Origin of the sequence: Loktanella sp. DJP18, from assembly GCF_049310965.1 — a bacterium.
Classification (GTDB): domain Bacteria; phylum Pseudomonadota; class Alphaproteobacteria; order Rhodobacterales; family Rhodobacteraceae; genus Loktanella.
Genome location: NZ_JBMERN010000006.1, coordinates 1 through 55,738 on the forward strand (window position 1 = coordinate 1; position 55,738 = coordinate 55,738).

The window sequence follows — 55,738 nt, forward strand, 5'->3', positions numbered from 1 at the left end:
TGATATTGCCGTGCTTTTGGCGGTCGACGCAACACCGGCAAGGCTGATGACACAGAGGCATTGGCCCCGGTCGAAATGCTGTTATATGCCCCCGCACAACAACTGGGGGCTTTTATGGCGCATTATGAATACAAGGTGGTTCCGGCCCCCCGGCGCGGTGAAAAACTGCGCGGCGTGCGGGCGAGCGAGGATCGCTTCGCCATCGCCCTCGCCTCTGTCATGAACGCGCAAGCCGCCGACGGCTGGGAATATCAGCGGACCGAAACCCTGCCCTCGGAAAAGCGGGAAGGCCTGATGGGCAAGGCGACCGTGTTCCAGAACATGATGGTCTTTCGCCGGATGAAGACCGCCCCCTCGCCCACCGTCGCACCCGTCCCGATGATCGAGGACAAGCGCGACGATACGCCCCCACAGGATGCAGTCGCATCGACAGAACCGACCGCCGGGAGTCAAGTGCCGCCTCTGACGGCCGCCGCTGCACCCGCGTCACCGGATGCAGAGCCGGTCCCGAAACCCTGATCCGGGCGTAGGCCTTAGCGGAACGTGATCGCCAGGGCGTGCAGGCGATCGATGATCCCCTGCCCCAGCGCGTCGTGCACGGCCCGATGCTTGGCCAACCGCGACTGGCCATCCAGTGCCGTCGCCGCGATCACGACGCGCCAGTGGCTTTCACCGGACCCGTCGTCGCCGGAATGTCCAGCGTGCATGTGGCTTTCGTTGATCACCTTCAGGTGTTCGGGCGACAATCCGCGCGTCAGCGCATCCCGAATGTCCGCGTCAAGTGCCATTATTTTCGTCCTGCCTCTTCTATCTGCCACCCACAGGTTTAGAGTGCATGCTCCGAGTCGGAAAGGGACGATGCCCATGAATAAGAAAGACCCCTTCGGTTTCGACATGTCGGTGTCGGGGGCCAAGAAGAAGAACCCGCGTGGGCGCAGGGGCATGTCGGGCGCGTCCGAGACGTCAACCCGCATCTGCGATCACGAAGGATGCGAAGAGGCCGGACAGTATCGCGCGCCGAAAAGCCCGGATTCGATCGACGACTACTGGTGGTTCTGCAAGGACCATGTGCGCGAATACAATCTGAAGTGGAACTTCTTCGACGGCACGTCAGAGGCCGAGCTTATGGCGCAGATGGAAAAGGACCGCGCCACCTGGGAGCGCCCGACGAAGCCGATCAAGCGGTCGGTCGAGGAGCGCGCCTGGGCGCGGCTTGGCGTCAGCGACCCGCACGAGGTATTGGGCGAAAACGCGACCCGCAACCCCGGCAAGATGGGTGGCGGCACACGCAAGCTGCCTCCGACCGAACGGCGCGCGGTCGAGATCCTGGATGCCCGCGACAACATGTCGAAGGTGGAAATCCGCAAGTGCTACAAGGCATTGATCAAGGTGCTGCACCCGGACATGAATGGCGGTGACCGCAGCCAGGAAGAGCAGTTGGCCGAGGTCGTCTGGGCTTGGGACCAGCTCAAGGCCAGCCGCAACTTTCGCGAAAAGGACTAGGCGTTAGGTCTTCTGAACCCACCGCAGGGGTGATGCACGACCCCGCGGTTCTGCCTGCGCGGCCAGCGGTGCGAAAAGGCTCTTTTTTTCGCGCCGCCACGTCCGGAAAAGAAGGTGGGAACCGGTCATCACCGTCAGCCACAGAAGGGCAAGGGCGGGGTTGCCCGCCAGCGTCAGGCCCAGCATCAAGGGTCCGAACATCGTGCCATAAAGTGGCAGCGCCAGCGACCCGGCGATCAGGGCCCCGGCAAAGCTGACGACCAGCATGCCCGCGACGGCCTTGACGGCACCGGCTGGTCCGCCGTGGCCCAGCCAGTTCCGCCCCATATAAAGCCCGCCGATCCCGCCCAACATGCCCGCCGTCACGAACCAGAGGTCGGCGTCGGTCATGCTGCGCAGCATGGTCTTGTTCTGCCCCATCTGCGTCACGATGACGAAGGACATCAGGCCGCCGCAGACGGCCACGCCAAGTCCGGCGGCCAGAAGCCGTCGCTCGCCCGGTGTCGGGCGCAATGGGTGAACGAAGCGGTCGCGCATGAAAGATCCAGCCGGGGCGTCGTCCGAGAGTTCTACGCCATAACAAGGATTTCGTTAAGCAAAGCCTGCCCAACACTCCGTTTCCAAACGTGCCACTCAGGCGGCGCGGAACACCAGGCTGACCCCGTTCAGACAATGGCGCTGGCCGGTCGGGGCCGGCCCGTCCGAAAAGATGTGACCGAGATGGCTGCCGCACCGGCGGCAATGGACTTCGGTCCGGGTCTGAAAAAGCGACTTGTCGACCGCCGTTCCGACGGCGTCCGGCAGTGCCGCGTAAAAGCTCGGCCAGCCGGTGCCGCTGTCATACTTCGTGGAGGAGGGATAAAGCGCCAGATCGCAGCCACGGCAATGATAGGTGCCCTCGGCATAGACCTTGTCCAGCGGACTCGATCCGGCGCGTTCAGTGCCTTGATCGCGCATGACGTTGAATTCCGCAGGTGTCAGCATGGCGCGCCATTCGGCCTCGGACCGGCTGACCTCGTAGGATTGAGCGCGCAGCGCCATCGGTGCGACACTTGCGGCAAGGCTGGCGAACAGGAAATTGCGACGGTGCATGGGGTATCCTTTCGAATTGCGTTGGCCCGTCTTACCACAGCCTTGGATGCGGATGGTGTCGTACGACATAACCGCACAGGGATGTGAGGCATTGTGACAGGGCATCGGGGTCATCGTCCGGCAGGACGGCAACCCCAGGCTGCAATGGGCGCGATCAGGCGTCGATCACCTGACCGACGGCAAGCACGTCGCCCGTCGGTGCGCCCGTCGTCGACCCGCCCGGCGGTTCGTCCGAGATCGCGAGCGTGCCACCGGCCAGCGACTGGGCCAGATCGGGGCTGACGGCCACGGCGCCGGTCCGGTCCTGTGGCAGCAGGCCAAGCGAGACAGGCGGGTTGTCACCGACGATCAGCCACAGTTCCAGCGCCCGACCCGGCCGGGCCTCGCCCACGGCACGATCGACGACAAGGTTTCCGGCGGCGGCGTCGTAACTGGCCTGCACGACAAGGCTTTCGTCGGCCGCGGCGATTTGCGCCACGTAGGTTGGTCCCGGCCCCGGGTCACCCGAGGGCGGGATCACGGTCGTCACGACCCACAACACGGCAAGTGCCGCCACCAGACCGCCCGCCATCGCGGGCAGCAGCCCCAGCCGTTGCAGCCACGACCTGCCCCGTGATGACGTCCCAGCCGTCCCGGCCTCGTGAAAGATTATCGCCCTGATCCGCGACAGCACTTGGGCCGGCGGCGTGACGGGCGCGATGTCGTCGGTCAGCGCGACCATCCGGTCCGCCTGAAAGGCATATTCCGCCCGCAGGTCCGGGTCCACGCCCAGTACGTCCTCATAGGCCACCACCTCGTCCGGTGAAAGCAGGCCAAGGACGTATTCCGCCGTCAGAGCGACCTCGTCTTCTCGTTCGATCTCATCCGTCATGGGACAGACACTCTCTCAACTTCAGCAGGCTGCGGCGCAGCCAGGTGCGAACGGTGTTGAGCGGCACATCGTAATGTTCCGCCAACTCCTGATATGTATCCCCCTCCAGATAGGCGCGGCGCACGGCGCCGGCCTTGTCGGGGTCGAGCTGGCCCATGCAATCCACGATCCGCGTGCGGTCCGAGGAGGCCATTGCCAGCGCTTCCGGTCCGGGCCGGACGTCGGCCATGTCGGCGGCCTCTTCCAATCCGGCATTCATCTTCGAACGGCGCGCGCGGACACGATCGACGGAATGGTTTCGCGTGACCGTGATCAGCCAGGTCATGGGGCTCAAGCCGTTGACCCGGTAACGATCGGCGTTTCGCCATATCTTGACGAAGGCTTCCTGCAAGGCGTCTTCGGCTTCTGCCCGATTACCCAACACACGCAGGCAAACCCCGAAGAGTTTCGCAGAGGTCGCTGCGTAAAGCCCCTCAAAGGCGGCGCGGTCGCCGATCGCCATACGCGCGATCATGTTTTCGATGTCGGAGGTCGTCGTCATCTCTCACCCGGTCTCCTGCAAGGTTGCCTCTAGTGTGGCGCATCTGACGAGAAAGGCAACTTTACCGGGGCACCGGACAGCGCCCCTTCCCCTTGGCATTCGCCACGATATGTTGCATCCCGCAGGGAACGACGATTTCCACGCGACCCGCGACAGCAAAGGCAGCACCCCATGGCCGACGGCATGACCGACATCAACGCAACGCCGACCGAAGACATCTCTGTCCGTGACATCTTCGGCATCGACAGCGACATGAAGATCAAGGGGTTCTCGGACCGCACCGACCGCGTGCCGGAAATCGACAGCACCTACAAGTTCGACCCCGACACCACCCTCGCGATTCTGGCGGGCTTTGGTTACAATCGGCGCGTCATGATCCAGGGCTATCACGGCACCGGCAAGTCCACGCATATCGAACAGGTCGCGGCCCGCCTGAACTGGCCCGCGGTGCGCGTGAACCTCGACAGCCACATCAGCCGGATCGACCTGATCGGCAAGGACGCGATCAAGCTGCGCGACGGCGTGCAGGTCACGGAGTTCCACGAGGGCATTCTGCCTTGGGCGCTGCGCAACCCCGTCGCCATCGTGTTCGACGAATATGACGCAGGGCGCGCTGACGTGATGTTCGTGATCCAGCGCGTGCTGGAAACCGACGGCAAGCTGACACTGATGGACCAGAACGTCATCCTGACGCCGCACAAGTATTTCCGCCTGTTCGCGACCGCCAACACGGTCGGTCTTGGCGACACCACGGGGCTGTACCACGGCACGCAACAAATCAACCAGGCGCAGATGGACCGCTGGTCGCTTGTCGCCACGCTGAACTACCTGTCCCACGACGCCGAAGCCGCGATCGTCCTGTCGAAGTCGCCGCACTACAACAACGAAAAAGGCCGTCGGATCGTCAGCCAGATGGTGACGGTCGCGGACCTGACGCGCACCGCCTTCATGAACGGCGATCTGTCCACGGTCATGTCGCCGCGCACCGTGCTGGCCTGGGCCGAGAATGCGCGCATCTTCAAGGATGTGGGTTATGCCTTCCGGCTGTCGTTCCTGAACAAGTGCGACGAGCTGGAGCGCCAGACCGTTGCGGAATTCTATCAGCGCTGCTTTGACGAGGAACTGCCCGAAAGCGCCGCAAGCATGAGCCTCGCGTAAGGCCGCGGCGTATTGACCAGACTTTGCTGAATCTCAAGCGGCACTGATGCAAAGGGCGGCTCCCGTCACCGGGAGCCGCCCATTGTGTCGTCACAGCCGCATGGCAGATCAGCCCTTGGCGGTCATCGTCGCCTTGGCCCACCAGACGATATCGTCCAGCAGATCGGTCGCACCCGGCTTCAGATGATCCTCGATCTCTTCGATGGCACCGTCCTTGCCCATCGGATGGACGGCCATGAAGTCGCCGCCGCCGATATGAACGGCCCCGTGGACCGGCACCATGCAGAGTTCCACCGCGATGTTGCGCAGATGCTCCAGCGCGCGGGCACCGCCGACGCCGCCGTAGGCAATGGCACCCATCGGCTTGCGGTTCCATTCGGTATAGGCCTGATCCAGCGCGTTCTTCAGCGCGCCGGTGACCGAGTGGTTGTACTCGGCCACCACGAAGATGTAGCCGTCATACTCCGCAATCTTCTTCTGCCACGCGACGGCCTTGGGGTCGCTGGACGGCATCCACTTGTTCGAGGCCATCTCGTCGAACAGGGGCAGGTCGAAGTCGCGCAGGTCGACCAGTTCGACGGTCATGTCGTCGCGGGCCTGTGCCTGCGTCAGCATCCACTGTGCGGGTTTGTCGGCAAAGCGGGTCTTGCGGGTCGATCCGATGATGATGGCGATCTTGGGCAGGGTGGCCATGGGATACTCCTTGTTGCGGGTTGTTGCGGTTGCCCTGCAGATGCGGGTTACCTTGGGGTCATGCAATCGCCACCACAGCACAGTCACTGTGCGCCAAAGCCACGCCGCGCTGGACAGGACGCGCATGCGCGCCACCTTGCCCCCATGCCCACAGAATGATTTACCGATACCATGAGCAAACCATCCGACAACCCCGCCGATCCGTTCAAGAAGGCGCTGGCCGAGGCAACGAAGGTCATGGCCGACGATCCCGATCTGACGGTCAGCTATTCCGTCGATCCGGCGGGGCAGACCGGCGACACGATCCGCCTGCCGCAGGTCAGCCGCCGCATGACCAAGCAAGAGGTCCTGCTGGCCCGCGGCACGGCCGATGCCTTTGCGCTGCGACACAAGTTTCACGACGCGGCGACCGCCGCCCGTTACGCTCCGCCGGGGCAGATGGCGCGCGACATCTACGACGCGATGGAAACCGCCCGGATCGAGGCGGTGGGCGCGCAATACATGCCCGGCACCGCAGGCAACATCGACGCCAAGATCGGCAACGAGGCGCAGCGCAAGGGCTACGAACAGATCACGTCATCCTCTGACGCGCCGCTGGCCGTCGCCGCAGGGTATCTGATCCGGCATCTGGCGACGGGCCGCGATCTGCCCGCCGGGGCCGACAACGTGATGAACCTGTGGCGCGGCTTTATCGAGGAACAGGCCGGCGGCACGCTGGAAAGCCTCAAGAGCACGCTGTCCGACCAGAAGTCATTCGCGCGCTTTGCCCGCCAGATCATCAAGGACCTCGGCTATGGCGATCAGCTGGGCGACGACCCCGACGCGCCCGACGAGGATCAGGACGACGAGGCGGAAAGCGGCGACGATCAGGAAGAGCAGCCCGACAGCACCGGCGACGACAGCGAGGGCGAGGAGGCAGAGGCCAGTCCCGAGCAGTCGCAGGAAAACCAGCAGGATGCGTCGCAGGCGCAGGTCAGCATGGACGATTCCGCCGATGCCGAGATGGGCGAAGAGACCGAGATGCCCGAAGGCGAGGCCCCGATGGACCCGCCCCAGCCCGCACCGGCCTCTGACGCCGACCCCGATTACCGGGTGTTCAGCACGGCCTTCGACGAAGAGATCAGCGCCGCCGATCTGGCGGAACCGGCCGAGCTGGTACGCCTGCGCGCCTACCTCGACCAGCAGCTCGAACCCCTGAAGGGCGCGGTGAGCCGACTGGCCAACAAGTTGCAGCGCCGCCTGCAAGCCAAGCAGAACCGCAGCTGGGAGTTCGACCGCGAGGAAGGCATCCTTGATGCCGGGCGTCTGGCGCGGGTGGTGGCAAGCCCAACGACGCCCCTGTCGTTCAAGGTCGAAAAGGACACCGAGTTCCGCGACACGGTCGTGACGCTGCTGCTCGACAACTCCGGCTCCATGCGCGGTCGCCCGATTTCCATCGCCGCGATCTGCGCGGACGTCATGGCCCGCACGCTGGAACGCTGCGACGTGAAGGTCGAGATCCTCGGCTTTACCACGAAAGCATGGAAGGGCGGTCAGTCGCGCGAGGCGTGGTTGAAGGAAGGCCGCGCGCCCACGCCGGGCCGGCTGAACGACCTGCGCCACATCATCTACAAATCCGCGGATGCGCCCTGGCGGCGGACGCGGCCCAACCTCGGGCTGATGATGAAGGAAGGATTGTTGAAGGAAAACATCGACGGCGAGGCGCTGGAATGGGCCTACCGCCGCATGGTGAACCGCCCCGAACAGCGCAAGGTCCTGATGGTGATCTCTGATGGTGCACCGGTGGATGACAGCACGCTGTCGGTGAACCCGGCCAACTATCTGGAAAAGCATCTGCGCGACGTCATCGCGATGATCGAAAAGCGGCGCGGGGTAGAGCTTGCCGCCATCGGCATCGGCCACGACGTGACCCGCTATTACGCACGCGCCGTGACGATCACGGATGTAGAGCAGTTGGCGGGTGCCATGACCGAGCAACTGGCCAGCCTGTTCGACAGCGATCCGCGCAAGCGCGCACGGGTCCTGGGGATGCGTCGGGTGATGTGATTTCAGGTTTTCGCGAAATGCGAAAACCGTGAAGCCGCTGGCAGGAGTTTATCTGGCCAGATGAATGAAGGATGTCGCGATATGTTCCAGAGCTTTGATGCGACAAGCAATCCGGCGCAGGGGCCGCACCGCCTCGCGGGGTTGCGCGATGTCATGCAGGGTGAAGGCGTGAACGGCTTTCTTGTGCCGCGCGCTGACCGTCATCAGGGTGAATATGTCGCCCCCTGCGACGAGCGGCTGGCCTGGCTGACAGGCTTCACCGGATCGGCCGGTTTTGCCGCCGTGCTGGCGGACAAGGCGGCAGTATTCATCGACGGGCGCTACCGGGTGCAGGTGCGGGTGCAGATGGCGGATGTGTTCACGCCCGTGCATTGGCCCGAAACCGGGCTGGCGGACTGGTTGACAGACGCGCTGCCGCAGGGTGGTGTGATCGGCTACGACCCCTGGCTTCATACGGTCGAGGAGATTGCAGGCCTGACCAAGCCGCTTACGGCTGCCGGGATCAGCCTGCGTGCGACCGACAACCTCGTGGACCGGATCTGGACCGACCGCCCTGACCGGCCGACCGCGCCGTTCTTTGCGCATCCGATGGAACTGACCGGCGAAGCGCACGGTGCCAAGCGGTCGCGGCTGACGGCCGGGGCGGACAAGGGGGCATGGGTCATCACCCTGCCCGACAGCATCGCCTGGCTGTTGAACATCCGTGGTGCCGACATTGCCCGCAACCCGGTGCCGCAGGCCTTTGCAATCCTGCATCACGATGGCACGGTCGATCTTTTCGCGCCTGTCGCCAAGGTCGCTGACCTGCGGGATCACCTTCGACCGGAGGTGACCGTCCGCGATGATTTCGACGCGGCGCTGGCCGCACTGCCCGGCCCCGTGCGTCTTGATCCGAAGTCCTGCCCGCAGGCGGTGCGCGATCTGGTCAAGGTCGAGGTGATCGAAACGCAGGACCCCTGCATCCTTCCGAAGGCGCGCAAGACCGAGGTCGAGATCGCGGGCGCGCGCGCCGCCCAGTTGCGCGATGGGGCGGCAATGGTGCGCTTTCTGGCCTGGCTGGACGCCGAGGCCCCAACAGGCCAGTTGACCGAGATCGCCGTCGTCGAAGCGCTGGAAGGGTTCCGCCGCGCGACCAATGCCCTGCGCGACATCAGCTTCGAGACGATCTGCGGGGCCGGGGCGCACGGTGCCATCGTCCACTACCGTGTCACCCGCGACACCGATGCGCCGGTCAGGCCGGGCGAACTGCTGCTGGTCGACAGTGGCGGGCAATATGTCGACGGCACGACCGACATCACCCGCACGGTCATCGTGGGCGACCCCCTGGCCGAACACTGCGATCGCTATACCCGCGTGATGCAAGGCATGATCGCCGTCAGTCGCGCGCAATTCCCGCGCGGCGTCGCGGGCCAGCACCTCGATGCGCTGGCGCGGTTTCCGCTGTGGGTGGCGGGGCTGGACTACGACCACGGCACCGGGCACGGCGTCGGCAGTTACCTGTCGGTTCATGAAGGCCCCGCCGGCCTGTCGCGCCGGTCCACCACGCCGCTGGAGCCGGGGATGATCCTGTCGAACGAACCCGGCTATTACCGCGAAGGGGCCTATGGCATCCGGATCGAGAACCTGATGGTCGTCACCCCCGCCCCCGCAGGCCCCGATGCGCGCGACATGCTCGCGTTCGAGACTTTGACCCACGTCCCCCTTGACCGCCGGTTGATCGACGCAGGGCTTCTGTCGCGGGCGGAAAGGGACTGGATCGACCGCTACCATGCGGATACACTCCACCGGATCGCGCCGCTGGTGGAGGGGGCCGCGCGGGACTGGCTGCTTGCGGCCTGTGCGCCGCTATAAGCGCGCGACCCTTCCCCGAAACAAGCAAAGGACATGCAGCCTATGGCTCTTATCACCATCCGCCCTGCGACCGGCACATGGGTCATCCGCGCCGGCGGTGCCGTGCTGGGTGAAAGCAACCGCGCTCTGGAACTGATCGAGGGCGACTACGAACCCGTCATCTATTTTCCGCGCGCCGATGTCGCGACGACGTTCCTGGACCCCAGCACACGCACGTCGACCTGCCCGCACAAGGGGGTGGCGAGCTATTATTCCATCGTGACCAAGAACGGCACCATCGCCGACGCCGCCTGGTCCTACGAGGACCCGAAGAACGACGTGGCGCAGATTGGCGGCTTCCTCGCGTTCTACCCCGACAAGGTCGCGGTCGAGCAGGTCTGACGCCTCAGGAATGTTCCTCTGCCGCGCGCGCCGACAGCGCGCGGTTCAGGGCGCGCAGGGCATCGACCTGAAACAATGCGCCTTCCAGCGTCGGTGCCATGCCCTTTTCGTTCATGCTGACGACCGGGATGAAGAGGTGGCCGCCCTTCTCGAAGACCGGCATCGCCTGTTCCAGCGTGGCGTTCGCGTCGATCCAGGTGCCGCCCTCGATCATCTCCCAGCACACCTTCTCGGCTGCAGCGCGCGGATCGGTCGTCGCGCGCATGATGGTGCCGACCCGGAACGTCCCGAGCAGATAGGCCTGCGGCCCCGCCGCCAGATGGACCCCACGCCTTTCCAGTTGCGTGAGAAAGAACGACCGGTCCACCAGCCGTGACGCCAGCGCCGTGGACATCGACACGGCGACCATGACCGCCAGGCCGGTCTGCCAGTCGCCCGTCAATTCGAACACGATCAGCGTGGTCGAGATCGGCGCGCCCAGCACGGCCGCCGCAACGGCCCCCATGCCGGCCAGCGCGTAAAGGGTGCCGGTGCCGGACACGCTGGGAAAGACGCTTGTGGCGATCAGGCCAAAGGCCAGTCCCGTCAGCGCACCCACCATCAGCGAGGGCGAGAATACGCCGCCACCCATGCGGCCGCCCATCGTGATCGCAACGGCGGCCACCTTGACCGCGACAAAGATCACCACCTGCGACAGCACAAGCTGACCGGTCAGCGCGGCACTCGTCGTCTCGTAGCCGACGCCTATGATGTGGGGAAACTGGATCGCGATCAGGCCCAGCAGCAGGCCCGCACCGGCGGGACGCAGGCTCGCCGGAATCCGCAGTCCGAACTGGATGCGGCTGCCCATGCTGTCGGCCCAGAAGATCGACTTCATCAGCACGACGGCGACCAGCCCGCAGACAAGGCCAAGGATCAGAAACGCAGGAAGCTCCACATAGAAGCCCAGGACGGTATCGCGCGGCAGGATGAACTCCGTCACGTCACCGAACCACAGCCGGTTGACGACGGTGCCGGCGACGCTGGCGATGACGATGGGGGCAAAGGCGTGGACGGCGAAGTGTCGCAGCACGACTTCCAGCGCGAACAACGCCCCCGCAATGGGGGCGTTGAAGCTGGCGGATACGGCGGCGGCCACGGCACAGCCCAGCAGGTCGCGTCCGGTGATGCCGTCCGCGCGGATCAGCCGGCAGATCGCGGTCGAGATCACGGCGGCGATGTGGACGACCGGCCCTTCCCGCCCGCTCGACCCGCCGGTGGACAGCGTCACCAGGCTTGCGAAGGCCGAGGCAATGCCCTTGCGCAACTCGACGCGGCCTTCATGAAGTGCTGCCCCCTCGATCACCTCCGCGACCGATCGCACGCGGCCGTCGCCCGTTACGCGGTTCAGGATCAGGCCGACGATCAGCCCGCCGATGATCGGGATGACAAGGATCTGGGTCCAGTGCAGGCCAGCCACGAAGCTGTGCAGATAGGTGGGATCGTCGCTGCCGTAGACCCCGCTCTGAATCGCATCGATGCCCAGCCGGAACGCGACGGCAGCAACGCCCGAAGCGATGCCGAGGGCCAGCGCGATGAACCAGAACTGCACCTGACTGGGGCCACGCAGTTTCAGCACGAGCCAGGCGCGGCGCAGATCGTCCCGACCGCGACGGACCAAGGCCGCGATCCACCCTGCCTGCAAGCTGCTCATGGCACACCCTCTCTGGTTCGCCCTGCCGCGACCCGCTAGGCTGGGGTGGACACGCCAGGGGGGCACAGGCCATGACGATCCAGACCGCCATCGACGCACTTGCGACACTTCTAGGCGATGGGCTGACGCGGTCCAAGTCCGATCTAGACCTGCATGGCCGGTCGGAAAGCCACTTTCTCGATTGCCCGCCGGATGCCGTCGCCTATCCGGTCGACACGGCGCAGGTCGCGGCCATCGTGCAGAACTGCGCGGATCACGCCTGTCCTTTGATCGCCTGGGGAACGGGCACATCGTTGGAAGGGCACAGCCTGGCCGTGAACGGCGGCGTCGTGGTGGACCTGTCCCGCATGAACCGCCTGCTGGCCGTGAACGCCGCCGACATGGACTGCGTTGTAGAGCCCGGATTGACCCGCGTGGCGCTGAACACCGCATTGCGCCATACGGGGCTGTTCTTTCCCGTCGATCCCGGTGCCGACGCGAGCCTTGGCGGCATGGCCTCGACCCGCGCCTCCGGTACCACGGCGGTGCGGTATGGCACGATGCGCGACAATGTCATGGCGCTGGAGGTCGTGCTGGCGGATGGCCGCATCATCCGCACCGGCAGCCGCGCGCGCAAGTCGAGCGCGGGCTACGACCTGACCGGGCTCTTCGTCGGCGCGGAAGGCACACTCGGCATCATCACCGAATTGACGTTGCGCCTGCGCGGCCAGCCGATGGCCGTGGCGGCGGCGATCTGCGCCTTTCCCGACGTGGAAAGCGCTGTCGCTGCCGTGACCGCGACCATCCAGATGGGCGTGGCCGTGGCGCGGATCGAATTGCTCGACACCGCCTCTGTCGCCGCCGTGAACGCCCATTCCGGCATGAGCTTTGCCGTGCAACCGCATCTGTTGCTTGAATTTCACGGCTCCGATGCGGGCGTGGAGGAAGACGCCGCGACCTTCGGCGAGATTGCGGCTGACCACGGCGGCACGGGCTTTGCGCGCGCCACCCAGACCGAGGACCGCAACCGCCTGTGGAAGATGCGCCACGATGCCTATTACGCCATTCTGGCCAGCAAACCCGGCCACCGCGCCATCGTGACGGACGTCTGCGTCCCCGTATCGCGCCTGGCCGAGGCGGTCGCGGAGACGCAGGACGACATCGCCGCCAGCAGCATCACCGGCCCGATCCTGGGACATGTCGGCGACGGTAATTTTCATGCGATCCTGCTGATCGACCCTGCGTCGGCGGCAGACCGGACAGCGGCAGAGGGCCTGTCCCACCGTATGGCCTTGCGCGCCCTGCGGTTGGGCGGCACCTGCACCGGCGAACATGGCGTCGGCATGGGCAAGCTGGGGTACATGGCGCAGGAACATGGGACGGCGTGGGACGTGATGGGATCGCTGAAGGCGGCGCTCGATCCGGCGGGGATCATGAACCCCGGCAAGGTGGTGCGAGGCTGAACGGCAGGCCGATGTGAGAGGCCGTGTGCCGCCGCCTGCGGCGCCGGCGCCTCTGGCAGGAGTTTAACCGGCCAGATGAACGGCGGATGCCGCGCGCCATGGCGGCGACGGCGCGTCGGTCAACCGGTGGCGGGCATCAGCGCACGGGCGGCGGCGCGGGCGGCGTCGGTGATCTGGTCGCCGGACAGCATCCGGGCGATCTCGTCCACGCGCGCCTCGGCGTCGAGGGGGATGACGGTCGAGGTCGTCGCGTCCGCGGTCTGCAGCTTTTCCACCCGCCAGTGATGTGCACCAAGGGCCGCGACCTGCGGCGAGTGGGTGACGACCAGCACCTGCCCCCCGGCGGCCAGTGCAGCCAGACGGCGGCCCACCGCATCGGCGGTGGCTCCGCCGACGCCGCGGTCGATCTCGTCGAAGATCATCGTCACACCGCCCTGCCCGGCCTGTGACAGGCAGACCTTCAGCGCCAGCAGGAACCGCGAGAGTTCGCCGCCCGACGCGATCTTGTTCAGCGGGCCCGGCGATGCGCCGGGGTTCGTTGCAACGGTGAACGACACCTCGTCGCGGCCATCGGGTCCGGCGGTGCCGGGTGTGACGACTGTCGCGAAGACCGCGCGTTCCATCTTGAGCGGGGCCAGTTCCGCAGCCATCGCAGCGTCGAGCGCTGTGGCAGCGGCCGTGCGCGCCGCAGTCAGCGCGTCTGCTGCAGCATGATAGGCCGCAAGAGCAGCCTGTTCGGCGGTCTGCAAATCGGCCAATCCGCGTTCGGAATTGTCCAGCAGGGCCAGACGGTCCCGCAGGTCGTCGGCGAAGGGGCCAAGGTCGTCGGCCAGCACGTTGTGTTTACGCGCCAGACCCCGGATCGCGAACAGGCGTTCTTCGGCCTGCTCCAGCGCAAAAGGGTCGAAGGTCAGCGCGTCCAGCGCATCCTCGACTCCGCGCTGGGCGGCGTCGAGTTCCAGCATCGCGCGCTCGATGGCAACCAGTGGTGCGTCTAGACGGCCTTCGGCACGCTCGGCCACGCCGCCCAGCCAGCGCACGGCGTCCGACATCTGACCTTCGGCGCCCTGCATCCCCAACGCCTCGCCCGCGCGGGCGATGTCGGTCTTGATCTTCTCGGCGGCCTGCATCGTGCGGCGGGCGGCGTCGAGCGACGCCTCCTCGCCCGCCTCGGGCATGATCGCGTCGAGTTCCGCGACCGCGTGGCGCAGATAGTCTTCTTCTTGCCGGACCTCGGCCACACGCGCCTCTGCGGCGTAAAGCGCCTTGCGGGCACGGCCCAGATCGGACCACGACGCGCGCGCCCGCGTGATCTGCGGCGCGAGGCCGGCGTAGGTGTCCAGCATGTCGCGGTGGCCGCGCGGGTTCAGCAGGCCCCGGTCGTCGTGCTGGCCGTGCAGTTCGACCAGCGTGTCGGACAGTGCGCGCAGGACTTCGCCGGACACCCGGCGGTCGTTGACCCAGGCGGTCTTGCGCCCGTCGCGGCCGTTCACGCGGCGCAGGATCAGCGTATCGTCGACTGGCAGGCCAGCATCCTGCAGCACGGCGCGGGCGGCGTGACCTTCGGGCAGGTCGAATTCCGCCATGACCTCGCCTTGATCGGCCCCCTGCCGCACCAGTTCAGCGCGGCCGCGCCAGCCCAGCACGAACCCGAGGGAGTCGAGCAGGATCGACTTGCCCGCACCGGTTTCACCCGTCAGCACGTTCAGCCCCGGCTGAAAGCCGAGGGCCAGCCGGTCGATGATCAGCATGTCGTGAATCTCGAGCGCGCGCAGCATCAGTGCATCCGTTGAGAGGGGGTGCCGCCCGTGTCTACAGCCATTCGCCGCGCACGACCTGCCGGTAGATCGACGCAAGCCAGTTGTCGCCTTGTGCCTGCATCTGCAAGCCACGGCCCGTCAGCAGGGCATAGCTGTCCTGATACCACTCCGTCGCCGGATAATTGACGCCGAGGATCGCGCCGGCGGTCTGCGCCTCGTCCGTCAGACCAAGCGACAGATAGCTTTCGACCAGCCGGTGCAGCGCCTCCGGCGTCTGCTTGGTTGTCTGGAACTGTTCGACTACGACGCGGAACCGGTTCACGGCGGCGGCATAATTCTTGCGCTTGAGGTAGTAGCGACCGACCTCCATCTCTTTCGCGGCAAGGTGGTCGAAGGCGAGGTCGAACTTCAGCACCGAGGCACCGGCATAGGGGCTTTCGGGATATTGCTCGATCACGGTGCGCAGGGACTGCAGGGCCTGAAAGGTCAGGCCCTGATCGCGGCCCACGTCATCGATCTGGTCATAGTAGGACAGCGCCAGCAGATACTGGGCGTAGGCCGTATCGTCCGTGTCTGGGTAGAAATCGATATAGCGCTGCGCCGCGGCCCGGCTGTTCGGATAGTCGCGGTCCTTGTGATAGGCGTAGGCCTGCATGATGAGCGCGCGCTGGCCCCATTCGGAATAGGGATACAGACGCTCTATCTCTCCGAACAGGAAGGCGGCATCGCCCGGATCGCCGGTCTCGACCTCAGCTTCGCCACGGGCGTAGATCTCGGCGGCGGTGAAATCGTCCATTGCGGCGGGAACGCGCGATGCACCGCTGCACCCGGCCAGCAACGCGATCGCCAAGGCCAGCCCCAAGCGTGCCCGCGCACCCGTGCCGATCAAGCTGCCTGACATGCTTCGTCCCCGCAAATTCTGCCCGATGGGGACGTATCGCCCCCGGTTGTCGGCTGGTCTAGCAGAAAACAAACGAGGGCAAAATGCCTTTTGACCGTCCGTGCCGAGATGTGAGCCAATCGGAGCGTCCGCGCCTCAGGCGACGGCGTGCAGGTCGGCCGTGGAAACCCCAACACCGGGCAGACGCGCGGCGATCTGAGCGTCACAGGTGACCAGACGCCAGCGATCGGGCTGATCGAACAGCGCGTGCAGCAAGGCATTCGTCAGGTTGTGACCCGCCTTGTGGCCGGTATAGCGGCCAAGGATCGGACGCCCAGCCGTATAAAGGTCGCCGAGCGCGTCCAGCATCTTGTGGCGCACGGCCTCGTCGGCGTGGCGCAGGCCGCCGGGCGTCAGGACGTCAGCCCCGTCCACCACCACGGCATTGTCAAGCGACCCGCCAAGCGCCAGGCCATGTGCCCGCATCGCCGCGACGTCCGCGTTGCGGCAGAAGGTCCGGCTGTCGCACAACTCGCGCACGAAGCTGCCATTGGCCATGTTCAACATCTTGCGCTGGTGCCCGATCGCGGCGTCGGGAAAGTCGATCTCGAAGTCGATCTGAAGGCTCGTGGCCGGGCGCAGCGAGGCCCAGGCATCACCTTGGCTAACGCGCACCTCGTCCAGAATCTCAATGGCTGTCAGGGGTGCGGGCATCCGCGTCAGGCCGGTCGCCACGATCCCCCGCACGAAGGCGGCGGCGCTGCCATCCATGATCGGAACCTCGGGGCCGTCGATGTCGACGAACGCGTTGTGAACACCGCAGCCCGACAGCGCCGCCATCAGGTGTTCGATGGTCGAGACGCTGACATCACCCTGCGTCAGTCGGGTGTTGAGCGGCGAGACTTCGACATTGTGCCAAAGCGCCGGCAGATGCACGCCTCGCCCGGCCGCATCGGTCCGCCGAAAGACCACGCCGGTCCCAGCGGGGGCCGGACGCAACGTCAGCCGAGCGGGCCTGCCGGAATGCAGACCACGGCCGTCGAAGGTCAGAGCGGATCGCAGCGTGGTTTGCATGGCGTGGCAATACCTTGGAGTAAAACTGGTTTCGGTCTCGCATGGTTAACCCTCCAGATAGGAGAGCCGGCCGTAAGCTGCAATTCACACATTGCAACACACTGAAACATCCGTTTGCAGGCGCAGCAAGTCCTTGTCATGAAACGCAAAAGGCCACCCCTTTCGGGGCGGCCTCTGGTTGTCGTGTCGTGTGGTTCAGTTCGCCTGACGGCGCAGGAAGGCGGGAATCTCGATCCGCTCCTGATCCGGGTCGACGTCATGATCGGCACGTGGCTGGTCGCGCAGGGCGCTGACCTGGGGTTGCTGGCGCGGGGCCTGCGATGGTGAAGCCTGCGCCTCGCCTTGTCCCGTCATGCGGTTGATCAGGGAGTTGATGCCAAAACGCGGCTTGTCGGCCTCGGCCTGACGCGGGTCGGCACCACGGGTCGCGGCCGGGGCGGCAGACGATTTGGGCTGGCGGTTCACCGCCGCCTGAAGACGGGCCATCGCCTCTGGGGTGGGCTGACCGGGCTGCGATGCACGCGGAGCCACAAAGGACTCTGCGGCCTCGATCTCTGGCTCGGGCCGCGGACGATAGGCCGGTGGCGGCAGTGCATCGTCGGATGCAGCGTCATGGCTGTCGGCGTAATCGTCCTGCATGGGCTGACGGTCGTCCATGCTTTCGAATAGCGACCGCTCCTCGGCGCGGGGGGCCGGGGCGGCCTGACGGGCCGCAGTGGGCGCGCGCTCCTCGTAACGCGGGGCGGGCGCACGCTCTTCACGGGCAGCAGGCGCATAGTCGTCGCGGGCGGCGGGCTGTTCGCGCACCTCGCGCTGGGGCGCGCGGGCAGGCTCGACGGCACGCGGCGCAGGCTCCGGGTTGCGGATCGGCTGGGACATGGACATCGACCGACGCGGGATCGGCATGTCATCGGAGCGGGCGCGGGCATCGATGCCGGTGGCGACGACGCTGACGCGCATCTTGCCTTCCATGCTGGTGTCCAGGGTGGAACCGACGATGATGTTCGCCTCGGGGTCCACCTTTTCGCGGATCTCGTTCGCGGCCTCGTCCAGCTCGAACAGGGTCAGGTCGTAGCCGCCGGTGATGTTGATCAGCACGCCGCGCGCGCCGTTCAGGCTGATTTCGTCCAGCAGCGGGTTCGCGATGGCCTTTTGCGCGGCTTCCTTGGCGCGGTTCTCGCCCTCGGCTTCGCCGGTGCCCATCATGGCCTTGCCCATCTCGTCCATCACGGCGCGCACGTCCGCAAAGTCGAGGTTGATGAGGCCCGGACGCACCATCAGGTCGGTCACGCCCTTGACGCCCTGATACAGCACATCGTCGGCCAGCGCGAAGGCTTCGGTGAAGGTGGTGTTCTCGGTCGCCAGACGGAAAAGGTTCTGGTTGGGAATGATGATCAGCGTATCGACGACCTTCTGCAGGGCCTCGACGCCCTCTTCGGCCTGCTTCATCCGCTTGTTGCCTTCGAACTGGAAGGGCTTGGTCACGACGCCGACGGTCAGCACGCCCAATTCACGCGCGGCCTGCGCGATGATCGGTGCGGCCCCGGTGCCGGTGCCGCCGCCCATACCGGCGGTGATGAAACACATGTGCGCGCCCGCAAGCTGGTCGACGATCTGCTCGATGCTTTCCTCGGCGGCGGCGGCACCCACGGTTGCGCGGGCACCAGCCCCCAGACCTTCGGTGACCTTCACGCCCATCTGGATCTTTGAGGAGGACTTGGATTGCTGCAACGCCTGCGCGTCCGTGTTCGCCACGACGAATTCAACCCCGTCCAGCTCCTTCTCGATCATGTTGTTGACCGCATTGCCGCCAGCACCACCGACGCCGAAGACGGTAATGCGAGGCTTGAGGTCGTCGTGACCCGGAAGGGAGAGGTTCAATGTCATACTCAGTCCGCCTGTCTGTGTGAGGGGCCCGTCCCACCGGGCAATATACGCGTATTTGGGCTGATATTAACGTCTGCTTCCGGTTTCGTCACCCGGAAATCACGCCGTGTCCACAAAATATGGTAGCGATGACGCGTTTCTCGGTGGTATTTCGCCTAAGTCACTACATTTGGTGGTCCTGCGGGCGCACAAGGCAGTCATGCCGGTCGAAGCGAAAAGGCCCCAACGGCGCAGCAACGCTCGGATTCAATCTCTACGTGTCTGGGGTGCCTGCCCGGCCTCCCGCCATGATGGTCGTCCGGCCTCTCACGGGCCTTCAGACAACCATAGCAGGTCCGATTCGCGGCGTCATGCGGAAATTTGCGGTCCCGGACCTGCAAAATGGGGGCCAATCAGGGCCCTATTCGTCGTGTCGACAGAGATCTACCAGTTGTCCTTGAACCACTTCACAGCGCGTTTCAGGGACCGGGCCGGATAGGTCTCGGCGGGAATGTCGAAGTCCCACCATTCGTCCTGCGGATGCGCCGCGAACAGCGCGCAGCCCACGGCCCCCGAAAAGGCCGGGCCTGTCGCCGCCTGCGGCAGACCCTGCACGCGCAGGGGCCGTCCCAGTCGGACCTGTTGGCCCAGGATCTTGGCCGCAAGCCCGTCAAGGCCGGGGATCTGGCTGCCGCCCCCTGTCAGCACGATCTGCTGGCTGGGCAGGTATTCGAACCCGGCGGCGTCCAGACGGGCGCGCACTTCCTCGAGGATCTCCTCGATCCGGGGGCGCATGATCCCGATCAGTTCGGCGCGGCTGACCGTGCGACGGTCGCGCTCCCAATCCCCCGTATCGCCGCCGATCTCGATCATCTCGCGGTCGTCCATGCCGGTGGCGACGACGCCGCCGTAAAAGGTCTTGATCCGCTCGGCCACCTGCATCGGTACCTGAAGGCCCATGCTGATGTCGCCGGTCACGTGATCGCCGCCCATCCGCACCGCGTCAGAATAGATCATGTGCTTCTTCATGAAGACAGAGATGCCCGTCGTGCCGCCGCCCAGATCGACGCAGGCGGCACCCAGTTCCTGCTCGTCCTCCACCAGGCTCGACACGCCGGCGACATAGGCGGACGACGCCAGCCCCGCCAGTTCCAGATCGCAGCGCTTGATGCAGAAGAACACGTTGCGGATTGCGGTCGCATCCACTGTCAACAGGTGCAGGTCGGTCGCAAGCCGACTGCCGGCCTGCCCGCGCGGGTCGGCCATGCCGCTGCGGCGGTCCAGCGCGAAATTCACCGGATGCGCGTGCAGCACGTCGCGGTCGTGACCGAAATCAGGCACTTCGCAGGATGCCAGAACACGGCCGATGTCGCCTTCGGTCACGATGCCCGTCTCGATGTCCACTGCGCCATCAAGGCCGTAGGACCGGGGCCGCGCGCCGCTGAAGCAGACGATGACGTGGTCCACGCGGACCTCTGCCATCTTCTGCGCGGCCTGCACGGCGGTGCGGATCGCACGTTCGGTTTCCTGCATCGCGTCGATCTCGCCAAAGCGGACGCCGCGGGACCGGGTGGTCGCGGCACCGATCACGCGGAACTGCGACTGCCCCGCCAGCGCGCCGATACCGTCGACCTGCGCCAGACGGCCGGGGCCGTCAAAGCGCAGCACGAGGCAAGCGATCTTCGACGTGCCGATGTCCAGGATGGCGATCACGCCGCGCTGCATCGCCGCACGGCGCACGTTGCGCATGGCCCGCTGGGTTTCGTAAAGGTCACGCATCAGTTGTTCGCCCCTGTCGATACGGCGTTGCGTGTCGCCGCAACTGCCTCTTTCTGTAACCTGACCGTCGGTCGGCCCGGATTGCGCATGTCCACCAGCAGCACGTCCCGCGCCAGCAGGTCCTTCGTTTCCTGCAGCTGGATCACGCGCTCCAGCGCCGCCACCGGATCGGCCGTCGGTAGCTGGATGCGCTGTCCGCGATCCAGCACCATGTCCCAGCGCCGCTCTCCGATCCGCACCAGCCCGCGCACACGCGGTGCCACCGGGGCGGCGGTGCGGAACAGGGCCAACGCCTCTGTCAGATTGTCCTTGGCACCCTCGCCCGCGATCAACGGCAGGTCGCGCCGCTCTGCCCGCAGCGCGACGTTGCCGGATGTGACGCCGTTCTCGTCGATCATCTGCAGCCCCTCGGCCGTGCGCCAGACGGCGACCGGCTGGCGCGGCGTGATCCCGATTTCCAGGGCACCCGCGTCGCCGACCCGGACATAGACGTCACTGACCGCATCGAGTGCGGCCACCTTGGCGCGCATGCCCTCCAGATCGAGGTCGAAGGAGGAGACCGGAAATGTCACCGACACAAGCTCTGCCACGACGTCGGCCAGTTCCTCTTCCGCGCCGGTGATGGCGAGTTCGGTGACCATGAATTCCGGCCGGTTCTGGATCGCGGCCTTGATTTGATCGTACCGGCCGACGATCAAGGCGCGGTTGGCGTCGTTCGCAGACCAGGCGGTCCCGATCAATCCGACGATCAGCGCCGGCACGCCAAGGCGCAGGCCCGTTCGCACGCCCGGCGTCAGCATCCAGCGTTGCCAGCGATAGCCCCATTTGCTGGGGGCAGGATCGCGCACCGGGCGCAGGCGGGCGGCGTTGCGGGGGCCGTTCCGGGGCGCGGTCATCGTCCGCATGATGCGTCCTCCACCAGCCAGCGGCACAGCTTGCCAAAGGGGATGCCGACCGTCTCGGCCTGTTCCGGCGACAGCGATGTCGGCGTCATGCCGGGCTGCGTGTTGGTTTCCAGCAGGATCAGTCCGGCCAGGCCGCGCGTCTCGTCCCAGCGGAAATCCGTACGGCTGATGCCCCGGCATCCCAGAGCGTCGTGTGCGCGCCGGGCGTAGTCCATGCAGGCCTCGAAGATGTCGGCGGGAATGTCGGCCGGCACCACGTGCCGCGATCCGCCGGGCTTGTATTTCGCATCATAGTCATACCAGCCGTCGGTCAGGATATCCGTCACCGTCAACGCCCGGTCGCCCATGACGGTGACCGTCATCTCTCGCCCGGCGGCATACGCCTCGACCATCACCTGATCGGGCATGTCGTCGGAGAGTTGCGGCGGGCCGTTGGCGTTGTCGTGGACAAGGTAGATGCCGACGCTCGATCCTTCGTTGTTCGGCTTCACGACGTAGGGCGGCTGCATCACATGCCGGCTGCGCACGTCGGCGGCGGCGGCGATCACGCTGCCCACGACCGGCAGACCCGCAGCGACATAGGCCGCCTTGGTGCGCTGCTTGTCCAACGCCAGCGCCGAGGCGAGGACGCCCGAATGGGTGTAGGGGATGCGCAGCCATTCCAGCAGGCCCTGCACGCAGCCATCCTCGCCCCAGCGGCCATGCAGTGCGTTGAAGACGACATCGGGTGCGATCTCGGCCAGGCGTGCGGGCAGGTCCGCGCCTGCGTCCACCTCGACCACCGCGTATCCTTCGCTCACCAGGGCTTTTGCACATTCGCGACCCGTCGAGAGTGAGACTTCACGCTCTGCGGACGGTCCGCCCATCAATACAACAACCTTGGGATGTGTCCCGCTCGACATGCCCAACCGCCTCAACCGCGAACCTTTGTGGCCCGTCTGTCATTATGCGCCACCTGTCCGTGGCACCCCCTTTCGGGGATCATTCGTGGTCATTGCGGGGCGCGCGTTCGCCTACCCGCATGATTTCCCACTCTAGCGTTATGTTTGACTTATCGTAAACCGCTTTCCGCACAATTTCGCCCAAATCTTCCAGATCGGCCGCGGTGGCACTGCCGGCGTTGGTCAGGAAGTTGGCGTGCATCGGGTTCATGACGGCACCACCCAAAGTGGCACCCCGCATCCCCGCATCCTCGATCACCTTCCAGGCCTTCAAGTCGTGGGTGTCATCGGCCAGCCCGGTGCTGGAATGTCCCACCGGATTGCGAAAGGTGCTGCCTGCCGTGCGATCCTTTGTCGGTTGTGTCTGGTCGCGTTTCGCCAGTTGGTCGGCCATGCGCTGCGCCAGTGCTTCGGGATCACCCGCCTGCCCTTGCAGCACGGCCTCGACCAGAACCGCGCCCTCGGGCAAGGTGCTGGACCGATAGGCAAAGGCCAGATCGTCGGCGGTGAGCGTCACGAGAGAACCATCGCGCAGCACCGCCTGCGCCGACTGGAACACGTCCGCGGCGTAGGCACCGTAACACCCCGCGTTCATCCGCACCGCCCCGCCGATGCTGCCGGGGATGGTGCGCAGAAAGGTCAGGTCCACCCCCGCCTCGGCACTGCGGCGGGCGACATGGGCATCCAGCGCCGCCGCCCCTGCCGTGACGGTCAGCCCATCGACGGCGATTCTGTTGAACCCCCGCCCAAGGCGGATCACGACCCCGCGCACCCCGCCGTCGCGCACGATCAGGTTGCTGCCGACACCCATCGGGAACACCGGAACGGTCGGATCGAGAGCCTTGAGGAATTCCCGCAGATCGTCCACGTCCGCCGGCTGGAACAGCACGTCCGCAGGTCCACCCACCCGCAGCCACGTCAGGTCGGCAAGGGGGCGGTTTTCCGTCAGAGTCCCGCGTACGTCCGGCAGGATCATTCGGCCGGCTCCTGCCGGTTCGTCCCCCGCAGCCAGCGCATCAGATAGATCAACGGCCAGCGCAGCACCGATGCCCCGGCGGCCAGAAACAGCAGGCCGACGACCGGCCCCTGGTTCCACGTCAGCCAGCCCAGCAAGGGGATGCCCAGCGCGATCATGAGATAGGCAAAGCGCCAGTGATGGTCGCGGCTGGGGAACATGGCCTTGAGGTTGGCCACGATCAGCCACAGCAGCGCCAGCAGGACCGGCGCGTTCACTCCAGCAACTCCGGCGGCAGGGCCGGGTTCTGCCCCCGCGCCCGCGCGATCAGGTGTATCAGTGGATTGCGGAACATCGACGCAAAGGCCGCGACCGCCAGTGCCGCCACCAACCAGCCGAAATCATGGCCCAGCCAGAAGATCAGGATCGGGGCCGCCACCAGCAGCGCAATGCCCGGCAGCATCTGGCGCTTCATCGGCAGAAAGGCCGTCACCGTCGCGGCCAGTACCCAGAATGCGGCCAGAAGACCGGACCAGATCATGCGCCCAGCCTGTCGCGCAGCCCGTAGGCCCAGGCCGAAATCGTCCCGGCCCCCAGACAGACGACCATGTCGCCGGGACGGGTCTGTTCCCGCACGAGCCGTTCCAGATCGTCCTCGGAGGCCACAGCGCGCGCGTGCCGGTGACCGTGCCGGATCAGGCCCGCAACCAGCGCGTCGCGATCGGCACCGGGAATGGGCTGTTCGCCCGGGCCGTAGACCTCGGCGATGCCCGCGACATCGGCGTCGTTGAAGCAGGTGCAGAAATCCTCGAAATGGTGGTGCAGACGACTGTAGCGGTGCGGCTGATGCACGGCGATCACCCGGCCCTCGGTTGCCTGGCGGGCGGCCTTCAGCACGGCGGCAATCTCCGTCGGGTGGTGGCCGTAGTCGTCGATGATCGTGACGCCATTCACTTCGCCCACGCGGGTAAAGCGGCGATTGACCCCGCCGAACGCCTTCAGCGCGGCCCTGATCTCGGTCTTCTTCATGCCCAGATGCCGCGCCACGGCGACGGCAGACAGCGCGTTGGAGACGTTGTGATCCCCCGGCATCGGCAGCACGCAGCCTTCGATCACGTCACCCTCGCCTTGAAGCGCCACGTCGAAATGCGCGACACCCTTGACGTACTTCAGATTCACCGCCCGCACGTCCGCCTGCGCGTTGAAGCCGTATGTCACGACACGGCGGTCGGTCACGCGCCCGACCAGCGCCTGCACTTCGGCATTGTCGGTGCAGCAGACGGCCAGTCCGTAGAACGGAATGTTGGACACGAAATCAAGGAAGCCCTGCCGCAGGTTCTCGATCGTGCCCCAATGGTCCATGTGTTCGGGGTCGATGTTGGTCACGACGGCAATCGTTGCGGGCAGCCGGTTGAAGGTGCCGTCGCTCTCGTCGGCTTCCACAACCATCCACTCACCCTGCCCCATCCGTGCGTTCGACCCGTAGGCATGGATGATCCCGCCGTTGATGACCGTCGGATCAAGGCCGCCTTCGTCCAGCAGCGCCGCGACCATCGTGGTCGTCGTCGTCTTGCCGTGGGTGCCGGCGATGGCCACGTTGGATTTCAGGCGCATCAGTTCGGCCAGCATCTCGGCCCGCCGCACGACCGGCAGTCCCTGCGCCCGGGCCGCATCCAGTTCCGGGTTGCCGGTCTTGATCGCGGACGAGATCACGATGACCTGCGCACCTTCCAAATTCTCGGCCTTCTGGCCCACGAAGACCTTTGCGCCCAGACTTTCCAACCGCTCGGTGATCGCGGACGCCTTCAGATCGGACCCCTGCACGGTATATCCGTGATTGATCAGCACCTCGGCGATCCCCGACATGCCGATGCCGCCGATCCCCACGAAATGGATCGCGCCCACGTCCAGCGGCAGTTTCGTCGGTGCCATCATCTTGAAATCCCCGTCCATCAGTCTGCCCCTCTTGCCAGTTGTTCCACCAAGGCGGCCAGCTGCGTCGTAGCGTCCGGTGTCCCGCAGGACAAGGCGGCCCGCGCCATCTGTGCCGCGCCCGTCGGATGCGACAGCACCGTTTCCATCTGTTCCGCCAGGCTTTGCGCGTTGAATTTGCTCTCCGGCATAAGCACGGCGGCCCCCGCATCGACCATCTGCCGCGCATTCGCGGTCTGGTGATCTGCGGCCGCGGCGGCAAAGGGCACCAGGATTGCAGGCCTGCCGATGACGGTCAGGTCCGCGATGGTGCTGGCGCCGGACCGCGCGATGACAAGCTGGGCCTCGGCCAGCAGGGCCGGCATGTCGTCAAAGAAGGTGCGGATATCGGCACTGATGCCCCGCGCGGCATAGTGGGCATTGACCCGGTCAACGTCCTCGGCCCGCGCCTGTTGCAGGACCCGGATGTTGCGGCGCAGATGATCCGGCAGTGCCGCAATCGCCGCCGGCACCACGTCCGACAGGATGCGCGCGCCCTGGCTCCCCCCCACGACCAGCACCGACATCGGGTAATCGCCCGGCGGGATGTAGGGGGCACCGGCCCGGTCCAGGATCGCCTGACGCACCGGATTGCCTACATGCTCGCCCACCACACCATCCGGCAGGGTCGCAGGCCATGTGCCACAGGCGATCAGGTCGACGCGCTTGGCAAAGACGCGGTTGACCCGCCCCAGCACGCCGTTCTGTTCGTGGATCATGCGCGGAATGCGCAACAGCGTCGCCGCCGTCATCGCTGGGACGGCCGGATATCCGCCAAAGCCCACGACGACATCCGGCCTGTCGCGCCGCATCGCCATGACGGCCCGCAAGGCCCCGCCCGCAATCCGCCCCGGCACCGCCAGCCTGGCCAGCGCGCCGCCACGGGCAAAGGTGCCGCTGTCGACCTCGACGATCTCGACCGCATCCGGGAAACCGCCCACATAGCGCGCGCCGCGCGGATCGGTACTCAGCTTCACCCGCCAGCCCCGGCCCAGCATCGCCTCGGCCAGCGCCTGTGCGGGAAACATGTGCCCGCCGGTCCCGCCGGCCGCCATGATCAGCAAGGGCATGACATCCCCCGTTCATCTGGCCGGATAAACTCCGGGGGGAGGCCATGGGCCGGGGGGCTGGCCCCCCTCCGCGCTCTCCCGACTCTCCGGGCCATCGTCACCGACCGACCCGCCGCATCAGGATATCCCCGATCTCGCCCTGCGGGCGGCTACGCGTCATGGCCAGCAACATGCCCACCGCGATGCCGCCGGCGATCAGGCTGGACCCGCCGTAGCTCACGAAAGGCAGCGTCATGCCCTTGGCCGGCAGCAGCCGCACCGCCACACCCATGTTGATCATCGCCTGCACGCCAAAGGCGCAGGCCAATCCCGTGCCCGCGATGCGAATGAAGGGGTCGCGCTCCTTCATCAGGCGCATCAGCGACCGCACGACGATCACGCCGTACAGGGCGATGATCGCCATGACGCAGATCAGGCCGTATTCCTCGGCCGCCACGGCGATGATGAAGTCCGTGTGCGCGTCCGGCAGCGACCACTTCACCTGCCCCTCGCCCACGCCCACGCCAAAGAACCCGCCTTCGCGGATCGCATTGGTCGCGTAGCCCAGCTGCGTGCGCGGATCGACGTCGGGACTCAGGAAGCCATCGATGCGACGGGCGAAGTGTTCGGACATGTTGTAGGAAAACGCGCCGATTGCCCCTACTATACCGGCCAGCCCGACCATCAGGATCATCGGCGCACCGGCCACGAAATACATGACACCCCAGGCGAACAGCACCAGACAGGCCTGCCCGAAATCCGGCTGCAATGCGAGGAACGCGACGATCACGAGCGTCAGGATGAAGGAATACATCCGCCCCGGCGGGCCGCCCACGCTCAATCCGGCTGCCATCAGCCACGCGGCGACAACGACAAAACCGGGTTTCAGGAACTCCGACGGCTGCACCGAGGCGAAGCCGAAGGAATACCAGCGCACCGCACCCTTGCCGAAATCGGTGCCGAAGACCGGCAGCAGCATCAAGGCGATGAAGGCGATGGCAAAGCCGATGACCGATAGGCGGCGCACCATGACAGGGGTCATCATCGACACACCGAACATCGCCAGCATCGCCATGGCACCGAAAAAGCCCTGCCGCGTGACATAGTAGAACGGATTGAGTCCGTTCTTGGCGGCAAGCGGCGGCGACGACGCCAGTCCCAGCAGCAGGCCGATGCCGAAAAGCGCCAGGATGCAGCACATGCTCCACTTGTCGATCGTCCGCCACCAGCGCGGCAGTACGGGATCGCCTGTCACGACGCGCGGCGCGCCATACACCATTTCGGTCATTGATAGTCCGCCTTGACTGCCTCACCGTCCGTGTTTGCCACGGATCTATCTCATCAGCTTACGCGAGCCGGCGTGTCATTTCCACTTCAAATCGCGGCAGGCCACGATTTTCGCGATCGCCTCTTGCGTCACCCACCGATCCGCGCCACCTGCACCCGATGCACGTCAAGACCCTGATCCTTGGTGCCGGTGCGGCCGGCATGATGGCCGCCGCCCACGCCGGCCCCGCCACGCTCGTCGTCGATCATGCGAAGGCACCCGGCGAGAAGATCCGCATTTCCGGCGGCGGACGCTGCAACTTCACGAACCTGCACACCGCACCCGACCGCTTCATCAGCCGCAACCCGCATTTCGCCAAGTCCGCCTTGTCGCGCTACACCCCGTGGGACTTCACCGCACTGGTGGATGCTCATGGCATCGCACACCACGAAAAGACGCTGGGACAACTGTTTTGCGACGGCTCGGCAAAGCAGATCGTCCAGATGCTGCGGGACGAGATGGCGCGCGCCGGCGCGCAGCTCTGGCTGGACACCACGGTGGGCGGCGTGATCCATGACGGCACCTTTAGCGTCACCCTGACCCACGCGGGCCGCGAGACGGTGGTGACCGCCGACAACCTGATCCTCGCCGCCGGGGGCAAGTCGATCCCCAAGATGGGCGCGACCGACCTCGCCTACCGCATCGCCACCCAGTTCGCCTTGCCCGTCGTGACACCGCGTCCGGGACTGGTCCCCTTCACCTTCACCGACGACCGATTCACACCGCTGGCGGGCACCGCCCTGCCGACCCGCGTGACCGCCGATGGCCCCGCCTTCGACGAGGCGACGCTGTTCACACATCGCGGCCTGTCCGGCCCCGCGATCCTGCAAGCCTCGTCCTACTGGAGCGAAGGGCAGGAGATCGCTCTCGACCTGTCACCCGCCACATCCCTCGGCGATGCGCTGATCGCCGCCAAGCAAAGCGAGGGGCGCAAGAGTCTGACCACGATCCTGTCGCGCCACCTGCCCGCGCGGCTGGTGCAATACCTGTCACCGGACTGGCCCACGGTGACACTCGCCGGGTTGTCCGACGCTGCCCTTCGCGATCTTGCTGACAGGCTGCACCATTGGCGGCTGACGCCCTCCGGTACCGAAGGCTACCGCACGGCCGAGGTCACGCTGGGCGGCATCGACACCGCCGCGCTGAATTCCCGCACGATGGAGGCAAAAGCCGTCCCCGGTCTTTATGCCATCGGTGAGGCCGTCGACGTCACGGGCTGGCTGGGCGGCTACAATTTCCAGTGGGCCTGGTCGTCGGGCTGGGCGGCGGGAACGGCCATCGCGGCGGAGAACTGATCCCCCATTCATCTGGCCAGCCAAACTCCCGCCGGAGGCTGCCCTGCCTTGGCAGGGCATTACAGATCAGACCCCGGCCAGGACCAGTGCCGTGAAATCGTCGCCCCGCGCGGCAAAGCTGTCGTATTGATCGAAGGATGCGCAGGCCGGGGCCAGCAGCACGACCTCGCCCGGCTGCGCATCCGCGCGGGCACGGCCAACGGCCACGTCCATCGTGCCGCAGACCTCGGCCGTGATGCCGGTCAACTGCCGCGCGAACCCCTCCGCCTCGCGCCCGATGACATAGGCCTGCTTCACGGTGCTCAGATGCGGCAGCAGGCCGTCAAGTCCGCCTTCCTTCTGCAGCCCGCCACAGATCCAGCGGATCGCCGGGAACGCCTGCAACGCCTTCGCCGCCGCATCGACGTTCGTGGCCTTGCTGTCGTTCACGAATTGCACGCCGTCGGCCTCGGCGATCAACTGGCTGCGATGCGGCAGACCCGGATAGCTGTGCAGCGCCGTCTCGATGCCCTTCGGTCCGATGCCAAGGGTGCGGACGGCGGCATAGGCGGCGCAGGCGTTCTGGTGGTTGTGCGCGCCCGGCAGCCCCTTGACCGCGCGCAGATCGATGGACGCGACCTGCTTGCCGCGCCGATATTCGCTGAGGAACCCCTTGCGGGCAAAGACGCACCAGCCATCGGTCAGCTTGTGCTCCACACTGATGCGGATCAGCCGGTCGTCGCTCCGGTCCTCGACCAGCTGGTTCGCCAGATAGCGGCCTTCGTTCTCGTCCACGCCGATCACCGCGCGGTCCGGGCCACCTTCGGCAAAAAGCCGCCGTTTCGCCGCGAAATACCCACCCGGTCCCGCGTGCCGGTCCAGATGGTCGGGGCTGATGTTCGTCAGCACCGCCACGTCCGGCGTCAGGTGCCGCGCAAGGTCGGTCTGATAGCTGGACAGTTCCAGCACCACGACCTCTGCGTCATGGGCGGGGTCGATATCCAGCACGCCACGCCCGATGTTGCCGGCAAGCTGCGCCGGTCGCCCATTTTCGATCAAGATGTGATGAATCAAGGCCGCCGTGGTGGATTTTCCGTTCGATCCCGTCACCGCGATCACCCGCGGGGTGGTGTCGAAACCGTCCCATTCATCCGTCGCCCAGGACCGGAAGAACAGTCCGATGTCATTGTCCACCGGCACACCGGCGTCCCAGGCGGCGGCGATCACCGGGTTGGGGCTGGGATACAGATGCGGGATGCCGGGACTGACGATCAGTGCCGCGATCCCGTCAAAGGCACCCGCTTTCGTCAGATCCCGCACGGACCAGCCTTCGGCCGCCGCCGCGTCGCGACCGCGCGGGCTGTCGTCCCAGACCACCGGTTCCGCACCGCCCGCAGCCAGTGCCCGCGCAGCCGCAAGGCCGGATCGCCCCAACCCCAGCACGGCAACCTGCCGCCCGTCATAGCCTTGCACCGGGATCATGGGGAACGCTCCAACTTCGGGGGGGGGTGAGTATCGTGGGACCGGGTCGATCAGCGGACCTTCAGCGTCGCCAGACCGATCATCGCGAGGATCAGCGAAATGATCCAGAAGCGAATGACGATCTGCGGCTCGGCCCAGCCCTTCTTTTCGTAGTGGTGGTGGATCGGGGCCATCAGGAAGACCCGTTTTCCAGTCCTCTTGAAGTAGAGGACCTGGACGATGACCGACAACGCCTCGACCACGAAGAGGCCACCGACGATGGCCAGCACGATCTCGTGCTTCGTCGCCACGGCGATTGCCCCAAGAGCGCCACCCAGCGCCAGCGACCCGGTATCGCCCATGAAGACGGCGGCGGGCGGCGCGTTATACCACAAGAACCCCAGCCCGCCGCCGATCAGTCCGGCGCAGAACACCAGGATCTCGCCCGAATCCGGCACGTAATGCAGCCCAAGGCTTTCGGAAAAGTCCACGCGGCCCACGAAATAGGCGATGATGCCGAAGGTGCCGGCGGCGATCATCACCGGCATGATCGCCAGCCCGTCAAGGCCGTCGGTCAGGTTCACCGCATTGGCCGCCCCCACGATCACGAGGATCGAGAACGGCACGAACAGCAGGCCCAGGTTGATGAGCACGTCCTTGAACACCGGCACGGCTAGCTGGTTGGTCAGCCCTACCGGGTGATACTGCGCAGCCCAGAACCCCGCGATGGCGGCAATCAGCAGCCCCAGCAGGATGCGCACCCGGCCCGAGACGCCGTTCGTGGTCTGCTTGCTGACCTTCGCGTAGTCGTCGGCAAAGCCGATCGCGGCAAAGGCGAGCGTCACGAACAGCACCATCCAGACATATGGGTTATCGAGCCGCGCCCACAGCAGGGTCGAGGTCGTCAGCGCCCCAACGATCAGCAGCCCGCCCATCGTCGGCGTGCCGGCCTTGATGAAATGCCCTTCTGGCCCGTCGGTGCGGATGGGCTGGCCCTTGCCTTGCGTCCGGCGCAGGACATTGATCAGGGGCAACCCGAAGATGAAGCCGAAGGTCAGCGCCGTCAGGAACGCGCCGCCGGCGCGGAAGGTGATATAGCGGAACAGGTTGAAGAAATCGCCGCCATCCGACAGCTCTGTCAGCCAATACAACATAGTGGTGAAGTCCTCGTTCTGCCCGTCAAGAGCGATGCCCCAGTTTGCGGATCGCGTCAACAACGCGGGCCACCTTGCTGCCCTTGGACCCCTTCACCAGCACGACATCGCCGGCATCGACCAGCCTCGCGGCCTGCGCCGCCAGATCGTCGGCCTCTGGTGCCCATTGGCCACGCATATCGACCGGCAACGCATCGAACAGGGCGCGCATCCGCGGCCCGGCACAATGGACCACATGCGCCTTGGCCAGATATGGGTCGTCGGCAAGGGCAGCGTGCATCGCCATCTCGTCCGCACCCAGTTCCAGCATGTCGCCCAGAATGGCGACGCGGCGTCCCTTGACGACTCGCCCCACCCCGTCGCGCGGCGTGCTCGCCGCCAGCACCTCCAGCGCCGCAGTCATCGAGGTCGGGTTCGCATTAAAGGCGTCGTCGATCAGGTCGAGCGTCTCCTCGGCGATGCCGTGGTCCAGCACGACGACCTCACGCGTGCCGCGGCCTTGGGGCGGCTGCCATTGGCCGATGTCCTGCGCGGCCTGCACCGGATCGGCCCCCAGCGCATCGCAGGCAGCCAGCACGGCAACGGCGTTCATTGCAAAGTGACGCCCCGGCACGGCCAGCTTGAACAAGAGGTCGATGTCGTCGTGCCGGGCGTGGATCACCGTCGCGCTGTCGGTGATGCGCACGTCGCCCAATGCCCAATCGGCACCTTTGCCGAAGGTCGCGATGCGCTGGTGGCCTGCCGTCGCGTGATCGTGCAGCACCGCAAAGGTCGGCAGATCGGCGTTCAGGATGGCGATGCCGCCCGGTTCCAGCCCGTCCATGATCGTGGCCTTTTCCGCCGCGATCCCGTCCAGACTGTCGAACGCCTCCAGATGCGCGGCGGCCACGGTCGTCACCAGTGCCACATGCGGACGGGCAAGGCGAGCCAGCGGAGCGATCTCTCCGGGGTGGCTCATCCCGATCTCGATCACCGCGAACTGCGTGTCAGCAGGCATCCGCGCCAGCGTCAACGGCACGCCCCAGTGGTTGTTGTAGGAGGCCTCGGCCGCGTGGGTGCGGCCCTGCGGCGACAGGGCGGCGCGCAGCATTTCCTTGGTCGAGGTCTTGCCGACCGAACCGGTCACGGCAACGACCCGCGCCTGCGTCCGTGCGCGTGCGGCGATCCCCAGCGCCTCCAGCGCCTGCAAGACGTCGGGCACGATCAGCAGGGGTGCATCGTCGGACACGCCTACCGGCCTGTGATCGACCAGCGCCGCCGCAGCGCCCTTGGTCAGGGCTTGCGCCACGAATTCATGACCGTCGCGCGCCGCGGCCAGCGCCACGAACAGATCGCCCGGTCGCAGGGTGCGCGTGTCGATGGACACGCCGGTCGCCTGCCAGACACCGACGACCTCTCCACCCGTCGCGCGTGCCGCATCGGCCGCGGTCCAAAGCGGAATCATATCCGACCCTCCAGCGCCGCGACCGCGACGCTGGCCTGTTCGGCGTCATCGAAAGGCAGAACGGTGTCGCCCACGGTCTGGCCGGTCTCATGCCCCTTGCCCGCGATCAGCAGCGCGTCGCCCGGCCCCAGCGCGTCGATGCCGCGCAGGATCGCCTCGGCGCGGTCGCCGACCTCGATCACCTCGGCCCGGCCCTTTGCCCCGGCCAGCACGGCGGCGCGGATGTCCTCTGGCCGCTCGCTCCGCGGGTTGTCGTCGGTCACGATCACGAGGTCGGCGTTGTCTGCCGCGGCCTTTCCCATCAGGGGGCGCTTGCTGGCGTCGCGGTCGCCGCCCGCGCCCACGATCAAGACGACCCGACCCATCACATGCGGCTGGAGCGCGCGCAGAGCGGTCCGCACGGCGTCGGGCGTGTGGGCGTAATCGACAAAGACCGTGGCCCCGTTGTCGCGCCGCGCGACAAGCTGCATCCGGCCCCGCACGGTCGTCAGCTGGTCCATCACATCGAAGACGTCACCCGGAATGGCGCCAGCCGCGATGGCAAGGCCGCAGGCCAGAACCACATTATCCGCCTGAAAGCCGCCGATCAGGTTCAGCCGCGCGGTGTGGGGCCGGTCCTGCCAGGAAAACCGCAGGTCCTGCCCGGTGTCGTCGAACCGCTGGCTCAGGATACGCAACCGTGCATCGGCGTGGCGGCCGACGCCGATGACCTCGATCCCGCGCGTGGTGCACAGGCTCGCGACCTCCTCGCCACGCGGATCGTCAAGGTTCACGACCGCGACGCCGTCCTCGCTCAGCACCCGCGTGAACAGACCCATCTTGGCGTCGAAATACGCCTCGAACGTGTGGTGATAGTCCAGATGATCCTGCGTGAAGTTCGTGAACCCTGCGGCGTGCAGGACCACGCCGTCCAGCCTGCGCTGATCGAGGCCGTGGCTTGACGCCTCCATCGCCGCATGGGTCACGCCCGCTGCCTCGGCCTGCGCCAGCACGCGGTGCAGGGTCACGGGATCGGGTGTGGTGTGGTGCAGGGGCGCGGACCACGCACCCTCGACCCCCGTGGTGCCAAGGTTGATGCCGGCATAGCCCAGCGATTCCCAGATCTGGCGGGTAAAGGTGGACACGGATGTCTTGCCGTTGGTGCCGGTGACGGCGACCATCACCTCTGGATGCGGGCCGAACCACAGCGACGCGGTCTGCGCCAGCGCCGCGCGCGGGTCTTCGGCGATCACCAAAGCAGCATCCGACCCGGCCAAAGCATCGGCTGCCAAGGCCGCACCTTCCGCATCGGTCAGGATCGCGACGGCACCTTTTTCCAGCGCCATCGGCACGAAGGCCGCGCCATGCACCTTGGCCCCCGGCATCGCCCCGAACAATTGACCCGGCCGCACCGCGCGGCTGTCGGTCGTCATGCCGGAAATCGCCGTGCGCTTGCCGCCCTGCGCCGTCAGCCCCAGTTCCGCCAGCGTCTTGGTCTGTGCCATGTCGGCCCCCGCAACCTAGTTCGAGGTGAGTGTTACACTGGCAAGGTCGGAGACTTCAATCTGTGGCCGCATACCCAGCAGCGGGGCGACGCGACGGATCATTTCCGCCGCCACCGGCACCGCCGTCCATCCCGCCGTGCGGCGTGGCTCGTCGCCGGAATTCTCGCTGGGTTCATCCAGCGTGACGATCAGCACGTATTTCGGGTCTTCCGCCGGAAAGATCGCCGCGAAGGTCGCGATCACCTTGTCGTCGTAATAGCCGCCGCCGTTCTCGCGTGGCTTGTCCGCCGTGCCGGTCTTGCCGCCGACGTTGTAGCCCGGCACCTCGCCCATCGACGCGGTGCCCCGCACCACGACCTGCCGCAGCATGGACCGGGCGCGCGCGCTGACCTCTGGCTGCACGATGCGTTCTCCCTGCTGGACGACGTCGGTTTTCAGCAGCGTCGGCAGGACGCGCGTGCCGCCATTCAACAAGGACGCATAGGCCGCCGCCAGATGCAGCGGAGAATCGGAGATGCCATGGCCGAAGCTGATCGTCATGGTGCTGATCTCGGACCAGTTCTTGGGCAGCAGCGGCGCGCCGGAGGGTGCTTCTGACAGTTCCACCGGCGTCGCCTCGGCCAGTCCAAGCTGGCGGAGGAAGGATTCCTGACGTTCTGCCCCGATCTGCATGGCGATACGGCCAGTACCGACGTTCGACGATTTCACGATGACATCGGTGGCCGACATCGTGGTGGGCATTGAATGGCTGTCGCGGATGCGAAACCGGCCCCAGGTCAGCGGCCCCTTGGTGTCGATCATCGTGTCGGGGTTGATCAGCCCCAGTTCCATCGCCTGCGCAATGGCGAAAATCTTGAAGGTCGAGCCCAGTTCGTAGACCCCCTGCACCGCGCGGTTGAACAGCGGGCTGTCGGACTGGTCGCCCTTCAGCAACACCGGCGGGCGGTTGTTGGGGTCGAAGTCCGGCAAGGAGGCCATCGCGATGATCTCGCCGGTGTGCATGTCCATCAGGACGGCAGCGGCACCCTTGGCGTTCATCAGCTTCATGCCGCCGTCCAGCACCTCTTCGGTCGCGGCCTGCACCGACAGATCGAGAGACAGTTCCAGCGGCTGGCCTTCGTTCGCGGGGTCGCGCAGCAGGCTGTCGAGCTTGCGTTCCACCCCGGCGACGCCGATGACCTCGGCACTGGCCACGTCCTCTCTTCCATAGCTGGCACCGCCCAGGACATGCGCCGCGATGGGACCGTTGGGATACAGCCGCATCTCGCGTGGGCCGAACAGCAGGCCGGGCGACCCGATGTCGTGGACCTGTTGCATCTGTTCGGGGCTCAGTTGCCGCCTGATCCAGACGAACTTGCGTTTGCCGGTGAAATCCTTGACCAGCCGATCCTCGTCCAGCTCTGGAAAGATCACCTTCAGCTCGGACGCGGCATGAAGCGGGTCGATCATGTGTTGCGGCTGGGCATAGAGCGAGTGCGTTTCGAGGTTGGTCGCAAGGATGCGCCCGTTGCGGTCCACGATGTCGGCACGCTGGCCGATGATCGGGTTGCCCGTCGCTGCCGTGCGCGGCTCTTCCGGGATCGACGCGGCAATCGCCCCCATCCGCACGCCAATGGTGCAAAAGGCCACGGCAAAGAAGGCCCCCAGCATCAACAGGCGCCCTTCGGCGCGGGCGCGGGACTTGTCGGCGATGGCCTCGTGGCGCAGGCGCAGATTCTCGGCGGCGATGGCGTTCGGGTCCTCGCCCTTTTCGCGCGCTTTCAGGATGCGGGCCAGCGGGCGCAGGGGTGTGCGGATCATAGGGGGTCCTCCTCGCCCGACGGCGGGATCGAGTTGATGTCGACAGTGCCACCGACGGTCAGCACGTCCGGCAGTGGATAGACGATGGCCTCGATCTCGCCGAAGGCTTCGGGCGACAGCGGCAGCAGGCCCAGCCGGTCGAAGTTGATTTCGGCCAGGTCGATCAGCCGGTCGGGCCGGTTCAGATAGGCCCATTCCGCCCGCAGCATCCCCAGCCGCTCGTGTGCGTCGCCGATCTGCGCGTGCAGGCTGCGGACCCGGCTGATCGACTGCTGCGCCGCGTAATTTTCCTGATAGGCCCAGAACGCCAGCCCCATGACGGCCAGCGCCGCCATCACATACATCACCGCCCGCATCATGCGCCGTCGTCCCTCATCATCGGCATCCCCATGTCACGGCGATCCATCGGTGCGGCCGGCGCATCCGTGCGGATCGCCACGCGCAATTTCGCGGATCTGGACCTGGGGTTGACTGCTACTTCTTCTTTTGTCGCGACAATCGCCTTGCGGGTCTTCTGTGTAAAGGCCGGCGTGATGCTGTCCAGCACCGGCGCATAGCGGTTCGCGTTGGGCGTCGTCGCGCTCCGGGTCTGGATAAAGCGTTTGGCCATCCGGTCCTCGACCGAATGGAACGTCACGATGGCCAGTTGCCCGCCGGGCTTCAACGCGCGCTCTGCCGCCTCCATGCCGGTCGCAAGCTCTCCGTATTCGTCGTTCACCGCGATGCGCAGCGCCTGAAAGGTGCGGGTCGCCGGATGGCTCTGGTTCGGTTTGGCGCGCGGTAGGCAGGATTCGACGATCCGCGCCAACTGCCCGGTCGTCGTCACGGGGCGCGCCATGACGATGGCCTTGGCGATTCTGCGGGACGCCCGCTCCTCACCGTAAAGGTAAATGATATCAGCTAGTTCCGCCTCGTCCTTCGTGTTGACAAGATCGGCGGCGGACACACCGCTTTGCGACATCCGCATGTCCAGCGGCCCGTCGCGCATGAAGGAGAAACCCCGTTCGGCCAGATCAAGCTGCATGGAGCTGACGCCCAAGTCCAGCACCACGCCGTCCAGATCGCTGCCGTAATCATCGAGCTTCGAGAATTCGCCCGCCACCGGCACGATCCGGTCGCCATAGTCGCCGATCCAACCTGCCGCCATCTCGAAGGCCAGCGGGTCGCGGTCCAGGGCGATCACCTTCTCCGCCCCGGCCTCGAGCAGCCGCCTAGTATAGCCGCCGGCGCCAAATGTGCCGTCCAGCCAAACCCCCTGAATCGGGGCGCAAGCGTCGAGGATCGCTTCGATCAGGACGGGAATGTGGGGCGCATCTGACATGGGCCGTCAGGGCACAAGGCTCATGGGGTCGAAATCGGCACCCATGTCGTCAAGCCAGGCGTCCAGCGGCGCATCGACCTCGGCCTCGAAGCTCTCGACCTTCCAGATCTGGAAATATTCGCCAAGGCCCATGAAGGACAACTCGCCCTCGACCAGTCCCAGCTTTTCGCGCAGGCGCAGGGCAAGGACGACGCGGCCGTCCTTGTCGATGGTCAGGTCTTCGGAAAAACCCATGAACAGCTTGCGCAGCCGGTTCTTGTTGGGATCGGCATCGGGCATCGCCATGATGCGGGCGATCTTGGCGTCGAAGGCCTCCATCGTCAGCACCTGCAGGCTTTCGCCCAGATGCTTGCCGTAAAGGATCTTGGCCGTCATCGGCTGGTCGGGGGCCCATGCGGGATCACCGGCCTCGATCACGCGGCGAAACTTGGCCGGGATCGACATGCGACCCTTGGCGTCAACTTTCGACTGATACGTGCTCGTGAACGAAAGGTTCAACCTGCGGCCCCGACTGCCTGTCCCCCGAAAAATGTGTTCTGGATGTGAAAACGGCGGATTGAGTTAGCTGCCACTACTCAACCCGCCGCCTCGCGCCCTTGGGAGGGCTGGACCGACTGCGCGCGCCACCTGGGGGGATGTCTGCTCGCTCGCGCGCCGGATCGCCAGTTCTGGTAAAAACGAGGCCTGTATGAAACCTGACATTTTGCCGGTGGGGTTCTTTGAGGTGCCCCTTGTTTGTCTGCCCGTCGTTACCGTGAGACTGTTTTGGCAGACCGATCACGGTCGGGCAACGACTATTTTGGGATTTCTGTGAACTTCACGGAATCGACTCGGTTGTCACGGGTCCGTGATTCGCAAGTTATCCACAAGACCTCGCCGTGATCTTGTGGGCCTGTGGATAGAATTTCCCACATCTTGTATCAAATTGAAACGAAACGTGAGGTTCACGACGATCCCAAAAAAGATTGGATTGGCTATGAACCGCCTCTGACAGAGTGGCGCGCCAGCCGCAGTCAATCCCCTACGTGACCCAATTGCGCGGAAATTTCTGGCATCAAAATGAAGAATCGGACCGCCTTGAGGGCCATCCGATTCTTGTTCACAGCGATTCAAGGCTGTCCAAGACCAGTGCGTTTCCGAAGATCAGGCCATGCCGCCGTCGATGAACCGCTGTGCCAGGACCGCGTAGGCCTCTGCAACCGGTCCCGTGCCCAAGGCCACGGGCGTTCCGGCGTCGCCGGACAGGCGCGTGTCGAGGTCGATGGGCAAAGCCCCCAGGAAAGGCACGCCCAGACGTTCGGCTTCGTGCAACACGCCGCCGTGACCGAATATCTGGGTTTCCTGCCCGCAGTGCGGACAATGGAAGGTCGACATGTTCTCGATCAGGCCCAGCAAGGGTGTGTTCAGCGTCTTGAACATGTCGATGGCCTTGCGCGCATCCAGCAGGGCGACGTCCTGCGGCGTGCTGACGATGACTGCGCCCGTCACCTGGGTCTTCTGACACAGGGTCAACTGCACGTCCCCCGTCCCAGGCGGCAGATCGATGATGAGGACGTCGAGCTGGCCCCACTCCACCTGCGTCAACATCTGTTGCAACGCGCCCATCAGCATCGGCCCACGCCAGACCACCGCCTTATCCGGGTCCACCATCAGCCCGATCGACATCATCGTCACGCCGTGCGCGTGCAATGGAATGATCGTCTTGCCGTCAGGGCTCGCCGGGCGTTTCGAGACGCCCATCATGCGCGGCTGACTTGGTCCATAGATATCGGCATCCAGAAGACCGACCCGCCGCCCCTTGCGGGCCAGCGCCACCGCAAGGTTCGACGCAACGGTCGACTTGCCGACCCCGCCCTTGCCGGACCCGATGGCAAGGATCCGATCCACACCAGCGACCGGCACCGGCCCGGCCTGCGGCGTCGGATGCCGCCCGACCTTCAGACTGGGAGGAGCGGGCGCGGCCTTGGGCGCGCTGTGGGCCGTCAACACGGCCGTCACCTGCAATCCGTCGCGCAGACGCTGCACGGCGGCGACTGCCGCCTGACGCACCGGTTCAAGTGTTGCAGCGGTGGCGGCGTCCGGTGCCTCGATCACGAAACGCACGATATCGCCGTCGATCTGCACTGCGCGCACCATGTCCCGGGACGCCAGATCACCGCCGCCAGGCACGGATATTCCTGCAACAGCGGCAAGAATATCGTCTTTTTCCAACGTCATCGTCATGTTTCCTTCACATCGGGCCGGTTCGGCCGCACCCTCCGTCGTCGTCCGCACGCGCGCAAGCCCCTATTTCGCAACGGCGAAATCGCGATTTGCACAGGCATTGGGCGGATTATTAACTGTCCCTGAGTAACCTTGCATTCGCTGCATAGCAGCATTGCCAACTCGTCCATTGTGCAGGTGCAGCATCCTCCTACATAACGGTCACAAGCAGAGACGAGCACAACGCTCCGCAAGACAAGAAAGAAGAGATGAACATGGCATACGCAAACGCAAACACCGCCGCCCCGCGCAGCAACGGCCTGATGGCCCGCATGGTTGAAGCGATGGCGGCCCGCAAGGTGTACCGCACCACCCTGACCGAACTTCAGGCCCTCGACAACCGCGATCTGGCTGATCTGGGCATCACCCGCTCCATGATCCGCTCCATTGCCCACGAGGCTGCCTACGGCAAGTAATTCAGTTCGGGATCGGCCAACCTCCTCCCTGGTTCGATCCTGACCCGCGCCGCCGCAACCTCCTCCCTGCGGTGGGCGCGCAAGACAAGACGGCGGCCCGACCTCCTCCCCGGGTCGCCGTTTTGAAACCAGTTTCAGAAATATGGGAACCTGCACCTCCTCCCGCAGTTGCCCGTATGATCCGACAGCGGCCAACCTCCTCCCTGGCCCGGTCGGATCCAAGTCCGGACGGCCCGCAACCTCCTCCCTGCGGCGCGGTCCACCTTAGATCGGTGGTGGTCACCTCCTCCCGGCCACCACCGACAGGAATTTCAGATCGGGACCGCCGCACCTCCTCCCGCGGTTGTCCTGACCGGCCCGACAGCCGCCCACCTCCTCCCGGGCAGGCATCGGGCTCACGACCCGGACGGCCCGCAACCTCCTCCTTGCGGCGCGGTCCACTTCAGATCGGTGGTGGTCACCTCCTCCCGGCCACCACCGGCTGCCAGTTACGGGCGTCGCACCTCCTCCCGCGGCCAACCTGGATCGACCTGACCCGCAACCTCCTCCCTGCGGTCAGGTCGCGGATGCGGGCCTTCACCTCCTCCCGAGGGCTCTCATCCAGATCGAAGGCGATGCGCTCCTCCCGCGCATCGCCTTTTTTCTTGACCAGTGGATCGATGACAATAATCCGGATGCCGCAGCGCGCGTTTGCGGCTAATCCTGCCGCATGGAACCTCTCGCGCTCTACCTTCTGGCGCAGTTTGCCTTCGCAAGCTCGATCACGCCCGGCCCCAATAACCTGATGCTGATGGCGTCGGGTGCCAATTACGGTCTGCGCCGCACCCTGCCCCACATGCTGGGCGTCAGTCTGGGCCACAGCTTCATGGTCGTGATGGTCGGCGTTGCCCTGCTCCGGCTGTTCCAGACCTTTCCTGTTCTGAACGCCGTGCTGACCGTGGCGGCGATCGGCTACATGACCTGGCTTGCATGGAAGATTGCCACCGCCGTTGCGCCAGAGGCAAAGCAGGTCACGGGCAAGCCCTTCACCTTCGTGCAAGCGGCCGCGTTCCAGTGGGTCAATCCCAAGGCCTGGGTCATGGCGATCACCGCGATCACCGCCTACGCGCCGCAAGAATGGTCGGCGCTCGCCGGTTCGCTGCTGGTGGCGACGGTCTTTCTCTGCACGAACCTGCCGTCGATCACCCTCTGGGCGGTGCTGGGCGTGCAGGTCCGCCGCTTTCTCGGCACTGCGCGCCGACTCCGCGTCTTCAACGTGACGATGGCCGTTCTGCTGTTGGCGTCGCTTTATCCCATGCTGGTGCATTGAGGGACGGCGGGCGGGGCGCATTTGGCCCCCTGCGGGCCAAACAGCGTCGTCCCGACGTTCTCAGAACGGCACCTCGCTGGCCGCATCGGCACCGACCACGAACTTCGCCACGACCTTCTTCGACCCGGCTTTGTCAAAGGCGATGTCCAGCTTGTCGCCCTCGATCCCTTCGATCACGCCATAGCCGAACTTCTGGTGAAACACCCGGTCCCCGGTGGTAAAGGCGCTGACCGCATCAAGGTCGATGACCATGTTGCGCGCCTCGGCGGGCTGGGACATGCCCCGCGCCTGTCCACGCGCCTGCAACCGCCGCCAGCCGGGAGAGTTGTAGACATTCGCGTCATGCGCCTTCTGGTGCAGGTCGGACATGCTTTCCTCGCGCAGCTTCGGGCTGGCGCTTGCCGCCATGCCTGCCGCACCATAGCCCCCGCCATACAGACCCGGCGGCGTCAGCACCTCGACGTGATCTTCAGGCAGCTCGTCGATGAACCGCGAGGGCAGCGCACTTTGCCATTGCCCGTACACCCGCCGGTTCGCGGCAAAGGATATGGTGCACAGCGCCTCGGCCCGCGTGATGCCCACGTAGGCCAGACGGCGCTCTTCCTCCAGCCCCTTCAGGCCGGACTCATCCATCGACCGCTGCGACGGGAAAAGCCCGTCTTCCCACCCCGGCAGGAACACGGCGGGAAACTCCAGCCCCTTGGCCGCGTGCAGCGTCATGATGCTGACCTTCTCGCCCTCCTGCTCGGTCTCGTTGTCCATGATCAGTGCCACATGCTCCAGAAACCCCTGCAGGTTCTCGAAGTTGTCCAGCGCCTTGACCAGTTCCTTCAAATTTTCCAGCCGCCCCGGTGCCTCGGGCGTCTTGTCCGCCTGCCACATGCCGGTATAGCCGCTCTCGTCGAGGATCATCTCGGCCAGTTCCTGATGCGTGTCGGCTTCCGCCCGCACCTGCCCGTGCCAGCGGTCCAACCCGTCGACAAGCTGCGCCAACTCGCGCAGGCCCTTGCCGCCCAGCAGTTTCGCCTGCACCACGATCCGCGCGCCTTCGACAAGGCCGACACCGTTCGACCGCGCCGCCTTCTGGATCGTCTGCACCGCCTTGTCGCCAAGGCCACGCTTGGGCGTGTTCACGATCCGCTCGAACGCCAGATCGTCGTCGGGGCTGACGGCCAGCCGGAAATACGCCATCGCGTCGCGCACTTCGAGGCGTTCGTAGAATCGCGGCCCGCCGATCACGCGGTAGGGCAGCCCGATCGTCAGAAACCGATCCTCGAAGGCGCGCATCTGGTGGCTGGCCCGCACGAGGATCGCCTGATCATCCAGCCCCACCTTGTCGAGGCCCCGCGTCCCGCGCTGCAACGCCTCGATCTCCTCGCCGATCCAGCGCGCTTCCTCCTCGCCGTCCCAATGGCCGATCAGGCGAACCTTTTCGCCGCCCGTCGCCTCGGTGAACAGCGTCTTGCCCAGCCGCCCCTTGTTGGCCGAAATGACACCGGATGCAGCGGCCAGAATGTGTTCGGTGGACCGGTAGTTCTGTTCCAGCTTCACCACAACGGCACCCCGAAAGTCCTTTTCGAACCGCAGGATGTTGCCGACTTCGGCCCCGCGCCAGCCATAGATCGACTGGTCGTCGTCGCCCACGCAGCAGATGTTGCGATGCGCCGCCGCCAGCAGCCGCAGCCACAGATACTGGGCCACGTTGGTATCCTGGTATTCGTCCACGAGGATGTAGCGGAACCGCTTCTGATACATCTCCAGCACATCCGCGTGGGTCTGAAAGATCGTGACCATGTGCAGCAGCAGATCGCCGAAATCGCAGGCGTTCAGGTCCAGCAGACGGCGCTGATAGGCGGCATAAAGGTCCACCCCCCGCTGATCGAAGGCCCCCGCGTCCGCCAGCGGCACCTTGTCGGGCGTGAAGGCCTTGTTCTTCCAGCCGTCGATGATCCCAGCCAGCATCCGCGGCGGCCAGCGTTTTTCGTCAATGCCTTCGGCCACGATCAACTGCTTCATCAGCCGGATCTGGTCGTCGGTATCCAGAATGGTGAAGTTCGACTTCAGCCCGACCAGTTCCGCGTGACGGCGCAGCAGCTTGACGCAGATGGCATGGAATGTGCCAAGCCACGGCATCCCTTCCACCGTTTCACCCATCAGGCGGCCGACGCGATTCTTCATCTCGCGCGCCGCCTTGTTGGTAAAGGTCACGGCCAGCACCTGATGTGGCTGCGCCGTTCCCGTCACCAGCAGATGTGCGATGCGCGCGGTCAGGGCGCGGGTCTTGCCCGTCCCCGCCCCCGCCAGCATCAGCACCGGGCCGTCCAGCGCCAGAACGGCCGCCTTCTGTGCCGGGTTCAGCCCGTCAAGGTAGGGACCGGCCCCACGGCTTGGCATCGCACGCTGGCTCAGGGGCACGGCGGCGGCCTCGAATGCGTCGTCTTCGGAATAGCTGCTCATGCCCGCAAGATACGCCCGAAGCCCGCACAAATAAACCCCTTGTTCACGATCTGTTCACACCTCATTTTGCGTTTCACATTTTTCCAGTTCCAAATGTCCCCGCCGGAGGCATCGGTTTTTCCTACGGAAAAGCCGACCCCCCTTTCCAAATCCCGCAGCCAGTCCTAGCGTCCCGCTCATGAGCCTCCACAGCCGCTACCCTGCCCTCGCCGACCTCAGGACACGCGCACGCAAGCGGATTCCCCATTTCGTCTGGGAATACCTCGACAGTGCGACGGGCGACGAATCGGCGCAACACCGCAACCGTGCGGCGCTGGACGCGGTGCTGCTGCGACCGTCGATCCTGCATGGCGAATTCACGCCGGATCTGTCGACGACCCTGATGGGCCAGTCCCACCCGCTGCCGTTCGGCATCGCACCCGTCGGCATGTCCGGCCTGATCTGGCCCGACGCAGAGCGTCTGCTGGCCAAGACCGCCGCCGCCGCCGGCATCCCCTATACCCTGTCCACCGTCGCAACCCAGACGCCCGAAGCGCTGGCGCCGCACATCGGCGAACAGGGCTGGTTCCAGATCTATCCGCCGCGCGACCCCGGCATCCGCGCCGACATGCTGGCGCGCGCGAAAAAGGCCGGCTTTCACACGCTGGTGCTGACCGTCGACGTGCCGGTCGCGTCCCGGCGCGAACGCCAGACACGCGGCGGTCTGACGAACCCGCCCCGGCTGACACCCCGTCTTGCAGCGCAGGCCCTGCGCTGTCCCGCGTGGCTGTCGGGCATCCGCAGGACGGGCATGCCGCGGATGCGTCTGATCGACAGTTACGCCACCTCTACCGCGGCGCTGCCATCGACGCAGCACGCGGGCTATCTGCTGCGGACCTCGCCCGATTGGGAATATCTGCGGGCCCTGCGTGACGGATGGGACGGCAAGCTTGTGGTCAAGGGCGTGTTGAACGACGGCGACGCCGCGCGCCTGTCCGACGAAGGCATCGACGCGATCTGGGTCAGCAACCATGCCGGCCGCCAGTTCGCCGCCGCCCCCGCTAGCGCCTCTGTCCTGCCCGCGATCCGGGCCGCCACGACCCTGCCGGTGATCTGCGATTCAGGGGTGGAGGGAGGTCTCGACATCCTCCGCCTGATCGCGCTTGGCGCGGATTTCGTCATGCTGGGCCGGGCCTTTCACTACGGGCTGGGTGCGCTGGGCGATGACGGCGCGACCCATGTCGTCGACCTCCTGCGACAGGACATGATCGCCAACATGGGTCAGATCGGTGCGCGCGCCCTCTCTGACTTGCCCGGAACGCTTGTTTCATAAGCACGCGGGCCCGCGCCCCTGCCAACGCCCCTAATCCAAGGTTCAATTATCGCGTGGACACGGCTTCCGTCTCCGCGCGATCACTGGACATCGCCCTTGCGGCGCTTAACAATGCTGCAACTGCAAAAGGAACGACCATGGCCGACTTCAAGAAAATCCTGATTGCCAACCGGGGCGAAATCGCCATTCGCGTCATGCGCGCCGCCAATGAAATGGGCAAAAAGACCGTTGCCGTCTACGCGGAAGAGGACAAGCTGTCCCTGCACCGCTTCAAGGCCGACGAAGCCTACCGCATCGGCGAAGGCATGGGCCCCGTTGCCGCCTACCTGAGCATTGCCGAGATCATCCGCGTCGCGAAGATGAGCGGGGCCGACGCGATCCACCCCGGCTATGGCCTGTTGTCGGAAAACCCCGATTTCGTCGATGCCTGCACCGCGGCCGGGATCACCTTCATCGGCCCGAAAGCGCAGACCATGCGCGAGTTGGGCGACAAGGCCAGCGCCCGGCAGGTCGCCATCGCGGCCGGCGTCCCCGTCATCCCGGCGACGGACGTGCTGGGCGACGACATGAAACTGATCAAGAAGCAGGCGGCCGAGGTCGGCTATCCCCTGATGCTCAAGGCGTCATGGGGCGGCGGCGGGCGCGGGATGCGTCCGATCAACTCCGAAAAGGAGTTGGAAGAAAAGGTCCGCGAAGGCCGGCGAGAGGCCGAGGCCGCCTTCGGCAACGGCGAGGGTTATCTGGAAAAGATGATCATCAAGGCCCGCCACGTCGAGGTGCAGATCCTGGGCGACAGCCAGGGCAACATCTATCACCTGTGGGAACGCGACTGTTCCGTCCAGCGCCGCAACCAGAAGGTCGTCGAACGCGCGCCCGCCCCCTATCTGTCCGCCGCCCAGCGCGAACAGATCTGCAATCTGGGCAAGAAGATCTGCCAGCACGTGAACTACGAATGTGCCGGCACGGTCGAATTCCTGATGGATATGGACAACGGCGAATTCTACTTCATCGAGGTGAATCCCCGCGTGCAGGTCGAACATACCGTCACCGAAGAAGTCACCGGCATCGACATCGTCCGCGCGCAGATCCTGATCGCCGAAGGCAAGAGCCTGATGGAGGCGACAGGCTGCGCGTCGCAATATGACGTGAAGCTGGACGGCCACGCCCTGCAATGCCGGGTCACGACAGAAGACCCGCAGAACAACTTCATCCCCGACTATGGCCGCATCCAGATGTATCGTAGCGCCACCGGGCCTGGCATCCGCCTGGACGGCGGCACCGCCTATTCGGGTGCCGTGATCACCCGCTACTACGACAGCCTGCTGACCAAGGTGACGGCCCGCGCGCCCACCCCGGAAATGGCCATTGCCCGCATGGACCGCGCCCTGCGCGAATTCCGCATCCGGGGGGTTTCCACCAACATCGCCTTCGTGGAAAACCTGCTGAAGCATCCGACGTTCCTGAACAACGAATACCACACGAAGTTCATCGACCAGACGCCGGAGCTGTTCGACTTCAAGGCGCGGCGTGACCGCGCGACCAAGATCCTGACCTACGTCGCCGACATCACAGTGAACGGCCATCCGGAAACCGCGGGCCGGCCCCGCCCCTCGGCAGAGGTCAAGCTGCCGGTGCCGCCCGTGAGATCCCTCGACCAGATGGTCCCCGGCACCCGCCAGATCCTCGATGAACACGGCCCGCAGGCCGTCGCCCAGTGGATGAAGGACCAGCCGCAATTGCTGATCACCGACACCACCATGCGCGACGGGCACCAGTCGCTGCTGGCCACCCGGATGCGGTCGATCGACATGGTGAACGTGGCCCCGACCTATGCCGCCAGGATGCAGGGGTTGTTCTCAGTCGAATGTTGGGGCGGTGCCACTTTCGACGTCGCCTACCGCTTTCTTCAGGAATGTCCGTGGCAGCGCCTGCGCGATATCCGGGCCAAGATGCCGAACATCATGACGCAGATGCTGCTGCGCGCCTCCAACGGTGTCGGCTACACGAACTATCCCGACAACGTCGTGCAAAGCTTCGTGGCACAGGCTGCGACGTCGGGCGTCGATGTGTTCCGCGTGTTCGACAGCCTCAACTGGGTCGAAAACATGCGCATCGCGATGGATGCGGTCATCGCATCGGACAAGGTGCTGGAGGCGTCGATCTGCTACACCGGCGACATGCTGGACCCGGACAGGTCCAAGTATGACCTGAAATACTACGTCAGCATGGCGAAAGAACTGGAGGCCGCAGGTGCCCACGTCCTGGGTCTGAAGGACATGGCGGGCCTGCTCAAGGCCCCCGCCGCGGCACAGCTGTTCAAGGCATTGAAGGAAGAGGTCGGCCTGCCTATCCACTTCCACACGCACGACACCTCGGGGGCTGCGATCTCGACCGTGCTGGCCGCCTCGGCCGCCGGTGTCGATTGCGTCGATGCGGCGATGGACAGCTTCTCGGGCAACACGTCGCAGCCGACGCTGGGATCGGTGGTCGAGGCGCTGCGCCGCACGGAGCGCGACACCGGCCTCGATATCGCGGCGATCCGCGAGATCTCGAATTACTGGGAACAGGTCCGCGCGCACTACCTCGCCTTCGAATCCGGCCTGCAGGCACCCGCGTCAGAGGTCTATCTGCACGAGATGCCCGGCGGCCAGTTCACCAACCTCAAGGCGCAGGCGCGTTCTCTGGGGCTGGAGGATCGCTGGCACGCCGTGGCACAGACCTATGCCGACGTGAACGCCATGTTCGGCGACATCGTGAAGGTCACGCCGTCGTCCAAGGTTGTCGGTGACATGGCCCTGATGATGGTCAGCCAGAACCTGACACGCGCGCAGGTCGAAGACCCGAGCGTCGATGTGTCCTTTCCCGACTCAGTCATCGACATGATGAAGGGCAGCCTTGGCCAGCCCCCGGGGGGCTGGCCCGCAGGCATCCAGAAGAAGGTCCTGAAAGGCGAGAAACCTTTGACCGACCGCCCCGGCAAGCACCTGAATCCGGTCGACATGGATGCCGTGCGGGCGGAGGCCGAAGAAAAGGTCGGCCATGCCATCGATGACGAGGACCTGAACGGCTACCTGATGTATCCGAAGGTCTACACCGACTACGCCTCCCGTCACGAGGTCTATGGCCCGGTCCGCACCCTGCCCACCAAGACGTTCTTTTACGGCATGGAACCCGGCGAGGAGATCAGCACCGAGATCGACCCCGGCAAGACGCTGGAAATCCGGATGCAGGCCGTCAGCGACATGAACGAGGACGGCGAGGTGAAGGTGTTCTTCGAACTGAATGGCCAGCCCCGCACGATCCGCGTGCTGAACCGTCTGGCCGCCGCCGACAAGGTCAAGAACCGCAAGGCCGAGGTCGGCAACCCCGCCCAGATCGGCGCGCCCATGCCCGGAGTCGTGGCCACGGTCGCGGCGCAGGTCGGGGCCAAGGTCAAGGCGGGCGACCTGCTGCTGACGATCGAGGCAATGAAGATGGAAACCGGCATCCACGCCGAACGCGACGCGGTGGTGAAAGCCGTGCTGGTTCACGCCGGCAGCCAGATCGACGCCAAGGACCTGCTGATCGAATTCGAATGAACGATTTGGCCCCCTGCAGGGGGCCAAGCCTCTGGCAGGAGTTTGGCTGGCCAGATGAACATGGGGCGTTGCGTGAAAAAAATCACGGCGGGCGCGCGGATTTTCCCTTGCGGCGAAGCGTCAGTGTTTATAGATCACGGCTACCGATCGGCGCGGGCGTAGCTCAGGGGTAGAGCATAACCTTGCCAAGGTTAGGGTCGAGAGTTCGAATCTCTTCGCCCGCTCCATCGGTCAACGAAAAGGGTCGCCCATCGGGCGGCCCTTTCGCGTTTCGGGTGTGCGGGATTCTTGCGATTGCCTCTTGCAGGTGCTGGTGCGGTTTTGTAGATCGCCTTTACCGACGGCGCGCGGGCGTAGCTCAGGGGTAGAGCATAACCTTGCCAAGGTTAGGGTCGAGAGTTCGAATCTCTTCGCCCGCTCCATCGGTCAACGAAAAGGGTCGCCCATCGGGCGGCCCTTTCGCTTATTGGACACCGACGTGCGGTGCGGTAAAGATAACATGTTGATTTTAAATGATATGTATCGCATGCGGCACATGCGGTTTCTGTCATGTATTTTGTCAGAACGCCTTGAAGGTCAGCGTCGTCAGGGTGCGTTCTATTCCGGCGATCCCCGCCACGCTTTCGTTGATGAAGTGACCGACATCGCGGTCGGCGGGGACGTAGGCTTTCATCAGCAGGTCGAAATCGCCGCTGGTGGAATAAAGCTCTGAATGGATTTCGCGCAGGGCGATCGCCTCGGCCACTTCGTAGGTGGTGCCGGGGGTGCAACGGATCTGGACGAAGACGCAGGTGGTCATGGGCAGCCTCTTTTTTTGAATTGCGTTCAACCTGCACCACGGACGAAGTCGGTGCAATCGGTGCCTTGGCGCTGGCCCGCCCCTTGCCTATAAGGCCCGCAGACAAGAGGGACTTCTCATGCGCACCGCCACGATCACCCGCCAGACCGCCGAGACGCAGATCAGCGTGACGCTGAACCTTGACGGGACCGGCGTCTATGACAACCGGACCGGCATCGGGTTCTTTGATCACATGCTGGACCAGCTGTCGCGCCATGCGCTGATCGACATGACGGTGACCGCGACCGGAGACCTGCACATCGACGACCACCACACGGTCGAGGATACGGGCATTGCCATCGGCCAAGCCCTCGTGCAGGCGCTTGGCGACAAGCGCGGCATCCGGCGCTACGCCGACTGTCACCTCGCGATGGACGATGCGCAGGTGCGATGCGCATTGGACCTGTCGGGGCGACCCTACCTGATCTGCAACCTCGATCTGCCCTTCGGCAAGATCGGGCCGAGCTTCGACACCGAGCTGGTGCGGGAATTCTTTCAGGCCCTGTCGACGCATGGCGGCATCACGCTGCACATCGACCGGCTGCATGGCTTCAACGCGCATCACATCACCGAGGCCGCCTTCAAGGCGGTCGCGCGGTCGTTGCGTGATGCCGTCGCAGTCGATCCCCGCAAGGCCGACGCCATTCCATCGACCAAGGGCAGCCTGTGACCACAGTTCTGATCGACTACGACAGCGGCAACCTGCATTCGGCGCAGAAGGCGTTCGAGCGGATGGCACGCGAGTCGGGTGCCGGACCGGTGATCGTCACCGATGACGCCGATGTCGTGGCGCAAGCCGACCGGATCGTGCTGCCGGGCGATGGGGCGTTTCCCCATTGCCGCGGAGAGTTGTTCGGGCGCAAGGACCTTGCGGAGGCGATCATCGAAGCGGTGGAACGGCGCGGCGTGCCGTTCCTTGGTATCTGCGTCGGGATGCAGATGCTGGCCAGCACAGGGTTCGAGCATGCGGAAACCACCGGTCTGGGATGGGTTCCGGGGCAGATCCGCAGGATCACGCCCAGCGATCCGGCGCTGAAGATCCCACATATGGGATGGAACGATCTGGTCATCGACCGGCCCCATCCGGTGCTGACGGGGTTGGCGACGGGCGATCACGCCTACTTCGTGCACTCTTACGCGATGCAGGTCGCAGATCCTGCACATCTGTTGGCACATGTGGATTACGGCGGAGACGTCACGGCGATCGTCGGGCGCGACAATATCGTCGGCGCCCAGTTCCATCCGGAGAAGAGCCAGGCCGCCGGTCTGCGGCTGATCTCGAACTTTCTGGCATGGAAACCCTGAGGACCGGATCGCAGTGGCAAACCGGTCCCGGTGGACCAGCCCCCGCCCCCCGAGATGATTGCGGACCAGAAGAAGGGACGGGTGGCGCGCGCGCGCCGTCAACCTTTCAGAAAGACAAGCATGTCGTCGACGAGCTGGTCCTTGTGCGTGGCGGTCAGAGCATGGGGGGCGCCGTCATAGACCTTGTAGGTCGCGTCCGCGATCATCTTTGCCGCCTTGGCCCCTGATCCGTCGATCGGGACGATCTTGTCGGCGTCACCGTGTACGATGAGTGTCGGAACGTTGAAATGCGCCATGTCGGGGCGGAAATCCGTGGTGCCGAAGGCATCGACGCAGTCCAGCGTGGCCTTTGGGCTGGCCGTCATCGCCATGCCCCACATCCAGAGGCGCGCGGCGTCCGAGACGCCGCCCGTGAAGAAGCCTTCTCCTGTGAATACCTTGAAGAAATCCTGCAGGAAGCCTTGGCGGTCGTCGCGCAGGCCGGCCTTCATGTCCTCGAACACCGACGCATCGACGCCGTCGGGATTGTCGTCTGTCTTCAACATGTAGGGTGCGACCCACGAGATCAGCATGGCCTTCGACACATCCTTACCGCCATGGCGGGACATGTAGCGGCTGACCTCGCCGCCGCCCATCGAGAAGCCTGCGATGACGGCATCCTTGAGATGCAGTGCCGCGATCACATCGGCCAGATCGTCGGATAGCGTGTCGTAGTCGTACCCGCCGAAGGGCTGTTCGGACCGACCGAAGCCGCGGCGATCGTAGGCCACGACGCGGTAGCCCGCTTCTGCCAGCTTGACGGATTGGTATTCCCAGCTGTCGGCGTTCAGGGGCCAGCCGTGAATCAGGACGACGGGTTGGCCCTGCCCCCAGTCGTTCACCTGTAGACTGGTGCCGTCCCGGGTTTCGATCATCGGCATGGGATTTCCCTTCCATCATGGTCTGTCGGGTCTCAACCGGGTAGACGAAGACGAAGTTCCATTACGGGAAGCTGCCATGGACATCGCCGCAATCCTTGACGACATCGGCCGCGCCATGCGGGACAGCACCGACCGGGGGCATGTCGCGACCTACATCCCGGAACTCGCGCGCGTCGATCCGGCTCGATTCGGCATGGCTGTCGCCCTGTGCGACGGGCAGGTGTTCACGACCGGGGACGCGGCGGTGCCGTTCTCGATCCAGAGCATCAGCAAGGTCTTTACCCTCGCGCTGGCGCTGGGCCGGTGGGGCGATCAATTCTGGGCCCGCGTGGGACGTGAGCCGTCCGGTCAGGCGTTCAATTCGATCCTGCAACTGGAACACGAGCGCGGCATCCCGCGCAATCCATTCATCAATGCCGGGGCCATCGCCACGACGGACGCGGCGCTGTCGGGCCATGCGCCGCGCGAATTCCTGGGCGAGCTACTGCGGTTCATCCGTGCGGCGGCGGGCGACGAATCGATCCTGATCAACGACCGCGTCGCCGCGTCAGAGCAGGACACCGGCGATCTGAATCGGGCGCTGGCCTATTTCATGCAGGCCCACGGCAACATGGTGAACCCGGTCGAGCTGACCTTGGGTGCCTATTTTCACCAATGCGCGGTCGAGATGACTTGCGTGCAGCTTGCGCGCGCGGCCTTGTTCCTGACCGGGGCCGCGGGCGCGCCGCGCCTTGTGTCCGCAGCGCGACGGCGGCGGATCAATGCGATGATGATGCTGTGCGGGCACTACGACGCGTCGGGCGATTTCGCCTACCGCGTTGGATTGCCGGGGAAAAGCGGCGTTGGTGGCGGAATCATGGTGGTCGCACCCGGCAAGGCGGGCATCGCAGTCTGGTCGCCCGGGCTGAACGTGCAGGGCAATTCCAAGCTGGGCACGGAGGCGGTCGAGATGTTCGCGCGCGCCACGGGCTGGTCGGTCTTCGACTGACCGGCCTCGACAAAGCGGGCGGCGACAATCTGCCTACATTTTTCAGGAATGTTTACCAATGGTCCGGCCGCAGGCTAAGCCCTTGCCAGGGACAACAGGAAACAGGCGAGAGACAATGCGGACAATGCTGCGCGGAACGTGCGTCATGATGACATTCGTGGGCCTGTCGGCCTGCATGAACGTGACTGCACCACCGGAGGCGATGTCCTTTGTGGCCCGGGGACCGCAGGTCGATCTGACGATCCCGATGCATCCCAACGAGACACGCGAATTGCGCGCGTTGATCCAGAAGTATGCCGATCTTTACGACATTCCCGAAAGTCTGCTGCACCGTGTGATCATCCGCGAAAGCACCCACAATCCGGGTGCGCGCAATGGTCCCTATTACGGGCTGATGCAGATCCTGCCGCAAACCGCGCGCGGCATGGGGTTCAACGGCAGTGCCAGCGATCTGCTGGATGCTGAAACCAACCTGAAATACGCGGGCAAGTATCTGCGCGGTGCCTGGATGTTGTCCGACGGGTCAGAGGCCACGGCGGTCAAGTGGTACAGCCAAGGCTATTATTACGAGGCCAAGCGCCGCGGCATGCTGGTCGCAACCGGCCTGCGCAAGGCCTGATCCGCTGGCAGTCCGAACGGACGATGCAAGGCCCGCACTGCTGCGGGCCTTTGGCGTTGCTACTGGATGCGGGCCCAATTCTGGCTGGCGCAAAGCAGACCACCCGCGACGCAGCCCTGAAGGCGCAGCGCGTTGCCGCTGACCTGCATCTTGCCGACGTAGGTCTTGCCGTTCGACGGGCGATAGACCTGCCCCGCATAGGTGCCGTCCCCGTTCGGGGCCATGTTGATGACGATCTGACGGCCGATATTCTCGGACTGATAGGGCGTGCCGTCGGCCTTGTAGGTGTTGGTGATGGTGCCGCAGACGGCGGCGCCGCAGGGCGACACGGTGACATAGGCGAAGGCACCGTCGTCCACCTCGGTCTGCCAGACGCCGACGGCGGCGTCCTGCGCCGCAGCGGATGTGGCGAACGTGGCGGCCAGAATGGCTGCGATCAGGCGGTTCATGTGGGTCTCCTCCCCGTGAAAACTGATGGCACCTTGGGCGGACCGCGCGATTCCAATCAAGTCTGACGTTGGGTCGGTTGCCTTTTCACCCGGATCGCCGCAGAAGGCGGGCGACCAGCGCAGGAGTCCGCCATGATCCTTTACCCCGCCATCGACCTCAAGGACGGCCAGGCCGTGCGCCTGGTGCATGGAGAGATGGACCGCGCCACCGTCTTCAACGACGACCCGGCGGCGCAGGCGCAGGCCTTCGTCGATGCAGGATGCACATGGCTGCATCTGGTGGATCTGAACGGTGCCTTTGCCGGCACGCCGGTGAATGCTGCCCCGGTCGAGGCGATCCTGAAACAGTGCCGCGTGCCGGCGCAACTGGGTGGCGGCATCCGCGACATGGCGACGATCGAACGCTGGCTGACGCTGGGGCTGGCCCGCGTGATTCTGGGGACCGTGGCGGTCGAAAACCCGGACCTTGTGCGGCAGGCGGCGCTGGCGTTTCCGGGTCAGGTGGCCGTGGGCCTCGACGCGCGCAACGGCCGCGTTGCGACACGCGGCTGGGCCGAAGAGACGGAGATCATGGTCACGGACCTGGCCCGGTCGTTCGAGGATGCGGGGATCGCGGCGATCATCTACACCGACATCCTGCGCGACGGAGCGATGAAGGGGCCGAACGTCACAGCGACCGCGGACCTTGCGCGCGCGGTGGACATTCCCGTCATCGCGTCCGGCGGGGTGTCGTCGCTCGCGGACCTCGTGGCGCTGCGCGACACCGGAGTCATCAGCGGCGCGATTTCCGGCCGGGCACTCTATGATGGGGCACTGGACCTGCGCGCCGCACTGGCGACGCTGGCCTAGTTTACCGCCGCGTCGGTCAGCCGGTCAAGCGCTTGGGCGATCCGCGCAACGTAGTCCGCGTCGTCGGGCACATCGGTGTCATCGAAGAGGTCGCCGGTGTCCTCGTAGGCCACGATGGTCTGGCCGTCCTGCTCATAGATCAGCACCTTCAACAGCAGAGCCAGACCGGCGCGCGGATCAGCCTGCAACGCGGGCGTGCCAAGCGTCGGGTTGCCGAAGATCAACAGCTGCATCGGCATCAGCTCCATTCCGGCCTCGCTGGCACCGGCGGCATGATCGACCCGGGCAAAGACTGTGGCACCGGCTTCGGTCACGGCAGCCTCAAGCGCCGTCATGGCCTCGGCCACGGTGCGGTCGGTCGGCTTTGTGATCGTGTCGGCGAGGGCTGGCGTGGCGAGGGTCACGGCCAGAAGGGTTGCGCGGATCATGTCGGACTCCTCTCAGTTTCGGTCTCAACTGCCCTCACGGCGCAAGGTTCCCCTTCCCCTGCCCGGCCGTGCGCGGTATCACGCCGCCATGCTGAAAACCCGCATCATCCCCTGCCTCGACGTCGCCAACGGGCGGGTGGTCAAGGGTGTGAACTTCGTCGGCCTGCGCGACGCGGGCGACCCGGTGGACGCCGCCATCGCCTACAACGCAGCTGGGGCCGACGAACTCTGCTTTCTCGACATCATGGCGACCGAGGAAAATCGCGGCACGATGTTCGAGCTTGCCACCCGC

At 65.5% G+C, this 55,738-nt stretch carries 52 protein-coding genes and 2 tRNA genes (1 of these 54 cut by a window edge); 20 read left to right on the forward strand and 34 right to left on the reverse strand.

The annotated features are described in order from the left end of the window. Positions 1-114: 114 nt before the first annotated feature. On the forward strand, positions 115-519 hold the full coding sequence (locus ACOI1H_RS02800) for a DUF4177 domain-containing protein (protein WP_422435203.1): 405 nt from the start codon (positions 115-117) through the stop codon (positions 517-519). Between the two features lie 14 nt (positions 520-533). Here ACOI1H_RS02800 and ACOI1H_RS02805 read toward each other — a convergent pair whose 3' ends face one another. Beyond that, complete coding sequence (locus tag ACOI1H_RS02805) at positions 534-788, reverse strand: BolA family protein (protein WP_422435204.1); 255 nt, start codon at positions 786-788, stop codon at positions 534-536. Between the two features lie 76 nt (positions 789-864). On the opposite strand from ACOI1H_RS02805, the gene ACOI1H_RS02810 reads away from it, so the two are divergent. Continuing rightward, positions 865-1,503 carry a J domain-containing protein gene (locus ACOI1H_RS02810; RefSeq protein ID WP_422435205.1) on the forward strand — a complete coding sequence of 213 codons (639 nt, stop codon included), beginning with the start codon at positions 865-867 and terminating at the stop codon, positions 1,501-1,503. Between the two features lie 3 nt (positions 1,504-1,506). On the opposite strand, the gene ACOI1H_RS02815 is transcribed toward ACOI1H_RS02810, so the two are convergent. The 4 genes from ACOI1H_RS02815 to ACOI1H_RS02830 all read right to left on the reverse strand — a co-directional run bounded on the left by ACOI1H_RS02815 (position 1,507) and on the right by ACOI1H_RS02830 (position 4,007). Further along, positions 1,507-2,040 (reverse strand): hypothetical protein, encoded by a 534-nt coding sequence (locus tag ACOI1H_RS02815; RefSeq protein WP_422435206.1) that lies wholly within the window; start codon positions 2,038-2,040, stop codon positions 1,507-1,509. Positions 2,041-2,136: 96 nt separating this feature from the next. Continuing rightward, entirely contained in the window at positions 2,137-2,595 is a 459-nt protein-coding gene (gene msrB / locus ACOI1H_RS02820) for a peptide-methionine (R)-S-oxide reductase MsrB (protein ID WP_422435207.1), read from the reverse strand. Positions 2,596-2,749: 154 nt separating this feature from the next. Further along, positions 2,750-3,466 carry an anti-sigma factor gene (locus ACOI1H_RS02825; protein WP_422435208.1) on the reverse strand — a complete coding sequence of 239 codons (717 nt, stop codon included), beginning with the start codon at positions 3,464-3,466 and terminating at the stop codon, positions 2,750-2,752. Continuing rightward, the gene (locus tag ACOI1H_RS02830) at positions 3,456-4,007 is read right to left on the reverse strand and encodes a sigma-70 family RNA polymerase sigma factor (RefSeq protein ID WP_422435209.1); all 552 of its coding nucleotides are present in this window, start codon (positions 4,005-4,007) and stop codon (positions 3,456-3,458) included. Before ACOI1H_RS02830 ends, ACOI1H_RS02825 begins: the two co-directional genes overlap by 11 nt. Before the next feature lie 171 nt (positions 4,008-4,178). Here ACOI1H_RS02830 and cobS point away from each other — a divergent pair, with 171 nt between their 5' ends. Beyond that, positions 4,179-5,165: a cobaltochelatase subunit CobS gene (gene cobS, locus ACOI1H_RS02835; RefSeq protein ID WP_422435210.1), complete on the forward strand. Its 987-nt coding sequence runs from the start codon at positions 4,179-4,181 to the stop codon at positions 5,163-5,165. A 108-nt stretch (positions 5,166-5,273) separates the two neighbouring features. On the opposite strand, the gene ACOI1H_RS02840 is transcribed toward cobS, so the two are convergent. Next, the gene (locus tag ACOI1H_RS02840; RefSeq protein ID WP_422435211.1) at positions 5,274-5,858 is read right to left on the reverse strand and encodes an NADPH-dependent FMN reductase; all 585 of its coding nucleotides are present in this window, start codon (positions 5,856-5,858) and stop codon (positions 5,274-5,276) included. 171 nt (positions 5,859-6,029) lie between these two features. Here ACOI1H_RS02840 and cobT point away from each other — a divergent pair, with 171 nt between their 5' ends. From cobT to ACOI1H_RS02855, 3 genes are all read left to right on the forward strand, one after another. Next, positions 6,030-7,904, forward strand: a complete 1,875-nt coding sequence (cobT, locus tag ACOI1H_RS02845; protein WP_422435212.1) for a cobaltochelatase subunit CobT — start codon at positions 6,030-6,032, stop codon at positions 7,902-7,904. 81 nt (positions 7,905-7,985) lie between these two features. After that, on the forward strand, positions 7,986-9,755 hold the full coding sequence (locus ACOI1H_RS02850) for an aminopeptidase P family protein (protein ID WP_422435213.1): 1,770 nt from the start codon (positions 7,986-7,988) through the stop codon (positions 9,753-9,755). 42 nt (positions 9,756-9,797) lie between these two features. Beyond that, the gene (locus ACOI1H_RS02855) at positions 9,798-10,136 is read left to right on the forward strand and encodes a DUF427 domain-containing protein (RefSeq protein WP_422435214.1); all 339 of its coding nucleotides are present in this window, start codon (positions 9,798-9,800) and stop codon (positions 10,134-10,136) included. A gap of 4 nt (positions 10,137-10,140) precedes the next feature. On the opposite strand, the gene ACOI1H_RS02860 is transcribed toward ACOI1H_RS02855, so the two are convergent. Further along, positions 10,141-11,829: a chloride channel protein gene (locus tag ACOI1H_RS02860; RefSeq protein WP_422435215.1), complete on the reverse strand. Its 1,689-nt coding sequence runs from the start codon at positions 11,827-11,829 to the stop codon at positions 10,141-10,143. A 71-nt stretch (positions 11,830-11,900) separates the two neighbouring features. Here ACOI1H_RS02860 and ACOI1H_RS02865 point away from each other — a divergent pair, with 71 nt between their 5' ends. Beyond that, entirely contained in the window at positions 11,901-13,271 is a 1,371-nt protein-coding gene (locus ACOI1H_RS02865; protein WP_422435216.1) for an FAD-binding oxidoreductase, read from the forward strand. A 119-nt stretch (positions 13,272-13,390) separates the two neighbouring features. Here the strand turns inward: ACOI1H_RS02865 and recN are convergent, their stop codons facing one another. The 13 genes from recN to ftsW form a co-directional block, all read right to left on the reverse strand. After that, a complete protein-coding gene (recN, locus tag ACOI1H_RS02870; RefSeq protein WP_422435217.1) occupies positions 13,391-15,049 on the reverse strand; it encodes a DNA repair protein RecN in 1,659 nt (552 codons plus the stop codon). Between the two features lie 34 nt (positions 15,050-15,083). After that, positions 15,084-15,932 carry an outer membrane protein assembly factor BamD gene (locus ACOI1H_RS02875; RefSeq protein ID WP_422435218.1) on the reverse strand — a complete coding sequence of 283 codons (849 nt, stop codon included), beginning with the start codon at positions 15,930-15,932 and terminating at the stop codon, positions 15,084-15,086. A gap of 135 nt (positions 15,933-16,067) precedes the next feature. Next, positions 16,068-16,985: a UDP-3-O-acyl-N-acetylglucosamine deacetylase gene (gene lpxC, locus ACOI1H_RS02880; protein ID WP_422435219.1), complete on the reverse strand. Its 918-nt coding sequence runs from the start codon at positions 16,983-16,985 to the stop codon at positions 16,068-16,070. A gap of 195 nt (positions 16,986-17,180) precedes the next feature. Further along, complete coding sequence (gene ftsZ, locus ACOI1H_RS02885) at positions 17,181-18,872, reverse strand: cell division protein FtsZ (protein ID WP_422435220.1); 1,692 nt, start codon at positions 18,870-18,872, stop codon at positions 17,181-17,183. 423 nt (positions 18,873-19,295) lie between these two features. Further along, positions 19,296-20,630, reverse strand: coding sequence for a cell division protein FtsA (gene ftsA, locus ACOI1H_RS02890; RefSeq protein WP_422435221.1), 1,335 nt, complete (start codon positions 20,628-20,630; stop codon positions 19,296-19,298). Next, positions 20,630-21,535: a cell division protein FtsQ/DivIB gene (locus tag ACOI1H_RS02895; protein WP_422435222.1), complete on the reverse strand. Its 906-nt coding sequence runs from the start codon at positions 21,533-21,535 to the stop codon at positions 20,630-20,632. The genes ftsA and ACOI1H_RS02895 overlap by 1 nt, the downstream gene beginning before the upstream one ends. Continuing rightward, the gene (locus ACOI1H_RS02900) at positions 21,523-22,443 is read right to left on the reverse strand and encodes a D-alanine--D-alanine ligase (RefSeq protein WP_422435281.1); all 921 of its coding nucleotides are present in this window, start codon (positions 22,441-22,443) and stop codon (positions 21,523-21,525) included. The genes ACOI1H_RS02895 and ACOI1H_RS02900 overlap by 13 nt, the downstream gene beginning before the upstream one ends. Positions 22,444-22,516: 73 nt before the next feature. Further along, entirely contained in the window at positions 22,517-23,452 is a 936-nt protein-coding gene (murB, locus tag ACOI1H_RS02905) for a UDP-N-acetylmuramate dehydrogenase (protein ID WP_422435223.1), read from the reverse strand. After that, positions 23,449-23,709, reverse strand: a complete 261-nt coding sequence (locus ACOI1H_RS02910) for a DUF2484 family protein (RefSeq protein WP_422435224.1) — start codon at positions 23,707-23,709, stop codon at positions 23,449-23,451. Before ACOI1H_RS02910 ends, murB begins: the two co-directional genes overlap by 4 nt. After that, entirely contained in the window at positions 23,706-23,972 is a 267-nt protein-coding gene (locus tag ACOI1H_RS02915; RefSeq protein ID WP_422435225.1) for a DUF2484 family protein, read from the reverse strand. The genes ACOI1H_RS02910 and ACOI1H_RS02915 overlap by 4 nt, the downstream gene beginning before the upstream one ends. Then, the gene (murC, locus tag ACOI1H_RS02920; protein WP_422435226.1) at positions 23,969-25,384 is read right to left on the reverse strand and encodes a UDP-N-acetylmuramate--L-alanine ligase; all 1,416 of its coding nucleotides are present in this window, start codon (positions 25,382-25,384) and stop codon (positions 23,969-23,971) included. Before murC ends, ACOI1H_RS02915 begins: the two co-directional genes overlap by 4 nt. Then, entirely contained in the window at positions 25,384-26,472 is a 1,089-nt protein-coding gene (murG, locus tag ACOI1H_RS02925) for an undecaprenyldiphospho-muramoylpentapeptide beta-N-acetylglucosaminyltransferase (RefSeq protein WP_422435227.1), read from the reverse strand. Before murG ends, murC begins: the two co-directional genes overlap by 1 nt. A 97-nt stretch (positions 26,473-26,569) precedes the next feature. Beyond that, positions 26,570-27,739 carry a putative lipid II flippase FtsW gene (ftsW, locus tag ACOI1H_RS02930; RefSeq protein ID WP_422435228.1) on the reverse strand — a complete coding sequence of 390 codons (1,170 nt, stop codon included), beginning with the start codon at positions 27,737-27,739 and terminating at the stop codon, positions 26,570-26,572. Between the two features lie 158 nt (positions 27,740-27,897). Here ftsW and ACOI1H_RS02935 point away from each other — a divergent pair, with 158 nt between their 5' ends. After that, positions 27,898-29,073 carry an NAD(P)/FAD-dependent oxidoreductase gene (locus tag ACOI1H_RS02935; protein WP_422435229.1) on the forward strand — a complete coding sequence of 392 codons (1,176 nt, stop codon included), beginning with the start codon at positions 27,898-27,900 and terminating at the stop codon, positions 29,071-29,073. Positions 29,074-29,139: 66 nt separating this feature from the next. On the opposite strand, the gene murD is transcribed toward ACOI1H_RS02935, so the two are convergent. From murD to ACOI1H_RS02980, 9 genes are all read right to left on the reverse strand, one after another. Continuing rightward, positions 29,140-30,534, reverse strand: a complete 1,395-nt coding sequence (gene murD / locus ACOI1H_RS02940) for a UDP-N-acetylmuramoyl-L-alanine--D-glutamate ligase (RefSeq protein ID WP_422435230.1) — start codon at positions 30,532-30,534, stop codon at positions 29,140-29,142. Positions 30,535-30,584: 50 nt separating this feature from the next. Further along, complete coding sequence (gene mraY, locus ACOI1H_RS02945) at positions 30,585-31,667, reverse strand: phospho-N-acetylmuramoyl-pentapeptide-transferase (RefSeq protein WP_422435282.1); 1,083 nt, start codon at positions 31,665-31,667, stop codon at positions 30,585-30,587. Between the two features lie 25 nt (positions 31,668-31,692). After that, positions 31,693-33,111 (reverse strand): UDP-N-acetylmuramoyl-tripeptide--D-alanyl-D-alanine ligase, encoded by a 1,419-nt coding sequence (locus ACOI1H_RS02950; protein ID WP_422435231.1) that lies wholly within the window; start codon positions 33,109-33,111, stop codon positions 31,693-31,695. Beyond that, positions 33,108-34,595: a UDP-N-acetylmuramoyl-L-alanyl-D-glutamate--2,6-diaminopimelate ligase gene (locus ACOI1H_RS02955; protein WP_422435232.1), complete on the reverse strand. Its 1,488-nt coding sequence runs from the start codon at positions 34,593-34,595 to the stop codon at positions 33,108-33,110. Before ACOI1H_RS02955 ends, ACOI1H_RS02950 begins: the two co-directional genes overlap by 4 nt. Before the next feature lie 15 nt (positions 34,596-34,610). After that, positions 34,611-36,395: a peptidoglycan D,D-transpeptidase FtsI family protein gene (locus ACOI1H_RS02960; RefSeq protein WP_422435233.1), complete on the reverse strand. Its 1,785-nt coding sequence runs from the start codon at positions 36,393-36,395 to the stop codon at positions 34,611-34,613. Beyond that, complete coding sequence (ftsL, locus tag ACOI1H_RS02965; protein WP_422435283.1) at positions 36,392-36,751, reverse strand: cell division protein FtsL; 360 nt, start codon at positions 36,749-36,751, stop codon at positions 36,392-36,394. Before ftsL ends, ACOI1H_RS02960 begins: the two co-directional genes overlap by 4 nt. After that, positions 36,751-37,716 carry a 16S rRNA (cytosine(1402)-N(4))-methyltransferase RsmH gene (gene rsmH, locus ACOI1H_RS02970; protein WP_422435234.1) on the reverse strand — a complete coding sequence of 322 codons (966 nt, stop codon included), beginning with the start codon at positions 37,714-37,716 and terminating at the stop codon, positions 36,751-36,753. The genes ftsL and rsmH overlap by 1 nt, the downstream gene beginning before the upstream one ends. Before the next feature lie 6 nt (positions 37,717-37,722). Then, positions 37,723-38,160 (reverse strand): division/cell wall cluster transcriptional repressor MraZ, encoded by a 438-nt coding sequence (locus tag ACOI1H_RS02975; RefSeq protein ID WP_422435235.1) that lies wholly within the window; start codon positions 38,158-38,160, stop codon positions 37,723-37,725. 699 nt (positions 38,161-38,859) lie between these two features. Next, positions 38,860-39,933, reverse strand: a complete 1,074-nt coding sequence (locus ACOI1H_RS02980) for a P-loop NTPase (RefSeq protein WP_422435236.1) — start codon at positions 39,931-39,933, stop codon at positions 38,860-38,862. Between the two features lie 260 nt (positions 39,934-40,193). On the opposite strand from ACOI1H_RS02980, the gene ACOI1H_RS02985 reads away from it, so the two are divergent. Continuing rightward, a complete protein-coding gene (locus tag ACOI1H_RS02985; protein WP_422435237.1) occupies positions 40,194-40,394 on the forward strand; it encodes a DUF1127 domain-containing protein in 201 nt (66 codons plus the stop codon). Between the two features lie 709 nt (positions 40,395-41,103). Next, the gene (locus tag ACOI1H_RS02990; RefSeq protein ID WP_422435238.1) at positions 41,104-41,703 is read left to right on the forward strand and encodes a LysE family translocator; all 600 of its coding nucleotides are present in this window, start codon (positions 41,104-41,106) and stop codon (positions 41,701-41,703) included. A 60-nt stretch (positions 41,704-41,763) separates the two neighbouring features. On the opposite strand, the gene ACOI1H_RS02995 is transcribed toward ACOI1H_RS02990, so the two are convergent. Then, entirely contained in the window at positions 41,764-44,160 is a 2,397-nt protein-coding gene (locus ACOI1H_RS02995; protein ID WP_422435239.1) for an ATP-dependent helicase, read from the reverse strand. Positions 44,161-44,338: 178 nt separating this feature from the next. Here ACOI1H_RS02995 and ACOI1H_RS03000 point away from each other — a divergent pair, with 178 nt between their 5' ends. The 4 genes from ACOI1H_RS03000 to ACOI1H_RS03015 all read left to right on the forward strand — a co-directional run bounded on the left by ACOI1H_RS03000 (position 44,339) and on the right by ACOI1H_RS03015 (position 49,472). Further along, positions 44,339-45,472 carry an alpha-hydroxy acid oxidase gene (locus ACOI1H_RS03000; protein WP_422435240.1) on the forward strand — a complete coding sequence of 378 codons (1,134 nt, stop codon included), beginning with the start codon at positions 44,339-44,341 and terminating at the stop codon, positions 45,470-45,472. Positions 45,473-45,609: 137 nt separating this feature from the next. Then, a complete protein-coding gene (locus tag ACOI1H_RS03005) occupies positions 45,610-49,050 on the forward strand; it encodes a pyruvate carboxylase (RefSeq protein WP_422435241.1) in 3,441 nt (1,146 codons plus the stop codon). A 152-nt stretch (positions 49,051-49,202) separates the two neighbouring features. Then, positions 49,203-49,277 (forward strand) — tRNA-Gly (locus ACOI1H_RS03010). A gap of 120 nt (positions 49,278-49,397) precedes the next feature. Continuing rightward, positions 49,398-49,472: transfer RNA gene (locus ACOI1H_RS03015), tRNA-Gly, on the forward strand. Positions 49,473-49,609: 137 nt separating this feature from the next. Here ACOI1H_RS03015 and ACOI1H_RS03020 read toward each other — a convergent pair. Then, complete coding sequence (locus ACOI1H_RS03020) at positions 49,610-49,849, reverse strand: Lrp/AsnC family transcriptional regulator (protein WP_422435242.1); 240 nt, start codon at positions 49,847-49,849, stop codon at positions 49,610-49,612. A gap of 118 nt (positions 49,850-49,967) precedes the next feature. Between ACOI1H_RS03020 and hisB the strand changes: the two genes are divergently transcribed. Together hisB and hisH are read left to right on the forward strand one after the other, a co-directional pair. Then, positions 49,968-50,558 carry an imidazoleglycerol-phosphate dehydratase HisB gene (gene hisB / locus ACOI1H_RS03025; protein ID WP_422435243.1) on the forward strand — a complete coding sequence of 197 codons (591 nt, stop codon included), beginning with the start codon at positions 49,968-49,970 and terminating at the stop codon, positions 50,556-50,558. After that, the gene (hisH, locus tag ACOI1H_RS03030; RefSeq protein WP_422435244.1) at positions 50,555-51,193 is read left to right on the forward strand and encodes an imidazole glycerol phosphate synthase subunit HisH; all 639 of its coding nucleotides are present in this window, start codon (positions 50,555-50,557) and stop codon (positions 51,191-51,193) included. Before hisB ends, hisH begins: the two co-directional genes overlap by 4 nt. Positions 51,194-51,291: 98 nt before the next feature. Here the strand turns inward: hisH and ACOI1H_RS03035 are convergent, their stop codons facing one another. Further along, the gene (locus ACOI1H_RS03035) at positions 51,292-52,113 is read right to left on the reverse strand and encodes an alpha/beta fold hydrolase (protein ID WP_422435245.1); all 822 of its coding nucleotides are present in this window, start codon (positions 52,111-52,113) and stop codon (positions 51,292-51,294) included. 76 nt (positions 52,114-52,189) lie between these two features. Here ACOI1H_RS03035 and ACOI1H_RS03040 point away from each other — a divergent pair, with 76 nt between their 5' ends. After that, on the forward strand, positions 52,190-53,101 hold the full coding sequence (locus ACOI1H_RS03040) for a glutaminase (RefSeq protein ID WP_422435246.1): 912 nt from the start codon (positions 52,190-52,192) through the stop codon (positions 53,099-53,101). A 202-nt stretch (positions 53,102-53,303) separates the two neighbouring features. After that, positions 53,304-53,720 carry a transglycosylase SLT domain-containing protein gene (locus ACOI1H_RS03045; protein WP_422435284.1) on the forward strand — a complete coding sequence of 139 codons (417 nt, stop codon included), beginning with the start codon at positions 53,304-53,306 and terminating at the stop codon, positions 53,718-53,720. 59 nt (positions 53,721-53,779) lie between these two features. Here ACOI1H_RS03045 and ACOI1H_RS03050 read toward each other — a convergent pair whose 3' ends face one another. Continuing rightward, complete coding sequence (locus ACOI1H_RS03050; protein ID WP_422435247.1) at positions 53,780-54,169, reverse strand: DUF2147 domain-containing protein; 390 nt, start codon at positions 54,167-54,169, stop codon at positions 53,780-53,782. A 132-nt stretch (positions 54,170-54,301) separates the two neighbouring features. Here ACOI1H_RS03050 and hisA point away from each other — a divergent pair, with 132 nt between their 5' ends. Next, on the forward strand, positions 54,302-55,018 hold the full coding sequence (gene hisA / locus ACOI1H_RS03055; protein ID WP_422435248.1) for a 1-(5-phosphoribosyl)-5-[(5-phosphoribosylamino)methylideneamino]imidazole-4-carboxamide isomerase: 717 nt from the start codon (positions 54,302-54,304) through the stop codon (positions 55,016-55,018). Here hisA and ACOI1H_RS03060 read toward each other — a convergent pair. Next, positions 55,015-55,446, reverse strand: a complete 432-nt coding sequence (locus ACOI1H_RS03060; protein ID WP_422435249.1) for a DUF302 domain-containing protein — start codon at positions 55,444-55,446, stop codon at positions 55,015-55,017. The genes hisA and ACOI1H_RS03060 overlap by 4 nt on opposite strands. An 88-nt stretch (positions 55,447-55,534) precedes the next feature. Here ACOI1H_RS03060 and hisF point away from each other — a divergent pair, with 88 nt between their 5' ends. Continuing rightward, a protein-coding gene (gene hisF, locus ACOI1H_RS03065) for an imidazole glycerol phosphate synthase subunit HisF (protein WP_422435285.1) crosses the window boundary here: on the forward strand, positions 55,535-55,738 show its beginning. Its footprint extends 558 nt past the window's final position; 204 of the gene's 762 nt are visible here — the first part of the coding sequence; it begins with the start codon at positions 55,535-55,537; its stop codon lies off the right edge, out of view.

Excerpts from the sequence above, each read along its gene's own strand:
- ACOI1H_RS02800 (WP_422435203.1), top strand. The coding sequence starts at position 115 with ATGGCGCATTATGAATACAAGGTGGTTCCGGCCCCCCGGCGCGGTGAA.
- ACOI1H_RS02805 (WP_422435204.1), bottom strand. The coding sequence starts at position 788 with ATGGCACTTGACGCGGACATTCGGGATGCGCTGACGCGCGGATTGTCG.
- ACOI1H_RS02810 (WP_422435205.1), top strand. The coding sequence starts at position 865 with ATGAATAAGAAAGACCCCTTCGGTTTCGACATGTCGGTGTCGGGGGCC.
- ACOI1H_RS02815 (WP_422435206.1), bottom strand. The coding sequence starts at position 2,040 with ATGCGCGACCGCTTCGTTCACCCATTGCGCCCGACACCGGGCGAGCGA.
- msrB (WP_422435207.1), bottom strand. The coding sequence starts at position 2,595 with ATGCACCGTCGCAATTTCCTGTTCGCCAGCCTTGCCGCAAGTGTCGCA.
- ACOI1H_RS02825 (WP_422435208.1), bottom strand. The coding sequence starts at position 3,466 with ATGACGGATGAGATCGAACGAGAAGACGAGGTCGCTCTGACGGCGGAA.
- ACOI1H_RS02830 (WP_422435209.1), bottom strand. The coding sequence starts at position 4,007 with ATGACGACGACCTCCGACATCGAAAACATGATCGCGCGTATGGCGATC.
- cobS (WP_422435210.1), top strand. The coding sequence starts at position 4,179 with ATGGCCGACGGCATGACCGACATCAACGCAACGCCGACCGAAGACATC.
- ACOI1H_RS02840 (WP_422435211.1), bottom strand. The coding sequence starts at position 5,858 with ATGGCCACCCTGCCCAAGATCGCCATCATCATCGGATCGACCCGCAAG.
- cobT (WP_422435212.1), top strand. The coding sequence starts at position 6,030 with ATGAGCAAACCATCCGACAACCCCGCCGATCCGTTCAAGAAGGCGCTG.
- ACOI1H_RS02850 (WP_422435213.1), top strand. The coding sequence starts at position 7,986 with ATGTTCCAGAGCTTTGATGCGACAAGCAATCCGGCGCAGGGGCCGCAC.
- ACOI1H_RS02855 (WP_422435214.1), top strand. The coding sequence starts at position 9,798 with ATGGCTCTTATCACCATCCGCCCTGCGACCGGCACATGGGTCATCCGC.
- ACOI1H_RS02860 (WP_422435215.1), bottom strand. The coding sequence starts at position 11,829 with ATGAGCAGCTTGCAGGCAGGGTGGATCGCGGCCTTGGTCCGTCGCGGT.
- ACOI1H_RS02865 (WP_422435216.1), top strand. The coding sequence starts at position 11,901 with ATGACGATCCAGACCGCCATCGACGCACTTGCGACACTTCTAGGCGAT.
- recN (WP_422435217.1), bottom strand. The coding sequence starts at position 15,049 with ATGCTGCGCGCGCTCGAGATTCACGACATGCTGATCATCGACCGGCTG.
- ACOI1H_RS02875 (WP_422435218.1), bottom strand. The coding sequence starts at position 15,932 with ATGTCAGGCAGCTTGATCGGCACGGGTGCGCGGGCACGCTTGGGGCTG.
- lpxC (WP_422435219.1), bottom strand. The coding sequence starts at position 16,985 with ATGCAAACCACGCTGCGATCCGCTCTGACCTTCGACGGCCGTGGTCTG.
- ftsZ (WP_422435220.1), bottom strand. The coding sequence starts at position 18,872 with ATGACATTGAACCTCTCCCTTCCGGGTCACGACGACCTCAAGCCTCGC.
- ftsA (WP_422435221.1), bottom strand. The coding sequence starts at position 20,630 with ATGCGTGACCTTTACGAAACCCAGCGGGCCATGCGCAACGTGCGCCGT.
- ACOI1H_RS02895 (WP_422435222.1), bottom strand. The coding sequence starts at position 21,535 with ATGCGGACGATGACCGCGCCCCGGAACGGCCCCCGCAACGCCGCCCGC.
- murB (WP_422435223.1), bottom strand. The coding sequence starts at position 23,452 with ATGATCCTGCCGGACGTACGCGGGACTCTGACGGAAAACCGCCCCCTT.
- ACOI1H_RS02915 (WP_422435225.1), bottom strand. The coding sequence starts at position 23,972 with ATGATCTGGTCCGGTCTTCTGGCCGCATTCTGGGTACTGGCCGCGACG.
- murC (WP_422435226.1), bottom strand. The coding sequence starts at position 25,384 with ATGGACGGGGATTTCAAGATGATGGCACCGACGAAACTGCCGCTGGAC.
- murG (WP_422435227.1), bottom strand. The coding sequence starts at position 26,472 with ATGCCCTTGCTGATCATGGCGGCCGGCGGGACCGGCGGGCACATGTTT.
- ftsW (WP_422435228.1), bottom strand. The coding sequence starts at position 27,739 with ATGACCGAAATGGTGTATGGCGCGCCGCGCGTCGTGACAGGCGATCCC.
- ACOI1H_RS02935 (WP_422435229.1), top strand. The coding sequence starts at position 27,898 with ATGCACGTCAAGACCCTGATCCTTGGTGCCGGTGCGGCCGGCATGATG.
- murD (WP_422435230.1), bottom strand. The coding sequence starts at position 30,534 with ATGATCCCGGTGCAAGGCTATGACGGGCGGCAGGTTGCCGTGCTGGGG.
- mraY (WP_422435282.1), bottom strand. The coding sequence starts at position 31,667 with ATGTTGTATTGGCTGACAGAGCTGTCGGATGGCGGCGATTTCTTCAAC.
- ACOI1H_RS02950 (WP_422435231.1), bottom strand. The coding sequence starts at position 33,111 with ATGATTCCGCTTTGGACCGCGGCCGATGCGGCACGCGCGACGGGTGGA.
- ACOI1H_RS02955 (WP_422435232.1), bottom strand. The coding sequence starts at position 34,595 with ATGGCACAGACCAAGACGCTGGCGGAACTGGGGCTGACGGCGCAGGGC.
- ACOI1H_RS02960 (WP_422435233.1), bottom strand. The coding sequence starts at position 36,395 with ATGATCCGCACACCCCTGCGCCCGCTGGCCCGCATCCTGAAAGCGCGC.
- ftsL (WP_422435283.1), bottom strand. The coding sequence starts at position 36,751 with ATGCGGGCGGTGATGTATGTGATGGCGGCGCTGGCCGTCATGGGGCTG.
- rsmH (WP_422435234.1), bottom strand. The coding sequence starts at position 37,716 with ATGTCAGATGCGCCCCACATTCCCGTCCTGATCGAAGCGATCCTCGAC.
- ACOI1H_RS02975 (WP_422435235.1), bottom strand. The coding sequence starts at position 38,160 with ATGTCGATCCCGGCCAAGTTTCGCCGCGTGATCGAGGCCGGTGATCCC.
- ACOI1H_RS02980 (WP_422435236.1), bottom strand. The coding sequence starts at position 39,933 with ATGACGTTGGAAAAAGACGATATTCTTGCCGCTGTTGCAGGAATATCC.
- ACOI1H_RS02985 (WP_422435237.1), top strand. The coding sequence starts at position 40,194 with ATGGCATACGCAAACGCAAACACCGCCGCCCCGCGCAGCAACGGCCTG.
- ACOI1H_RS02990 (WP_422435238.1), top strand. The coding sequence starts at position 41,104 with ATGGAACCTCTCGCGCTCTACCTTCTGGCGCAGTTTGCCTTCGCAAGC.
- ACOI1H_RS02995 (WP_422435239.1), bottom strand. The coding sequence starts at position 44,160 with ATGAGCAGCTATTCCGAAGACGACGCATTCGAGGCCGCCGCCGTGCCC.
- ACOI1H_RS03000 (WP_422435240.1), top strand. The coding sequence starts at position 44,339 with ATGAGCCTCCACAGCCGCTACCCTGCCCTCGCCGACCTCAGGACACGC.
- ACOI1H_RS03005 (WP_422435241.1), top strand. The coding sequence starts at position 45,610 with ATGGCCGACTTCAAGAAAATCCTGATTGCCAACCGGGGCGAAATCGCC.
- ACOI1H_RS03020 (WP_422435242.1), bottom strand. The coding sequence starts at position 49,849 with ATGACCACCTGCGTCTTCGTCCAGATCCGTTGCACCCCCGGCACCACC.
- hisB (WP_422435243.1), top strand. The coding sequence starts at position 49,968 with ATGCGCACCGCCACGATCACCCGCCAGACCGCCGAGACGCAGATCAGC.
- ACOI1H_RS03035 (WP_422435245.1), bottom strand. The coding sequence starts at position 52,113 with ATGCCGATGATCGAAACCCGGGACGGCACCAGTCTACAGGTGAACGAC.
- ACOI1H_RS03040 (WP_422435246.1), top strand. The coding sequence starts at position 52,190 with ATGGACATCGCCGCAATCCTTGACGACATCGGCCGCGCCATGCGGGAC.
- ACOI1H_RS03045 (WP_422435284.1), top strand. The coding sequence starts at position 53,304 with ATGTCCTTTGTGGCCCGGGGACCGCAGGTCGATCTGACGATCCCGATG.
- ACOI1H_RS03050 (WP_422435247.1), bottom strand. The coding sequence starts at position 54,169 with ATGAACCGCCTGATCGCAGCCATTCTGGCCGCCACGTTCGCCACATCC.
- hisA (WP_422435248.1), top strand. The coding sequence starts at position 54,302 with ATGATCCTTTACCCCGCCATCGACCTCAAGGACGGCCAGGCCGTGCGC.
- ACOI1H_RS03060 (WP_422435249.1), bottom strand. The coding sequence starts at position 55,446 with ATGATCCGCGCAACCCTTCTGGCCGTGACCCTCGCCACGCCAGCCCTC.